General features: G+C 73.0%; 40 protein-coding genes and 2 tRNA genes. 17 read left to right on the top strand and 25 right to left on the bottom strand.

Going from position 1 to position 41,385, the window contains the following annotated elements:
- From ABZV00_RS33395 to ABZV00_RS33405, 3 genes are all read right to left on the bottom strand, one after another.
- A partial coding sequence (locus ABZV00_RS33395; protein ID WP_355613631.1) for an ISL3 family transposase occupies positions 1-932 on the bottom strand: 932 nt, incomplete at its 3' end.
- 216 nt (positions 933-1,148) lie between these two features.
- Positions 1,149-2,753, bottom strand: coding sequence for a histidine kinase N-terminal domain-containing protein (locus tag ABZV00_RS33400; protein WP_355613633.1), 1,605 nt, complete (start codon positions 2,751-2,753; stop codon positions 1,149-1,151).
- A gap of 24 nt (positions 2,754-2,777) precedes the next feature.
- Complete coding sequence (locus ABZV00_RS33405; RefSeq protein WP_355613681.1) at positions 2,778-3,809, bottom strand: SIS domain-containing protein; 1,032 nt, start codon at positions 3,807-3,809, stop codon at positions 2,778-2,780.
- 189 nt (positions 3,810-3,998) lie between these two features.
- Between ABZV00_RS33405 and ABZV00_RS33410 the strand changes: the two genes are divergently transcribed.
- Positions 3,999-5,837 carry a tetratricopeptide repeat protein gene (locus tag ABZV00_RS33410; protein WP_355613635.1) on the top strand — a complete coding sequence of 613 codons (1,839 nt, stop codon included), beginning with the start codon at positions 3,999-4,001 and terminating at the stop codon, positions 5,835-5,837.
- On the opposite strand, the gene ABZV00_RS33415 is transcribed toward ABZV00_RS33410, so the two are convergent.
- The gene (locus ABZV00_RS33415) at positions 5,838-7,415 is read right to left on the bottom strand and encodes an MDR family MFS transporter (RefSeq protein ID WP_355613637.1); all 1,578 of its coding nucleotides are present in this window, start codon (positions 7,413-7,415) and stop codon (positions 5,838-5,840) included.
- Between the two features lie 111 nt (positions 7,416-7,526).
- Here ABZV00_RS33415 and ABZV00_RS33420 point away from each other — a divergent pair, with 111 nt between their 5' ends.
- Positions 7,527-8,138: a TetR/AcrR family transcriptional regulator gene (locus ABZV00_RS33420; protein ID WP_355613639.1), complete on the top strand. Its 612-nt coding sequence runs from the start codon at positions 7,527-7,529 to the stop codon at positions 8,136-8,138.
- Between the two features lie 51 nt (positions 8,139-8,189).
- Here ABZV00_RS33420 and ABZV00_RS33425 read toward each other — a convergent pair whose 3' ends face one another.
- The gene (locus ABZV00_RS33425; RefSeq protein ID WP_355613641.1) at positions 8,190-8,699 is read right to left on the bottom strand and encodes a GNAT family N-acetyltransferase; all 510 of its coding nucleotides are present in this window, start codon (positions 8,697-8,699) and stop codon (positions 8,190-8,192) included.
- A complete protein-coding gene (locus tag ABZV00_RS33430) occupies positions 8,696-8,917 on the bottom strand; it encodes a biotin/lipoyl-binding carrier protein (protein ID WP_355613643.1) in 222 nt (73 codons plus the stop codon). The genes ABZV00_RS33425 and ABZV00_RS33430 overlap by 4 nt, the downstream gene beginning before the upstream one ends.
- Positions 8,918-9,054: 137 nt before the next feature.
- Here ABZV00_RS33430 and ABZV00_RS33435 point away from each other — a divergent pair, with 137 nt between their 5' ends.
- Complete coding sequence (locus ABZV00_RS33435; protein WP_355613644.1) at positions 9,055-9,213, top strand: hypothetical protein; 159 nt, start codon at positions 9,055-9,057, stop codon at positions 9,211-9,213.
- A 122-nt stretch (positions 9,214-9,335) separates the two neighbouring features.
- Here the strand turns inward: ABZV00_RS33435 and rsrA are convergent, their stop codons facing one another.
- The 5 genes from rsrA to ABZV00_RS33460 all read right to left on the bottom strand — a co-directional run bounded on the left by rsrA (position 9,336) and on the right by ABZV00_RS33460 (position 12,707).
- Positions 9,336-9,623: a mycothiol system anti-sigma-R factor gene (gene rsrA / locus ABZV00_RS33440; RefSeq protein ID WP_328420042.1), complete on the bottom strand. Its 288-nt coding sequence runs from the start codon at positions 9,621-9,623 to the stop codon at positions 9,336-9,338.
- Position 9,624: 1 nt separating this feature from the next.
- Positions 9,625-10,452, bottom strand: coding sequence for a sigma-70 family RNA polymerase sigma factor (locus ABZV00_RS33445; protein WP_355613646.1), 828 nt, complete (start codon positions 10,450-10,452; stop codon positions 9,625-9,627).
- Positions 10,453-10,734: 282 nt separating this feature from the next.
- The gene (locus tag ABZV00_RS33450; RefSeq protein WP_355613683.1) at positions 10,735-11,352 is read right to left on the bottom strand and encodes an alpha/beta family hydrolase; all 618 of its coding nucleotides are present in this window, start codon (positions 11,350-11,352) and stop codon (positions 10,735-10,737) included.
- Between the two features lie 55 nt (positions 11,353-11,407).
- A complete protein-coding gene (locus ABZV00_RS33455) occupies positions 11,408-11,800 on the bottom strand; it encodes a WhiB family transcriptional regulator (RefSeq protein WP_328420048.1) in 393 nt (130 codons plus the stop codon).
- A 196-nt stretch (positions 11,801-11,996) separates the two neighbouring features.
- Positions 11,997-12,707 (bottom strand): SOS response-associated peptidase, encoded by a 711-nt coding sequence (locus ABZV00_RS33460; protein WP_355613648.1) that lies wholly within the window; start codon positions 12,705-12,707, stop codon positions 11,997-11,999.
- Between the two features lie 103 nt (positions 12,708-12,810).
- On the opposite strand from ABZV00_RS33460, the gene aroA reads away from it, so the two are divergent.
- The 4 genes from aroA to ABZV00_RS33480 are packed head-to-tail and all read left to right on the top strand — an operon-like array spanning position 12,811 to position 17,003.
- The gene (gene aroA, locus ABZV00_RS33465) at positions 12,811-14,112 is read left to right on the top strand and encodes a 3-phosphoshikimate 1-carboxyvinyltransferase (protein WP_328420052.1); all 1,302 of its coding nucleotides are present in this window, start codon (positions 12,811-12,813) and stop codon (positions 14,110-14,112) included.
- Entirely contained in the window at positions 14,082-15,242 is a 1,161-nt protein-coding gene (gene rsgA / locus ABZV00_RS33470) for a ribosome small subunit-dependent GTPase A (protein WP_355613650.1), read from the top strand. The genes aroA and rsgA overlap by 31 nt, the downstream gene beginning before the upstream one ends.
- A 28-nt stretch (positions 15,243-15,270) precedes the next feature.
- Positions 15,271-16,089, top strand: a complete 819-nt coding sequence (hisN, locus tag ABZV00_RS33475; RefSeq protein WP_355613652.1) for a histidinol-phosphatase — start codon at positions 15,271-15,273, stop codon at positions 16,087-16,089.
- Positions 16,090-16,115: 26 nt separating this feature from the next.
- Positions 16,116-17,003: a hypothetical protein gene (locus tag ABZV00_RS33480; protein ID WP_328420058.1), complete on the top strand. Its 888-nt coding sequence runs from the start codon at positions 16,116-16,118 to the stop codon at positions 17,001-17,003.
- 51 nt (positions 17,004-17,054) lie between these two features.
- Here the strand turns inward: ABZV00_RS33480 and ABZV00_RS33485 are convergent, their stop codons facing one another.
- Positions 17,055-18,254, bottom strand: coding sequence for a glycosyltransferase (locus tag ABZV00_RS33485; RefSeq protein ID WP_328420060.1), 1,200 nt, complete (start codon positions 18,252-18,254; stop codon positions 17,055-17,057).
- 235 nt (positions 18,255-18,489) lie between these two features.
- Here ABZV00_RS33485 and ABZV00_RS33490 point away from each other — a divergent pair, with 235 nt between their 5' ends.
- The 3 genes from ABZV00_RS33490 (at position 18,490) to ABZV00_RS33500 (ending at position 21,019) form a co-directional block, all read left to right on the top strand.
- Positions 18,490-19,488: an SDR family oxidoreductase gene (locus tag ABZV00_RS33490; RefSeq protein WP_355613654.1), complete on the top strand. Its 999-nt coding sequence runs from the start codon at positions 18,490-18,492 to the stop codon at positions 19,486-19,488.
- Positions 19,488-20,357 (top strand): ATP-binding protein, encoded by an 870-nt coding sequence (locus tag ABZV00_RS33495; RefSeq protein ID WP_355613656.1) that lies wholly within the window; start codon positions 19,488-19,490, stop codon positions 20,355-20,357. Before ABZV00_RS33490 ends, ABZV00_RS33495 begins: the two co-directional genes overlap by 1 nt.
- 89 nt (positions 20,358-20,446) lie before the next feature.
- A complete protein-coding gene (locus tag ABZV00_RS33500) occupies positions 20,447-21,019 on the top strand; it encodes a DUF5709 domain-containing protein (protein ID WP_328420066.1) in 573 nt (190 codons plus the stop codon).
- A gap of 21 nt (positions 21,020-21,040) precedes the next feature.
- Here ABZV00_RS33500 and ABZV00_RS33505 read toward each other — a convergent pair whose 3' ends face one another.
- Positions 21,041-21,700 (bottom strand): response regulator transcription factor, encoded by a 660-nt coding sequence (locus ABZV00_RS33505; protein WP_355613685.1) that lies wholly within the window; start codon positions 21,698-21,700, stop codon positions 21,041-21,043.
- Positions 21,701-21,714: 14 nt separating this feature from the next.
- A complete protein-coding gene (locus ABZV00_RS33510) occupies positions 21,715-22,881 on the bottom strand; it encodes a DUF5931 domain-containing protein (RefSeq protein WP_355613658.1) in 1,167 nt (388 codons plus the stop codon).
- 120 nt (positions 22,882-23,001) lie between these two features.
- On the opposite strand from ABZV00_RS33510, the gene ABZV00_RS33515 reads away from it, so the two are divergent.
- The gene (locus tag ABZV00_RS33515) at positions 23,002-23,460 is read left to right on the top strand and encodes an ATP-binding protein (protein ID WP_328420070.1); all 459 of its coding nucleotides are present in this window, start codon (positions 23,002-23,004) and stop codon (positions 23,458-23,460) included.
- Between the two features lie 22 nt (positions 23,461-23,482).
- On the opposite strand, the gene ABZV00_RS33520 is transcribed toward ABZV00_RS33515, so the two are convergent.
- On the bottom strand, positions 23,483-24,421 hold the full coding sequence (locus tag ABZV00_RS33520) for a ribose-phosphate pyrophosphokinase (RefSeq protein WP_328420072.1): 939 nt from the start codon (positions 24,419-24,421) through the stop codon (positions 23,483-23,485).
- A gap of 102 nt (positions 24,422-24,523) precedes the next feature.
- On the opposite strand from ABZV00_RS33520, the gene glpK reads away from it, so the two are divergent.
- A complete protein-coding gene (gene glpK, locus ABZV00_RS33525; RefSeq protein ID WP_355613661.1) occupies positions 24,524-26,008 on the top strand; it encodes a glycerol kinase GlpK in 1,485 nt (494 codons plus the stop codon).
- Between the two features lie 16 nt (positions 26,009-26,024).
- Here the strand turns inward: glpK and ABZV00_RS33530 are convergent, their stop codons facing one another.
- A complete protein-coding gene (locus tag ABZV00_RS33530; RefSeq protein WP_328420076.1) occupies positions 26,025-26,858 on the bottom strand; it encodes a phosphoribosylaminoimidazolesuccinocarboxamide synthase in 834 nt (277 codons plus the stop codon).
- A 148-nt stretch (positions 26,859-27,006) separates the two neighbouring features.
- Here ABZV00_RS33530 and ABZV00_RS33535 point away from each other — a divergent pair, with 148 nt between their 5' ends.
- Positions 27,007-28,338 carry an extracellular solute-binding protein gene (locus tag ABZV00_RS33535; RefSeq protein ID WP_355613663.1) on the top strand — a complete coding sequence of 444 codons (1,332 nt, stop codon included), beginning with the start codon at positions 27,007-27,009 and terminating at the stop codon, positions 28,336-28,338.
- 70 nt (positions 28,339-28,408) lie between these two features.
- Here ABZV00_RS33535 and ABZV00_RS33540 read toward each other — a convergent pair whose 3' ends face one another.
- The 7 genes from ABZV00_RS33540 to ABZV00_RS33570 form a co-directional block, all read right to left on the bottom strand.
- The gene (locus tag ABZV00_RS33540) at positions 28,409-28,660 is read right to left on the bottom strand and encodes a hypothetical protein (RefSeq protein ID WP_328420078.1); all 252 of its coding nucleotides are present in this window, start codon (positions 28,658-28,660) and stop codon (positions 28,409-28,411) included.
- A gap of 136 nt (positions 28,661-28,796) precedes the next feature.
- A tRNA-Met gene (locus ABZV00_RS33545) sits at positions 28,797-28,873 on the bottom strand.
- 179 nt (positions 28,874-29,052) lie between these two features.
- A tRNA-Met gene (locus ABZV00_RS33550) sits at positions 29,053-29,129 on the bottom strand.
- Between the two features lie 88 nt (positions 29,130-29,217).
- Entirely contained in the window at positions 29,218-30,156 is a 939-nt protein-coding gene (locus ABZV00_RS33555; RefSeq protein ID WP_355613665.1) for a hypothetical protein, read from the bottom strand.
- A complete protein-coding gene (locus ABZV00_RS33560; protein ID WP_355613667.1) occupies positions 30,146-30,655 on the bottom strand; it encodes a SigE family RNA polymerase sigma factor in 510 nt (169 codons plus the stop codon). Before ABZV00_RS33560 ends, ABZV00_RS33555 begins: the two co-directional genes overlap by 11 nt.
- 186 nt (positions 30,656-30,841) lie before the next feature.
- Positions 30,842-33,835 (bottom strand): UPF0182 family protein, encoded by a 2,994-nt coding sequence (locus ABZV00_RS33565; protein WP_355613669.1) that lies wholly within the window; start codon positions 33,833-33,835, stop codon positions 30,842-30,844.
- A 97-nt stretch (positions 33,836-33,932) separates the two neighbouring features.
- Entirely contained in the window at positions 33,933-34,946 is a 1,014-nt protein-coding gene (locus tag ABZV00_RS33570; RefSeq protein ID WP_355613671.1) for a PDZ domain-containing protein, read from the bottom strand.
- Positions 34,947-35,060: 114 nt separating this feature from the next.
- Here ABZV00_RS33570 and ABZV00_RS33575 point away from each other — a divergent pair, with 114 nt between their 5' ends.
- Entirely contained in the window at positions 35,061-36,356 is a 1,296-nt protein-coding gene (locus ABZV00_RS33575; RefSeq protein WP_355613673.1) for a zinc-dependent metalloprotease, read from the top strand.
- Between the two features lie 84 nt (positions 36,357-36,440).
- Here the strand turns inward: ABZV00_RS33575 and ABZV00_RS33580 are convergent, their stop codons facing one another.
- Positions 36,441-37,049: a hypothetical protein gene (locus ABZV00_RS33580; RefSeq protein ID WP_328420085.1), complete on the bottom strand. Its 609-nt coding sequence runs from the start codon at positions 37,047-37,049 to the stop codon at positions 36,441-36,443.
- A gap of 340 nt (positions 37,050-37,389) precedes the next feature.
- Positions 37,390-37,920 (bottom strand): M48 family metallopeptidase, encoded by a 531-nt coding sequence (locus ABZV00_RS33585; RefSeq protein WP_355613675.1) that lies wholly within the window; start codon positions 37,918-37,920, stop codon positions 37,390-37,392.
- Between the two features lie 513 nt (positions 37,921-38,433).
- On the opposite strand from ABZV00_RS33585, the gene ABZV00_RS33590 reads away from it, so the two are divergent.
- From ABZV00_RS33590 to ABZV00_RS33600, 3 genes are all read left to right on the top strand, one after another.
- Complete coding sequence (locus ABZV00_RS33590; protein ID WP_167457767.1) at positions 38,434-38,604, top strand: DUF5679 domain-containing protein; 171 nt, start codon at positions 38,434-38,436, stop codon at positions 38,602-38,604.
- 238 nt (positions 38,605-38,842) lie between these two features.
- Positions 38,843-39,940, top strand: a complete 1,098-nt coding sequence (locus ABZV00_RS33595) for a TOMM precursor leader peptide-binding protein (RefSeq protein ID WP_355613677.1) — start codon at positions 38,843-38,845, stop codon at positions 39,938-39,940.
- Between the two features lie 10 nt (positions 39,941-39,950).
- Positions 39,951-41,339: an AarF/ABC1/UbiB kinase family protein gene (locus ABZV00_RS33600; protein ID WP_355613679.1), complete on the top strand. Its 1,389-nt coding sequence runs from the start codon at positions 39,951-39,953 to the stop codon at positions 41,337-41,339.
- Positions 41,340-41,385 lie beyond the last annotated feature (46 nt).

A 41,385-nucleotide genomic window follows, 5' to 3' on the forward strand; every position in this document is an offset into this window, starting at 1 on the left:
CGGTGCAGGCGGGGGTGGGTCTTGGCGATCCAGGCGAGTTTGGCCTGCTGGGCGTCGGTGAGGTTCTGCGGGTTTTTCCACAACGCCCAGCGGGTGTTCTTCAGCTGGCGGGCCGCGCCGACGGCGACACCGCGACGGCCTGCCCCACGGCCGGTGGCCTCGTTCCAGGCCTGGCGGCGAACCCGATCGACGGCGTCGGTGGCCCAGGCCACGACGTGGAACGGGTCGGCGCAGCGGACCGCGTTCGGGCAGCGGCGACGCACGACCGTGGTGATCCAGTCCGCGCCGTCGGCGGACACGTGCGTGATCCTCGCGGCCCGATCGGCGCCGAGCAGGTCGAAGAACGCCTGCAACGTGGCGGCGCTCTTACCCGGCGCAGCCCACACCAACCGGCCGGTGTCGTGATCCACGACCACCGTCAAGTAGCGGTGGCCCTTCTTGTAGCTGACCTCATCGATGCCGATACGGCGCAACCCGTCGTATCGGTCCTCAAGGCCACCGGTGTCGGCCCATACCCGGGCCACGATCGCCCCAACGGTGCGCCACCCCACCCGCATCAACCGCGACACCGCCGACTTCGCCGTGTGCACCGCCAACCACGCCACCGTCTGATCGAACGCCCGCGTATGCCCCGCCCCATGACGCGCCCACGGCACCGCCGCGACCACCACCCCATGCACCGGACACGACACCCGCGGCGCGTCCGCCTCAACCACCGCCCGCACCACACCCAGATCCAACGCCCGCCACCGCCGCCGCACCCCGGCGTCATAACGCGCACACCGCCGCCCGCAATACGGACACCGATGCCGGGCGCCCTTACGCACCCGCACCCGAGCCACCACCACCGACTCGACCGAATCGAACTCGACACCCTCCACCACCGCCTGCTCGACCCCGAGCAGCACAGCCCATACCCTGGCAGAACGCACGCCGTTCTCCTGCCCATCCAGTTCTGACCTTCGACAAGCCAGAACCTAGGCAGGACAACGGCGTGCGCCATCACCGACGCGCCCAACCACCCACAGACACGTCACAAGACCCATAAATATGACTCACAGGTATCGCGCTCATCCGCACATCTACGCCCGGAGCCGACCCGCCCGGGCGCGGAACACCCAACGCCGGCCGGGGAGGGGGCCGGTAGGTCAGGGTTGCGAGCGGCCCTCGGGCGCGCTGCGGGCCAGCGGGACGACGAGCACCGCCTCGGTGCCGCCGTTCGCGCCGGCACGCAGCTCGATGGTGCCGCGCAGCTCCCCGGTGACCAGGGCACGGACAATCTGGAGGCCGAGCCGGCTGCCGCGTTCGGCGTCGAAGTCGGGCGGCAGCCCGCGCCCGTTGTCCGTCACCGAGACGTGCAGCATCTTGCGGAACCGGTGCGCCGAGACCACCACCTCCGGCCGGTCCACCGCCCCGGTCGCCGGGACGACGGCGGGCACGGCGTCGGGCACCACGGCCGGGACGTACGCGGGACCCGCCTCGTCCGCCTCGTCCGCGGGCGGGAAGCCGTGCTCGACGGCGTTGAGCAGCAACTCGTTGAGGACCATCACCAGCGAGGTGGCGATCTCCGCTGGCAGCACGCCGAAGGTGCCCTGCCGGCGCATGCCGACGCTCACCTCGGTCGCCGCGACCTCGGTCGCCGCGCTCGCCACCCGGTCGACGATGCCGTCGAACTCGACCGCCTCGTCGCTGGACATGGAGAGCGTCTCGTGCACCAGGGCGATCGAGGCGACCCGGCGGACCGACTCCTCCAGGGCGACCTTGGCCTCCGGCATGGCCACCCGGCGGGCCTGCAACCGCAGCAGCGCGGCCACCGTCTGGAGGTTGTTCTTCACCCGGTGGTGGATCTCCCGGATGGTGGCGTCCTTGGTGATCAGGGCCCGGTCCCGGCGACGGACCTCGGTGATGTCCCGGACCAGCACCAGCGCGCCGATCGGTACCCCGGCGGGCATCAGCGGCAGCGCCCGGGTGAGCATCGTGGCACCGCGTGCGTCGATCTCCCGCCGGGGCGGCGCCTCGCCGCGCAGCGCGGCCAGGATGCCGTTCGCCGCCTCGGTGCCGTCCAGCGGGTCGCCGGCCAGCCGGCGGTGCAGCGCGGCCAGGTCCTCCCCCACCAGGTGGGCGGCGTAGCCCAGCCTGCGGTACGCGGACTGTGCGTTCGGGCTGGCGTAGGTGACCTTGCCGCCGGCATCCAGGCGGACCAGCCCGTCGCCGACACGGGGCGCGGAGGTGGTCTCGCCGGGGTGCCGGGGCGGCGGGAAGGTGCCGTCCGCGATCATCTGGGCCAGGTCGTCGGCCGTGGTCAGGTAGTTGAGCTCCAGCTGGCTGGGGGTACGCGCGGTGGAGAGGTTGGTGTCCCGGCCGACCACGGCGACCACCTCGCCGGCCTCGCCCTCGGCGGTGCGCAGCCGGACCGGGATCGCCTCGTGCCGGGCCGGCACGTCGCCGTACCAGACCGGGTCGCCCTCCCGCCAGATCCGGCCCTGGGAGTACGCCACCCCCAGGTGGGCCACCTCCGGCCCGCCGACGATCCGCCCCACCTGGTCGTCCTGGTACGCGGTGGGCGCGGTCGTCGGGCGGACCTGGGCGACGCAGAGGAACGTGCCCTCGGCGTCGACCGGCACCCACAGCAGCAGGTCGGCGAAGGACAGGTCGGAGAGCAGTTGCCAGTCGCCGGCGATCCGGTGCAGGTGGTCGATGTCGGCCGGACGGAGATGGGTGTGCTCCTCGGCGAGGTCGCGCAGCGTGGACACGGTGACAGCGTGCCACGCCGCGCCTCACATCGTTGCGGTGACCTTCTTCAACCCGCGCGGTGCGTCCGGGTCCTCGCCCCGGGTCAGCGCCAGGGCCAACGCCAGGCGCTGCAACGGCAGGATGTCCAGCAGCGGGGCGTACCGCTCGTCGACCTCGGGAACGGCGAGCCGGGTGGCACCGGGCACGTCGGCGGAGCCGACCACCACCACGTCGGCGCGGCGTTCGCCGAGGCGGGGCAGCACCTCCCCCATCGACCGGCCACCCGGGCCGGAGCCGACCACGGCGAGCACCGGGACCTCCGGGTCGGTCATCGCGAGCGGACCGTGCAGCAGGTCGGCGCCGGAGAAGGCGAGCGCCGGCAGGTACGAGGTCTCCATCAGCTTCAGCGCGGCCTCCCGGGCGGTCGGGTAGGCGTACCCGCGCCCGGTGGTGACCAGTTGACGGGCGAACCGGTAGCGCGGCGCGAGCTTGGCCGGGGTGTCGTCGGCCAGGGTGCGGGCCGCCAGCTCGGGCAGCGCCGCGAGCGCCTCCCGCTCGGCCGCCGGGAGCACCCCGTCGCCGGCCCGGATTCCCTCCACGAGCATCAGCAGGGCGAGCAGCTCGGCGGTGTACGTCTTGGTGGCGGCGACTGCGCGCTCGTGCCCGGCGGCGATGTCGACGCTCAGCTCGGCAACCTCGGCCAGCGGGGACCCTGGGGCGTTGGTCACGGCAAGGGTCAGCGCGCCGGAGGCCCGGGCTGCGCGTAGCACCTCGGCCAGGTCGGGCGAGCCGCCGCTCTGGCTGACCCCGACGACCAACGCGTCGGACAGGTCGGGACGGGCGCCGAACAGGGTGACCGCGCTGGGCGAGGCGAGCCCGGCGGGCAGGTTGAGACGAATCTCGGTGAGGTACGCCCCGTAGAGGGCCGCGTGGTCGGAGGTGCCCCGTGCGGTGAAGACCACGTGCCGCGGTCGACGCTCGGCGACGGCCGCCGCCACCCGGGCGATCTCGCCGGCGTTGGTGGTGGAGAGCAGGCGGGCGTAGCCGGCCGGCTGCTCGTCGATGTCGGCGGCCATCCCGGCCCCTGCACGTGTCACGGACACTCCCCCCTTTGCGCGATTGTCGCGCGTTTCCTGCTCAGTCTTGCATCTTTGGTCCGCTCCGAGCAATCGAACGAGCAGTAGTGCGCAGTTGATCACCTACCAATCTCAATATCAACTAGACTTGTTCCGCTTCACCCGGTGTAGCTGCGACGAGAGGACGACGTGCCCGAGGGAAGGGACGACCCCGCGCTCTCCGCGACGGAGGAGCTGGCCCTGGCCCGGCTGGCACTGGACGAGGGTGATCTCGACCATGCCGCCGGCCACCTCGCCGGCGCGCTGGCCCGGGCACCGACCCTGCCGGAGGTGCACGAGACGCTGGCCCGGCTGGCCGCGGTCGGCGGTGGCGGGCTCGACCTCTTCCCCCTCAATCACCACACCTTCGTCGGCGCCGTCGTCGCCCGGGCCCACCTGCTGGCCGCTGCCGGCCGCCCCGCCGAAGGGCTGGAGCTGCTGGCCGCGGCGACCGGGTACGCACCCGGCACGGAGTGGGCCGGCGTGCCGTGGGTGACCGCGCCCGAGCTGGCCGAGCGGCTGGACCCGGAGCACATCGCCCGGGTCCTCATGCAGGTCTGCTCCGCACTGCCCGATCCGGTGCCGCGGGCCGGCCGGGGCGCGCTGGCGCCGTACCTCGCGCTGGCCCGCAACGCGGTCACCGTCCGCCCCGAACACGGCCTGCTGCTGGGCGCGGCGTCCGCGCTGGCCCGGCGGCTCGGCGAGGTCACGCTGGCGATCCGCTGGGCCACCCGAGGGGTACGGTCCCAGCCGTCGAAGATGGGCGAGGTCTGGCTCGGGTACGCGTACCGCAGCGCCGGCCGGACCCGCGAAGCCCTCGCGGCGCTCGGCCGGGCCGTCGCGCTGGACCCCGACGACCTGGCCATCTATGCCGACATCGCCGGCACCCTGGCCGAGACCGGCCGGCTCGACGAGGCGCTGGAGTGGACCGAGCGGGCGCTGGCCCGGGACCCGTCGTTCGACTGCGCGGTGCACACCGCCCACCGCCTGCGGCACCTGCGCGACGGTGACCTGTCCCACCTGGTGGCGCTCGCCGACTTCGTCCGTGACCACCCGGACGACAGCCACGAGCACGGCGACCTGGCCCAGTGCTGCCGAGGCCGGCCCTGGCTCGGTCAGCTGACACCGGCCGGCGGTCCGCTGGTCGACGCGCTGCGCCAGGCGGTCGTCGACGACGACAACGGTCTCGGCAGCGCCGTACGCCTGGCGGCGGCGCCGCCGCCGAGCGCCGTGCGGACGGCCACCTCGGTGGCGCCCGGGCTACGGATCGAGGTGTCCGGCGCGCCGGACCCGGATCCGCGCGAGCCCCGGCGGGCGTCCGCCCAGCGGCTGTGGCACTACGCGGACACCGTGCCGACGCCCGCGCTGCCGGCGCCCTCGGCGGCGGCGGTCGAACGGATCGGGCAGGTCGCGCACCCGGCCTGGCCACACCCGCCGGCCGCCTACGACGCCGCCGTGGGCCTGGCCGGTCTCGATGTGGCCGACCTGCTCGGCCTGCTGGTGCACCCCCCGGCGGCGCCGGCCAACGCGGTGGGCCGACTGCTGGCCGCCCACGACCCGTCGGTCTGGGTACGCGGCGTGCAGGTGTGGGCCTGCCTGGGGCTGCTGCACCACCGGACCGACGAGCCGTGGGACGGCAGCACCCGGCGCCGGGTGCTGCTGGACCTGGTCTGGGGGGTGGAGGACTGGGTCACCGAGGCGGCACTGTTCGCCCTGGTCACCGCCGCCTGGGTGGACCCGGCGGTGCGGCCGGACGTGGCCCGGGTAGTGGCCGAGCGGCTGGCCGACGCGGCGGCGGTGGCTCGTGTGCGGCCGGTCCCGATCGCCGTCTCACTGGCCCACCTGGCGCTGGCCGCACCGGCACTGGATCCGGCCACCGCGGCACTCGCCACCGAACTACTCGGCAACCAGTCGCCCCAGCTCCCCCGGCCCCGCAACCCACTCCGCCGGCTCTGGCAACGCCTGACCACCCTCCGCTCCCGCCCCTGATCAGGCGACCGGGGCCCTGCCGAGAGCGATCTCGGCCTCCTCCTCCGGGGTGGCCTGCGCCGGCGCCTCGTTCGCGGTGCGCAACGGGATCTCCTTGATGAACCAGGCGAGCACCGGGATCGCGATGGTGAACAGCACCGCCCAGAGGAAGACGTGTGAGATCGCGTCGGCGAGACCGCCGAGCACCAGCTCACGCGCCTGGGCCGGCAGCTCCTTGAGCTTCTCCAGGTCCATCCCGCCGCCCTCGCCACCGAAGGCGCCGCCCGCGCTGGAGCCGTTCAACCGGCTCGCGAAGATCGCGCCGAACAGGGAGATGCCGAACGAGCCGCCAATCGACCGGAAGAAGGTGGCCGCGCCGCTGGCCGCGCCGAGGTCCTTCTGCTCCACGCTGTTCTGCGCGATCAGCATGGAGGTCTGCATGAGGAAGCCCATGCCGGCGCCCAGCACGACCATGTACAGCGAGGACTGCAACTTGCTGGTTTCGGTGTCGAGCAGGGTCAGCAGCGCCATGCCCGCGGTCATCACCACGCCACCGATGATCGGGTACGCCCGGTACCTGCCGGTCTTCGTGATCGCCCGCCCGATGACCAGCGAGACGACCAGCATGCCGAACATCAGCGGCAGCAGCAGCAGGCCACTGTTGGTCGCCGAGGCTCCCTGCACGGTCTGCTGGTAGAGCGGCAGGAAGTTCATCGCGCCGAACATCGCGAAACCGAGCAGGAAGCCGATCAGCGAGACCAGTGCGAAGTTGCGGTTGGCGAAGAGGGCCAGCGGGAGGATCGGCTCGGCGACCCGGCGTTCGACCAGGCCGAACGCCACCAGCGCGAGCGCGGCCAGCACGGCCAGGCCGAGGATCTGCGGTGAGGTCCAGTCGTACTCGTTGCCACCCCAGGTGGTGATCAGCACGACCGCGGTGATGCCGACCGAGAGCAGCCCGGCGCCGAGCCAGTCGATCCGGTGCTCGGTGCGGTACTTCGGCAGGTGCATGGTGGTGATCAGCACGAGCAGCGCGACGCCGCCCAGCGGCAGGTTGACGTAGAACGCCCAGCGCCAGGAGAGGTGGTCGGTGATGAAACCGCCGACCAGCGGGCCGGCCACCATGGCGATGGCCATGATGCCGGCGATCATGCCCTGGTAGCGCCCGCGCTCGCGGGGCGGGACCAGGTCACCGATGATCGCCATCACGCCGACCATGAGGCCGCCGGCGCCCAGACCCTGCACGGCCCGGAAGGCGATGAGCTGGACCATGCCGTCGCTCGGACCGCCGAAGAGCCCGGAGCCGGCCATGCCGCAGAGCGCGGAGCCGAGGAGGAAGATGCCGACCGAGGTCAGGAAGACCGACTTGCGGCCGTAGAGGTCACCGAGCTTGCCCCAGATCGGGGTGGAGACGGTGGTGCCCAGGACGTACGCGGTGACCACCCAGGTGAAGTGGCCGAGCCCGCCGAACTCGCCGACGATCCGCGGCAGCGCGGTGCTGACGATCATGTTGTCGAGCATCGCGAGCATCATCGCGATCATCAGCCCGAACAGCACGACCCGTACGTTCGGTCGCACTGTGGCCTGGGTTGCCTGAGTCATGGGTAAGCTCCCCCCGAGGATTGCCACGCTTACTTGCCGGCCGGCTAGTTACCTTACTAGCCGCACGGTAAGTTGGGTGCCAACTGACGGTCAACCGATTTGGGGGCATGGGTGAGGGAGAGCACAGGCGGCACTCGGGAGCGGATCAAGGTCGTCGCGCTCGAGCTCTTCACCGAGCAGGGGTACGAGAAAACCTCGCTGCGGGAGATCGCCGAGCGCCTCAACGTCACCAAGGCAGCGCTCTACTACCACTTCAAGAGCAAGGACGACATCGTCGCCAGCTTCGTCGAGGAGCGCCTGGAGCGGATGGACGCGCTGATCGCCTGGGCCGACTCGCAGCCCCCGACCCTCGATACCCGGCGCGCGCTGATCTCCCGGTACGCCGACACGATGTTCGGTGGCGAGCAGCCATCGGTGATGCGCTTCTTCGAGCAGAACCAGACCGTGCTGAAGAGCCACTCGTCCGGCCAGCAGATGCGCAGCCGGATGATGCAGCTGGCTTTCGCGCTCTGCCGGGGCGACGACTCCCCCGCCGCCCAACTGCGCGCCGCGTTGTCGCTGTTCGCGGTGCACAGCAGCTGGTTCGCGGTACGAACGCCGGGCATCACCGACGACGAGCGCCGCCGGATCGCCCTGGAGGTGGCTGACGAGCTGCTTGCCGCCATCGGCCCGGCGCCAGACGGGAACGCGGCCTCGGCCTCCTCGGTCGACCCGCCCGCCTGATCGACCGCGGGCTCAGCCCCGGCATCTCAGCCTCGGGGCGGCTCCGGCATCTCAGCCTCGGGACAGCTCCCGGCGCAGGCCGAGCAGGTCCACGCCCGGCACCGGCGACCAGTCCTGCTCCGGCGACCGGACGAAGCCGAGCCGCTCGTACAGCCGGTGCGCCGAGGCGGCCATCCCCGCGCGGACGCAGATCACCACCGCCGTGCAGCCCAGCTCGGCCGCGCGGTCGACGCACGCCTGGGCCAGCGCCGCACCGACACCTCGCCCCTGCCCGGCCGGGTCGACCGCGAGCATCCGGAACTCCGCCTCGCCGGGGCCGGAGAGCTCGGCGAACGGGGTGCCCGGCAGCACGAAGGTGACCGAGCCGAGCACCGCGCCGGTCGCCTCGTCCACCGCGACCAGCACCTCGCCGCTGTCGGCCCGGGTCGACACGTCGGCCAGCACCGCGCCGTACCCGTGCTCGCCCTTGAGCTGGCCGTCCGCCTCGTACGCGGCCACGGTCAGCCGGGCCACCGCCGGGAAGTCGGCCGGCTCGGCGCGCCGGACCCGCAGGCCGGTCAATCGATCACCGCGATGAGGTCGCCGTCCTGCACGACGTCGCCCTCGTTGACGGCGAGCTGCTTGAGCACACCGTCGGACTCGGCGATGACCGGGATCTCCATCTTCATCGACTCGAGGATCACCAGGGTGTCGCCCTCGGACACGGTGTCGCCGGCCGATGCCACGACCTTCCAGACGTTCGCCACCATCTCGGCGCGGATCTCCTCGGCCATGTGCACGGCCCTCCCTTTTCCCGATGTGCCTGCCGACGTATCCAATCATGCGGCGGGCGACGGTGGGCGCAGAGCGGTGTTGCAAGGGTGCCCGGCCGCCCCTGGGGAAGGTGTCGGGTGCCGGCCGCACTACCATCAGCGGGTTGGAACCGCCGCCGGGCCGCCGGTGGGTGCACCGGCGCGAGGACGTGCGCAGGACGGTTCCGACCCATCACGAGGAGGTCAGCATGGCGAAGAAGTCCCGGAAGAAGAAGGCCCGGAAGAAGAGCAACGCGAACCACGGCAAGCGTCCCAACTCCTGAACGCGCCGACGGGCCGACGGCCCGTCACCGCTCAGCCCAGCCCGGGGGACTCCGGGTACGACGGTGGCCCGGGTCGACATCGACCCGGGCCACCGGTTGTTTGTCCGATCAGTACGCCGACGTCAGTCGGCCAACTCGCGGGAATCGCTGGTCTCGAAGACCACCAGCTCAGTGAGCTTGACCCGCAGCCGCTCGCGCAGCTCGTCCGGCGCGGTCTCGTTGCCGCAGCAACGAGCCACCAGCGCCCGCACCTCCTGCTCGAGGCCGTACTCGCGCAGGCAGGGCCCGCACTCGTCGAGGTGGTGCCGGATCAACGAGCGCCGCTCGTCGGCGCACTCCAGATCCAGGTAGAGATAGACCTCCGCGAGCACCTCGCGGCAGTCCGTCTCGTGCGGCTTCCCACAGCTCACGTCACACCTCCCGGCCGGCAGCGGCAGCGGTCGAGCCCTTCGACGAGCGGGCCGGGCTGAAGCCCCGCTCCGCGGCGTAGCGCTCAAGCAGCTTGCGCAGATTACGACGGCCCCGGTGCAGGCGCGACATCACGGTGCCGATCGGCGTGCCCATGATGTCGGCGACCTCCTTGTACGAGAAGCCCTCGACATCGGTGAGGTAGACGGCCAGGCGGAACTCCTCCGGCAACTGCTGGAGGGCCTCCTTGACGTCGCTGTCCGGCAGCCGGTCCAGTGCCTCGGTCTCGGCGGAGCGCAGCCCACTGGAGGTGTGCGACTCGGCCTCGGCGAGCTGCCAGTCGGTGATCTCCTCGGTGGGCGCCTGGATCGGCTGGCGCTGCCGCTTGCGATAGGAGTTGATGTAGGTGTTGGTCAGGATCCGGTAGAGCCAGGCCTTCAGGTTGGTGCCCTGCTCGAACTGGTGGAAGGCGGCGTACGCCTTCAGGTAGGTCTCTTGGACCAGGTCCTCGGCATCCGCCGGGTTGCGCGTCATCCGCAGCCCAGCAGCGTAGAGCTGATCGACGAATGGCATCGCGTCCCGCTCGAAACGGGCCCTGCGCTCGTCCGTCTTCTCGGTGGTCAACCGCACATCCCCTCGCGTCGGATGCTTTCCCGCCGAGGATACGCGCACGGACCTGCCCACAGATTCACTTCCGGCCGGTGTGCTCGTGCTCACCGCACCCGCCCCGCCCGGTCCCGCCGTCGCGGGCCAGTCCGGGCCATCCAACAGCCGCTTCAGCTGCCGGGCGTCCCGTTCGTCCCGTTCCAGGCTCCGTGTATCGGTTGGCACCCGTCACCCCCCTCGCAGAAAAGTCGTCCGGGGGTAGTAACGCGGGACAACGGGTGGGGCATTCCGGCCGGCCGTCCCGTTCCTGGTCCCAGCCCCGGCGACAGCCGGCGCTGGGACCAGGAAGGGCCTGGGAGGACTGGCACCGCCCGTCCGAATCGGGCCAGCGGCACCATCGGATGCAACGACCCGCGCCCGGCACCGGACACGGTCCGGCCGACCGACCGATGCTGTGGCAGGCGTTCACGCGCGCGGCCGCGACCGGGTTCGGCGCGGCAGCACGGATCAGCCGGCCGCCCAGCCCTGGGCGCTCAGCCAGTCCCGGACCACGGCCGCCGTACCGACCGGATCCCGCCGCAGGTCATGGGTTTCGCCGGGTCGGGTCACCACCTGCACGGCCGGCCCCGGCTCCGGCATCCCGAACGGGTCCCGGTCGCCGTTGACCACCAACGTCGGCAGGCCGGTATCCAGTTCGCTGGCCCGGGAGCGTTCCGGCCGGCCGGGCGGGTGCAGCGGAAAGGCCAGCGCGACGACGCCGGCCGCGCCCACTGCGCGGGCCGTCCGGCAGGCCACCCGCGCACCGCTGGACCGACCGCCGACCAGCAGTGTCGGGACGTCCGGGTGCCTTTCGCGCAGCGCAGCGAGCACTGCGGTCCACGCCTCGTCGAGGTGCCCGGCGGGGGCCGGCGCACGCCGGCCGGCGACCCGGTAGGGCTGGGTCACCCGGACCACCGCCAGGCCGACCGCGACCGCCGCCTCCCGTACCGCGAGCAGGTCGGGCGCGTCCACGCTGCCGCCCGCACCGTGCCCGAGCACCAACAGCGTGGCAGCCGGCCGGGCCGGCAGGTCGGTGTCGATCCGCGCCGGACCGCGCGGAGTCTCGATCTCGTCGCTGGGCAGCAGCACCGCACCATTCTGCGCCGCCAGGTCGGCGCCCGGGACAGGACCCGGCCGGCGTTCAGCTCAGCGGCACCAGGGTGAGCAGGCGGTCCCGCACCGGCGGGCCCGCGTCGTCGACGGCGTCCGGATCCGGCTGGACCTCGCCGCGCCAGGCGACCAGCATCGCCCGCCGCTCCCGGGGCGTGGTGCCGCCCCACACGCCGTGGCAGTCACCCACCTCCAGAGCCCAGGCCAGACAGGACCCCTGTACGTCGCAACTGCGGCACAGCGCGACAGCGGCGTCCGCCGGCTCGTTCGGCGCCGGAAAGAAGGTCTCTGGATCGACGCTCTGGCACGTCCCTCTGGTGCGCCAACTGTCATCCTGTCGCCGTTCCTGCAAGGCTCGCAGCAGTCGCGGATCTCGCCGCGCCGCAGCCACCTCGTGCGGGCGGGGCATACGCGCCCGTGTCATCCACCCACCTCCCCCGTGGGACCGGCAAGATCGATGGATGTCGTCCGCCCCGTGCGAATCGACACCCACTACCGGCGCTGTGTTCTATCGCACTTCCGGACACTGAGACAAGGGGTTGCCGGGAACATGACTGAACGGTCAGGAGACGAATCGCGCGCAACCCTGGCAAATCGGCGCCCGACGATGCGCGTGGGCCTCAGAACAGGGTCAGCTCCTGCGGCGCGACCGTTGGCGCCACCGGCACCCGCGCGATCAACTGCGGCCCGTCGTTGCGGACGTCGCCCACCGCCGGCCCGACCGGGCGGATCTCCAACCCGGCCAGCCGGTCCGCCGTCGGCGGGGCGAGCAGCCGGTCCGGCTCGTCGGTCGACGCCAGCCACGCCGACCACCGCTCGGGCGGCAGCAGCACCGGCATCCGGTCGTGCACCTCGGCCAGCTCGCCGAGCGCCGCGGTGGTCAGCACGCTGAAGGTGAGCCGGGTGTCGGCACCGGACTCCCAGATCGACCAGATGCCGGCCAGAGCGAGCACCGAGCCGTCGGTGGGCGTCATGTAATACGCCTGACGCCCGCCGTCGGGCTGGCGGACCCACTCGTACCAGCCGTCGGCCGGGACCAGGCAGCGACGACGGGCGAACGCCCCGGCGTACGCCCGGCTGGTGGCCACCGTCTCCGCCCGCGCGTTGATCATGCGGGCCGCGCCAGCGGCGGACCGGGACCAGTGCGGCAGCAGGCCCCAGCGTCCGACGCAGAGGGAGCGGTGCCCCTCCGGGGTGACCCGGACCAGCGGCACCGGGTCGGTGGGTGCGACGTTGTGATCAGGCAGGATCCGGCCGTCGGTGTCGTCCGACGACTCGAACAACGCGCTCAGCTCACCGGAGCTCCGGGTCGTCGCGTACCTGCCGCACATGGGGCACACGCTAACCCGTCGAGGGCCCCGCCGGCTGTCCCGCCAACCGGGAGTACGACCGCCGTTCGGCGCCGCCCACCGGCCGACACGGCAGAATGTAACCGTGGGGAACCTGATCGCGACCCGGCCGCCGCAGCCGTGGACCGCACCGACCGCGTCCGACCCGGTGGCGGCCACGCTGCGCCTGCCCGGGTCCAAGTCGATGACCGCGCGTGCCCTGGTGCTCAGCGCACTGGCCGCCGGCCCGTCGACCCTGGCCGGGCCGCTGCGCGCCCGGGACACCGAGCTGATGGCGGCCGGCCTGCGGGCGATGGGCGCGCACGTGTCGATCAGCGACGACGAACGCTGGCTCGTGCGGCCGCACCCGCTGGCCGGCCCGGCGCACGTGGACGTGGGCCTGGCCGGCACGGTGATGCGGTTCGTCCCGCCGGTGGCCGGGCTGGCCGACGGACGGATCACCTTCGACGGCGACCCGCAGGCCCGCACCCGGCCGCTCGGCCCGCTGATCGGCGCGCTGCGCTCGCTGGGCGTCCGGATCGACGCCAGCGGCGCGGGCAGCCTGCCGCTGACCGTGCTCGGCTCCGGCGGGGTCACCGGCGGTGAAGTGGTGATCGACGCCTCCGCCTCCAGCCAACTGGTCTCCGGGCTGCTGCTGGCCGCGCCGCGCTTCGACCGGGGCGTCGTGGTGCGGCACGTCGGCCCGCCGGTGCCGTCCGCGCCGCACCTGCGGATGACGGTGCAGATGCTGCGGGCCGCTGGCGCGGCGGTCGACGACACCACCCCCGACGTGTGGACCGTCGAGCCCGGCCCGCTCACCGGGCGCGGCTGGGAGATCGAGCCGGACCTCTCCGGTGCGGTGCCGTTCTTCGCCGCCGCCCTGGTCACCGGCGGCGAGGTCACCCTCCAGGGCTGGCCGCGCAGCAGCGCCCAGCCGGTCGAGCAGCTCCGCTCGCTACTGCACCGGATGGGTGGCGAGGTCACCCTCTCCACCACCGGGCTGACCGTCCGGGGCACCGGCGTGGTGCACGGCCTGACCGCCGACCTCTCCGACGTCAGCGAGCTGACGCCGGCGCTGACCGCGCTGGCCATGCTGGCCGACTCGCCGTCGTCCTTCACCGGCATCGGGCACATCCGCGGCCACGAGACCGACCGGCTGACCGCGCTGGCGCGGGAGTTCACCGCACTCGGGGCGGACGTCACCGAGGCTCCGGACGGGCTGGAGATCCGGCCCCGGCCGCTGCGCGGCGGCGTGTTCCGCACCTACCACGACCACCGGATGGCGCACGCCGCCGCGGTGGCCGGGCTCGCCGTGCCGGGCATCGAGGTGGACGACGTCGGGTGTACCTCCAAGACCATGCCGGAGTTCCCGGCACTATGGTCAGCGATGGTGACCGGCAAGAGCTGACGCGACAGGGGGCGGTCCTGGCGACCAAACGGCGGGAGTACGACGAGGACGACGTACGGGTCCGACCCGGGAAATCGTCGCGTCCGCGTACCCGCACCCGACCCCGGCACGCCGACGCGGTGGACGGCTTCGTCATCGCCGTCGACCGGGGGCGCTACACCTGCGTGCTGGCCGGGGCCGAGCACGGCGTGGTCGGGGCCGAGCTGCCCACGGTCACCGCCATGCGGGCTCGTGAGCTGGGCCGCAAGTCGGTCGTGGTGGGCGACCGGGTCAGCCTGGTCGGGGACACCTCCGGCGCGGAGGGCGCTCTCGCCCGCATCGTCCGGATCGCCGAGCGCCGCTCGGTGCTGCGCCGCACCGCCGACGACGACGAGACCACCGCCGAGGGCCGGCTGGAGCGGGTGGTGGTGGCCAACGCCGACCAGTTGGTGATCGTCAGCGCGCTGGCCGACCCGCCGCCGCGCACCGGGTTCATCGACCGCTGCCTGGTGGCCGCGTACGACGCGGACATCGACCCACTGCTCTGCCTCACCAAGGCCGACCTGGCCGGGCCGGAGGAGGTGCTGGGCTACTACACGGAGCTGGAGCTGCCGTACGTGCTGAACCGCCCCGACTCCGACCTGGACGCGCTGCGCGCGCTGCTCGCCGGCCGGGTGTCGGTGCTGGTCGGGCACTCCGGTGTGGGCAAGTCGACACTGGTCAACCGCCTCGTCCCGGACGCCCTTCGGGCGGTCGGCGTGGTCAGCGCGATCGGCCGTGGCCGGCACACCTCGACCAGTGCGGTGGCGCTGCGGCTGCCACCGATCCCCGGCATCGACACCGACCCGGGCTGGATCATCGACACCCCGGGCATCCGCAGCTTCGGGCTGGCGCACGTCTCCGCCGACAGCCTGCTGCACGGCTTCCCCGACCTGGTCGAGGGGACCGCCGACTGCCCACCCAACTGCCCGCACACGGCCGACGAGGCCGACTGCGGGCTGGACGCCTGGGTGGCCGCCGGCAAGGCCGACCCGCGCCGGCTGGCCTCGTACCGCCGGTTGCTCGCCTCCCGGGCCGGCGACGGCGACCAGCGCGGCGAGACCGACCAGCGCGGGCCCGGCGAGGGCGACCGGCGCGGGCCCGACGAGTGAGCCACCCGGCGTCGGCTAGGTTGCCGGCATGACCGGGTACGCCGACGACCTCGCCCTCGCCCACCTGCTCGCCGACCGGGCCGACGCCATCGCCACGGCCCGGTTCCGGGCGCTCGACCTGCGGGTCGAGGCGAAGCCTGATCTGACCCCGGTGTCCGACGCGGACACCGCCGTGGAGCGGGAGATTCGCGCTTTGCTGGCCGAGCACCGGCCGGGCGACGGCCTGCTCGGCGAGGAGTACGGCGCCCAGCCGGCGAGCGACCCGGACGGCCGGCGGTGGATCATCGACCCGATCGACGGCACCAAGAACTTCGTCCGCGGCGTGCCTGTCTGGGCCACCCTGATCGCGCTCCTCGACGGTGACCGGCCGGTGGTCGGCGTGGTGTCCGCCCCGGCGCTGGGCCGGCGCTGGTGGGCGAGCGCGGGCGCGGGCGCGTACGCCGGGCCGGGCCCCGCGGCCGGCGAGCGGATCGGCGTCTCCGCGGTGCGACGGATCGCCGACGCCAGCTTCTGTTACTCGTCCCTGAACGGGTGGGAACGCGCCGGGCGGCTCGACGCGATGCTCGACCTGATGCGCGACAGTTGGCGCAGCCGGGCGTACGGCGACTTCTACGGCTACATGCTGCTGGCCGAGGGTGCACTGGACGTGATGGTCGAGCCGGAGTTGTCGCTGTGGGACGTGGCGGCGCTGGTGCCGATCGTCACCGAGGCGGGTGGCACGGTCACGGATCTGGCCGGTCGACCGGCTCCGGCTGGCGCGCCGGGCACCGAGAGCAGCGCGGTGGCCACCAACGGTGTGCTGCACGCCGACATCCTCGCCCGGCTGAATCGACCAGCCGAGCATTGACCCCGGGCAACCTCTATCCTCGCCAGGTGGTCTCCTCCGGCTGGTGCTTTCTCGCGGCGATGATTGTCGCGTACGGCTTCGCCAACCTGCTCCAGTCGGTGGCCGCGGCCCGCACAACCGTGCACCACACCTTCGATCCGGGGCTGCTGCTGCGGCTGGCCGGGCACCGGACGTACCTGGTCGGGTTGGGCTGCCAGATCGGCGGTTTCGTGCTCGCCTTCCTGGCTCGGCGGGACCTGCCGCTGTTCCTGGTCCAGGCCAGCGTGGCCGCCGGGCTCGGGGTGACCGCCATCCTCGGCGTGCTGGTGCTGAAGTGGCGGTTGCCGGTGGCCGAGGTGGTGCTGCTGGGCCTGCTCTTCGCCGGGATCAGCGCGCTGGTGCTGTCCGCGCGACCGGCGCCGTCCCGCCAGCTCGGCACCGCCGGCTCGGTCGCCCTGCTGGTGGCGCTGGGCGTGATCGCGGTGCTCGGTGTCTTCGCCGTCCGGCTGCACGGAGCGCCCGGGTCGGTGGCTCTCGGCTCGCTGGCCGGGCTGGCGTTCTCCTCGGCCGCGGTGGCTGCCCGGCCACTGGCCTCCGCACCGTCGGCCGAGGCGTTCCTCGCCAACCCGCTGTTCTACCTGCTGATCGTCCACTCGATCGTCGGCCAACTGCTGCTCGGCCTGGCCATGCAGCGCGGCTCGACGACCGCCGCGGTCGCCGCGATGGACGCCGCCGGAGCGGTGCCGGCGGCGATCGTCGGCCTGCTGTTGCTCAACGACAAGATCTGGCCGGGGCGGGAGTGGCTGGCCGCGGTCGGTTTCCTGGTCACCCTGGCCGCGGTGATCGGGCTGACCCGGTACGCCGAGCCGCAGCAGCACTCCGCGAGGGCGCAACGCCCCGGCCGGACCATGGTCGGCGCCGGCCGACCCGGCTGAGCAGGCGCCCACGCCACGACTGGCGTGGCGTGGGCGGATCCCGACTCAGACTCAGGCTTCGACCGGTTTGCGGCGGCTCACCACCCGCTCGTAGAGGCGCTCCAGCGCACCGGCGGTCCGTTCCCAGGTGTAGCTGCTCCGGACCCGGTCCACTGCGGCGTGGCCGTAGGCGAACCGCCCGGCGTTGTCGGTGAGCAGCCGGCGCAGGGAGACCCCGAGGGTCCGTACGTCGCCGGGGGGCACCAGCCGGCCGGTGACCTCGTCGACGACGGCGTCCGCCAGGCCGCCCATCGCGTAGCCGACCACCGGCACCCCGCAGGCCATCGCCTCCAGCGAGACCCGCCCGGCGGAGGAGTAGTGCGGCGTGCAGGCCACCACGTCCGCCGACCGGTACCAGGTCGCCATCTGATCGTGCGGCACCGCCCCGACCAGCCGTACCTGGTCAGCCAACCCGGCCTGCTCGGCCAGCTCGCGCAGCCGGCGTGCCTCCGTGTGGTTGGCCAACTGGTCAGCCGGCGGCCCGCCGGCGATCACCAGCTCAGCGTCACCGACCAGCCGCATCGCCCGGATCAGGTCCTCCTGGCCGTGGCCCGGGGAGAGCCCGCCCACGGAGAGGATCCGGGCCCGCTGCTCGCGCGGCGCCGCCTCACCATCGGGGTGGAACTGCTCGATGTCCACCCCGGCGGGCACCATCGCCACCGAGCTGCGCTGCAGGCCCATCCGGGTCAGTTCGTCCACCTCGTCGTTGCTCTGGGCCACCGCGATGTCCACGGCGCGGGTCAGTGCGCGTTCCAGTGGGATCCGCTCCCCCGGCCCGTCGTACCGACCGCCCAGGTGGCGCAGTTGCTCGACGCCGAGCGAGTGGAAGGTCTGCACCACCGGGATGTCGGTCTCCCGGACGGCGTGCGCGGCGGCCAGGCCGCCGATCCAGTAGTGCCCGTGCACCACCTCGGGCCGCCAGGCGCCGGCCCACTCGTCGGCCAGCCAGCGGCCGAAGCCGGTCACGTGCGGGATCAGCTCGGCGGTGGGCAGCGGGGTGGGCGGCCCAGCCGACACCCGTCGCACCTGGTAGCCATCGACGTCAACGGTCTCCGGTAGCCCGGGGTCGTCCCGGCGCTCGTAGATCCGGACGTCGTGGCCTCGGCCGGCCAGCTCGGCGGCGACCCGCGCGATGTGCTGTTGGGTGCCGACCGGCGGGCCGTCGGCGTGCCGGTACGAGCTGGTGTGCGCGCAGACGAGGCCGACGCGCATGGGTCACCTCCCTGCGATCTTTCCTCGGCGGTGGTCCTCCCGGTCAGAGCGTCCCATTAACCCAGAGGTCGGGAGCCGAAACCTGGCAGATCGGGAACAGTCCCCGCAGGTGCCACCGACACTTGCGCCACGACAACCACGAAACCCCCCTGCGCAGCCCCCGACGAGGCGGTTTCAGGAGGATCGGCGAGGGACCTTTGGTATGACCCGGCCTGGTCGGGGGTACCGCTCAGGAATGCCGCTGACCCGCAGCCTCGACGATTCGACCGTGGTGATCACCGGCGCCTCCAGCGGGATCGGCACGGCCACCGCGTACGCGCTGGCCCGCCGGGGCGCCGCCGTCGTGCTGGCCGCTCGAAGCGAGCCGGCGCTGCGGCAGGTCGCGCAGCGCTGCCGGGAGTTGGGCGGTCGGGCGTTGGTCGTGCCGACCGATGTGACCGACCTGGAGTCGGTGCAGCGGCTGGCCGATCGGGCGGCGGCCGAGTTCGGGCGCATCGACGCCTGGGTGAACAACGCCGCCGTGGGAGCGGTGGGGCTTTTCGACGAGATCCCGGTCGCCGAGTTTCGCCGGGTGGTGGAGGTGAACCTGCTCGGCGCGGTGCACAGCTTCAAGGCCGCGCTGCCGCACCTCGGCGCGGCCGGCGGCGGGGTGCTGGTCAACAACGCCTCGATGCTTGCCGAGGTGGCGATGCCGTACCAGTCGGCGTACAACGCCACCAAGCACGGCATCCGCGGGCTCGCCGACACCGTCCGGCAGGAGCTGCGGGTCACCGGCCGGGGGCAGATCTCCATCTGCACCGTGCTGCCGGCCACCATCGACACCCCGTTCTTTCGGCACGCGGCCAACCACAGCGGACGCGAGCTGGTACCACCGCCGCCGGTCTACCCGCCGGAGGTGGTCGCCGAGACCATCGTCCGGCTGCTGCGTCGGCCCCGCCGCGAGGCGTACGCCGGCGGCGCAGCCCGGCTCCTCGGCCTGCAGTGGCGGCTGGCGCCCGCACTGGTGGAGCGCATCCTCGGCTGGTACACCCACCGCACCCAGTTCGGCCCGGGCGCCCGAGTCGACAGCAGCGGCAACGTGTTCCACGCCGACGCGGAGGGCCACCGGGACGGCGGTTGGCACGGCCGACGGCGGCAGTTGGTGCGGATGACCGCCGCGTTCGGCCTCGCCGCCGCCGGCACCGCGGTCGGCACGATGGCGGCGATGAGCCGTCGGACCCGGCAGGACCAGTGATGCCGAGCATCGAGCGACCGGAAGCCAGCGCGAGAAGTGAGCCGGTGCTGCGAGCCCCGCAGTCGCGAGCGAAGGAAGGAACAGCGACGTCCGTCACCAGCGAGCACGATCGGGCGATCATGTCGGCCGGCGCGCATTGTCTGGTGGAGATCGACGAGTCGTCCGCGGTGGTCCGGGTGACCGGTGTGCTCGACGCCCCCTGCGCCGGCACGGTCCGCGACGCGCTGCTCGCCCGACTCTGCGACCGGCCCGGCCCGGTGGTGGCCGACGTGACCGGGCTGCGGGTCGACGACCCGGTCGGGCGGGGCGTCTTCGCCGAGGTCCGTCGGGAGGTCGCCGACTGGCCCGCTGCTGACCTGCTGCTCTGTGACCCGGCGGTCCCCGGGCCCAGCCGCGCGGACACGGCGCTGGGCGGCGTGCCGGCCTGGCCCACCCTGGCCGGCGCGCTGGCCGCGATCGCCGCAGCGCCGCTGGCGGCGGTGCTCACCGCCGAGCTGGCCCCGACGGTCGGAGCGGCCGGGCAGGCCCGCGAGCTGGTGACCACCGGTTGCCGGCGCTGGGACATGCCGGCGCTGGCCGAGCCCGCGTGCATCGCGGTCACCGAGATGGTCAACAACGTGGTGGCGCACGCCCGGACCCCGATGACCGTCCGGCTGGCTCCGCAGGACAGCACCCTGCACCTGGCGGTTCGCGACCACTCCCCGCGGCGGCCGGCGTTCGCCGGGCTGGTGCCGCCGACCCACGCTGGAGGGCGGGGCCTGCTGCTGATCGGCACGATGGCACGGCGGTGGGGCAGCAGCGTGGTGCCGGACGGCAAGGTCGTCTGGTGCGTGCTGCACCCCGCAGACGAGGCGAGCGCCCTCGGCTGACGGGCCGTTGCGGCCCTGTTGTCCAACTCGGCACCGCACGGCCGGCAGTGCCCCGGTTATGCCGGGAGGGCAGCGGGTAGTGATCAGACATGCGCGACAACGAGTTCCCGACCCCCGTGTCCGACACCGAGGCGCAGGGGCTGCCCGACACCGCCGACGACGACTCGACCGCCAACGACGACGTGCTCACCGGGCGCGAGGCGGACGGCCCGGATCCGGCCCAGCTGCCCGGCGACCGGACGCCCGTGGCGGTGGACCGGTTCGGGACCACCGCCGAGGAGCAGCTCGACGGTGAGTCGTTGGACTACAAGCTCCAGCGGGAGACCTTCGAACGCCCGGTCGACGACCCGCTGGCCGGCCCGGTCGACCCGAAGATCGCCTTCGAGGCGGACAACGAGGCGGCCGCGGCGGAGGCCCAACTGGACGCCGACGTGATGGACCCGGGGCCCACCTCGGACCCGAACTCCCCGGTCTCCCTCTACGACCACGGCCAGCTCGGCACGGTGGCCGACGCCACCGTGGGCCGGCTGGTGGAACCGGACGAGGGGGCGCACACCGACCAGGAGACCGACTCCGTCGCGTACGACGCCGGTTCAGCCGGGGGCGGGGCGACCGCCGAGGAGTTGGCCATCCACGAGACGGAGCCACCGCGCTCGGTCTGACCCGCCGGCCCGCCCGCCGAGTCAGTCGTCGAGACCGCGCTCGATCGCGTACCGGGTCAGCTCGACCCGGTTGTGCAGTTGCAGCTTGCCCAGCGTGTTCTGCACGTGGTTCTGCACCGTGCGGTGCGACAGCCCGAGCCGCTGCGCGATCTGCTTGTACGACAGCCCCTTGGCCACCAGGCGCAGCACCTCCGTCTCCCGATCGGTGAGCCGGGGCGCCCCGGGCTCCGAGCCGTCGGCCGGGCCGGCCCCCGACCCCGACCCGGTGCCGGCGGCGAGCCGGCGGTACTCGCCGAGCACCAGCCCGGCCAGGCCGGGGGTGAAGACCGGCGCGCCGTCCGCCGTGCGGCGTACCGCGTCGAGGAACTCGGCCGGCGCCGTCGACTTCACCAGGTACCCGGTGGCCCCGGCCTTGACCGCGTCCAGCACGCTCTGCTGCTCGCCGCTGGCGCTGAGCATCAGCACCTGCACGTCGGGCAGCGCCGCGCGCAGCCCACGGACCACCTCGACACCGGAGATGTCCGGTAGTTGCAGGTCGAGGACGACCACGTCGGGTCGGACGGCGGCGGCCACCCGGATCGCCTGCCGTCCCTCGCCGCTGGTGGCCACCACCAGGAAACCGGCCTCGGTCAGGTCGCGGGCCACCCCCTCCCGCCACATCGGATGGTCGTCGACCACCATCACCCGTACCGGGGTCACCGGTCCGCCCTCGGCACGGTCAGCTCGATCTCGGTGCCGGCCTCGGGGGTCGACACGATCCGGACCGTCCCGCCCAGGTCCGCCACCCGGCCCCGGATCGACTGGGTCACGCCGAGTCGCCCCTGGGCGGCCGCCTCGGCCAGCCGGCCGTCCGGGATGCCCGGCCCCTCGTCACGGATCGACACGGTCACCGTCTCCCCCTCGTCCTCGATCAGCACCCAGGCCCGCCCGCCAGCGTGCCGTCCCACGTTGTCCAGGGCCGCGCCGGTCGCGGCGGCCAGTTCCCCGGCCTTACGCCGGGGCAGCGGCACCGGGGTGGCCGGCGCGGAGAGCGACACCGCCGGTGAGGCGTACCGGCCGAGCAGGGTCCGCAGGTCCACCGCGCCGGCGTCGGCCACGTCCGTGCCGCCCCGGCCGGCGTCACCCGCCGGGACGGCGTCACCGACCGGAGCGGCGCCGGCGATCAGCGCGCGCAACGCGGCCTCCTGCTCGCCGGCCAGCCGGGCCAGTTCGCCGGCCTCGCCGGGCAGGTGCGCGCCGCGCCGCTGCACGAGCGCCAGCACCTGCAGGACCGAGTCGTGGATGCCCCGGGCCAGCCGCTCCCGCTCCCGGGTGGCCGCCTCCAACTCCACCGCGCGTTGCAGCCGCTCCTCGGCGGTCACCGCGAGCCGGGCCACGTGCCCGACCACCACTCCGGCGAGCAGCAACAGGATGACCCCGGTGAACGAGGACTGGCCGATCCGCTCCCGGGTCGCCAGGTCCGCGCCGGCGACCAGCAGCGCGGCCACCGTGCCCCGCCGCCGGCCGCCGGAGACGGCCCAGGCCAGCACCGGGCCGGCCATCCAGGCCACCCCCAGAGTGGGCACGCCGGCGGCGAGCGCCGCGCGGCCGACCACCCACGGAGTGGCCAGCACGAGGGCCATCACCACCCCGAGGTCGGCCAGCAGCAGCGGCCAGCGCCGCCAGGCCGGCCGGGCGTACCCGATCGCGGTCGCCGCGGTCCAGGCCATCATCACCAGGACGAGGGCGCCGACGAGGAACGGATGGGCGTACCGGTCGGCGTCGCGCACCGCGAGCGCGCAGACGTACGCGAGGGACGCCAGCCGGAACACGGTGAGCGCCCGCCAGAGCGGCACCTCGAAACCACCCGGCGGTGACGACATGGCGGTCAGGATGCCACAACCGGGCCCGCCGGGCGGGGAGCGCGACGTGCGGTCCGAGGAACCCTGACGTACGGTGGAAATGCCGCGAAATACTCCGCGATCGGCCGTCGGGACGGGGCCATGACGAACGCAGATCCGCACGCACCGCGTACGGTTGTGCCCATCGAACCTGCCCTCCTGATCGCCGAGGCCTTCGACCAGGCCCAGGTGACCGAGATTCGACACTCGGTCACCTCCTGCGCGCATGCCTCCGGGCTGACCGGGCAGCGGCTGGACGACTTCGTGCTGGCGATCAACGAGCTGATCACCAACGCGGTGCGGCACGGCGGCGGGCGGGGATGGCTGCGGCTCTGGCTGGAGCCGGGGATGCTGGTCTGCGAAGTCGCCGACCACGGGCGCGGGATCAGCGCGCAGCGGCTGGGCGACCGGCGCCGGCCGGCCCCGGACACCGCCGGCGGCTGGGGCCTCTGGCTGGCCCGCGAGCTGACCGACGCCATGGAGGTCGCCACCGGCACCGCCGGCACCACCGTCCGCATCACCACGGCCCTCACCAGCAACAACCACAACACCGCACGCTGACGCCACGCCCACGGGTGGCGGCTCAGGCGAAGAGGGCGGAGACGGACTCCCCGTTGTGGATCCGCCGCATGGCTTCGGCCAGGGCCGGTGCCACCGAGAGGACCTGCAGTTTGGGGACCCGCTTGGCGGTCGGGATGGGGACCGTGTTGGTGCAGACGATCTCCAGTACGCCCTCCTGGTCACCGAGCCGCTGCAGCGCGTCGCCGGAGAAGAGGCCGTGCGTGCAGGCCAGCCGGATCGAGCGGACCTTCAGGCCACGCAGGTGCTCCATCAGCTCGACGACCGTGCTGCCCTTGGCGATCTCGTCGTCCAGCACGATGACGTCCTTGTCGGTCACCTCACCGATCACGGCGCTGATCTTGACCAGGTCGTCGTTGAACCGCTGCTTCGCCCCGGCCGCGACCGGCGTGCCGAGCAGCCGCGCGAACGCGGCCGCCTCCTTCGCGTTGCCCAGGTCGGGCGAGACCACCACGGTGTTGCTGAGGTCGTATTGCCGGAAGTGGGTGGCCAGCTCGCGCAACGCGTGCAGGTGGTCCACGGGGACGCTGAAGAAGCCGTGCACCTGCGGCGAGTGCAGGGTCAGCGCGAGCACCCGGTCCGCCCCGGCCGAGGTGAGCAGGTCGGCGACCAGCCGGGCGCCGATCGAGATCCGCGGCGCGTCCTTCTTGTCCGAGCGGGCGTACGCGTAGTGCGGCAGCACCACCGTGATCCGGCCGGCGGACGCGCCCCGGGCCGCGTCGATCATCAGCAGCAGCTCGACCAGGTGCTCCTGCACCGGCGGCACCAACGGCTGGATCAGGAAGACGTCCCGCTCCCGGCAGTTGGCCTGCAACTGCACTTCCAGGCAGTCGTTGGCGAACCGGGAGACCCGCACCGGATGCAGCGGCACCCCCAGGTGGGCGCAGATCTCGGCGGCGAGGTCGGGATGGGCGGTTCCACTGAAAACGGCGATGTCGCGCACGTTCGCACATCGTAGGCGAAGCGTTTGGTGGCGGACGGCGGCGGGCCGGAACCGGCCGTGACACCGGTCGACCGGGGCCGCAGGTCCGGGTACGGTGCTGCGGTGACCCCCCAGTACGTCGCCGCCATCGACCAGGGCACCACCTCCTCGCGTTGCATCGTCTTCGACCGGGCCGGGGAGATCGTCGCCGCGGCCCAGCGCGAGCATCGGCAGATCTTCCCCCGACCCGGCTGGGTGGAGCACGACGCCGAGGAGATCTGGGACAACGTCCAGCAGGTCGTCCGGGAGGCGCTGGAGGCCGCTGGCACCGACGCGGCGGGGCTGGCCGCGGTCGGCATCACCAACCAGCGGGAGACCACCGTGGTCTGGGACCGGGCCACCGGCCGCCCGGTGGCCAATGCCGTGGTCTGGCAGGACACCCGGACCGGGCCGCTGCTGCGCGAGCTGGCGGCGGCGTACGGCGAGGAACGGTTCCGGGCCCGCACCGGCCTGCCGCTGGCCACCTACTTCGCCGGGCCGAAGCTGCGCTGGCTGCTGGACGAGGTGGACGGCCTCCGCGAGCGCGCCGAGCGCGGCGAGGTGCTCTTCGGCACCATCGACAGTTGGCTGATCTGGAAGCTGACCGGCGAGCACGTCACCGACGTGACCAACGCCAGCCGGACCATGCTGATGGACCTCGCCACCCTGGCCTGGGACCCGGAACTGCTGGACGCCATGGGCGTACCGGCGGCGATGCTGCCCGAGATCCGCTGCTCCGCCGAGGTCTACGGCACGGCCACCGGAGTGCTGGCCGGGGTGCCGGTGGCCAGCGCGCTCGGCGATCAGCAGGCCGCCCTGTTCGGGCAGACCTGCTTCCAGCCGGGCGAGGCGAAGTGCACCTACGGCACCGGCAGCTTCCTGCTGCTCAACACCGGCGCCAGCCCGGTCCCCTCGACGCACGGCCTGCTCACCACGGTCGCCTACCGGATCCACGGCCAACCGGCGGCGTACGCCCTGGAGGGCGCGATCGCGGTCACCGGGTCGCTGGTGCAGTGGCTGCGCGACAACCTCGGGTTGATCTCCACGGCCGCGGAGGTGGAGGAGCTGGCCGGCACCGTGGACGACAACGGCGGCTGCTACGTGGTGCCGGCGTTCTCCGGGCTCTTCGCCCCGCACTGGCGCAGCGACGCGCGCGGCGTGATCGCCGGCCTGACGGGCTACATCACCAAGGGGCACCTGGCCCGGGCGGTGCTGGAGGCGTCGGCATGGCAGACCCGCGAGGTCGTCGACGCGATGAACGCCGACTCCGACGTGGCGCTGCGCCGACTCCGGGTGGACGGCGGCATGACCGCCAACGGGCTGCTCATGCAGTTTCTCGCCGACGTGCTCGACGTGCCGGTGGTCCGTTCCCGGATCACCGAGACCACCTGCCTGGGTGCCGCGTACGCGGCCGGCCTGGCGGTCGGCTTCTGGCCGGACCTGGCCACGCTGCGCGCGCAGTGGCGCTCCGACGCGCAGTGGGAGCCGGCCATGGCCCCGGAGCTGCGCGACCGGGAGCTGCGCAACTGGCGCAAGGCCGTACAGCGCACCCTCGACTGGGTGGAGTGACCGTCGGTCCCGGCGATCACTCCCAGCGGTTGCCGGTGAGCTTCTCGTAGACGTCGATGTAGCGGGCCCGGGTCGCCTCGACCACCTCGGCCGGCATGTCCGGCGCCGGGCCCTGCTTGTCCCAGCCGCTGCCGGTGGCCCAGTCCCGCACGTACTGCTTGTCGTAGGAGAACTGCACCCGCCCCGGCTGGTACGACTCGGCCGGCCAGAACCGCGACGAGTCGGAGGTGAGCAGCTCGTCGGCGAGGACCAGGGTGCCGTCCGGCGCCCAGCCCAGCTCGATCTTGGTGTCGGCGACCAGGATGCCCCGGTCGGCGGCCAGCTCGGCGCCGCGCCGGTAGATGTCGATGGTGATCTGCCGCAGCCGCTCGGCGGTGGCCTGGCCCACCTTGTCCACCACGTCGGCGAACGTGATCGGCTCGTCGTGCTCGCCCACCGGCGCCTTGCTGGACGGCGTGAAGATCGGCTCGGGCAGGATCGACGCCTCACCGAGCCCTCGGGGCAGCGGTACGCCGGAGACGGCGCCGGTGCGCTCGTACTCCCGCAGGCCGCCGCCGGTGAGGTAACCCCGGGCGACGCACTCGACCGGGACCATGTCCAGCCGCTGGCAGCGGATCGCCCGCCCGGCGAACTCCGCCGGCACGTCGGTGGCCGAGATGACGTGGTTCGGCACCAGGTCGGCGAGCTGCTCGAACCACCACAGCGAGAGCGCGGTGAGCAGGCGGCCCTTGTCCGGGATCGGCGTCGGCAGCGCCACGTCGTAGATCGAGATGCGGTCCGAGGCGACCAGGATCAGGTCGTCACCGTCGGCGTAGACGTCCCGGACCTTGCCCGAGTGCAGAAGTTCCACGCGCCCTAGTACACCACGTGGCACCGGGGGCCCCGTTCCGGCCACCCGAGCCGGGGCCGATCGCAGGGGTGACCGGACGGACGTTGACACCTCCCCGCGCCTCCTGCGTGAATGGTCCGACCGCCGCCCGCAGGTGCCAGGAGACCCCGTGCCCTTTGTTCGACCCCCGATCGACCGCTTCGGCGCCGACCCGGGCCGGCGCCGAGTGCTCACCGCGCTGCTCGGTGCCCCCCTGCTGGCCTCCGGCGGCCTCGCCGGATGCAGCGACGGCACCGCGACTTCGACCGAGGAGGGGCCGGTCGAGCTGTCGGTCTTCTGGTGGGGAGGGACGAAGCGGGCCGAGCTCACCGAGAAGGTGCTGCGGCTCTACTCGGAACGCAACCCCCGGGTCACCTTCCGGGTCACCTGGCAGGGCGCCGACGGCTACTACGACCGGCTGGCCACGCAGGCCGCCGGCGGCAACGTGCCGGACCTGATCCAGCTCGACGACGCCATGTTGACCGAGTACGCCCAACGCCAGATCGTCCTCGACCTGAGCGAGCGGGTGGCCGATCACCGGTTGGACCTGCGGGGCCTGCCGGAGGGCCTGATCCGCTACGGCGCCGTGGAGGGGCGGACGATGGCCGTCGCCGGTGGGCAGACCCTCGCGGCGGTGGTGTTCAACCGGGACCTGCTCCGGGAGCTCCGGGTGCCGGAGCCGCGCGCCGGGATGTCCTGGGCTGACTACATCTCCTGGGCGGAGCAGGTCACCGACGCCAGCGACGGCCGGGTGGCCGGCACCGCGGACCCGTCCGGCGACTACCGGGCACTCTGGCTCTGGCTGCGCTCGCAGGGCGGCGAGTTCTACCGGGGGCGCCAGCTCGGCTTCGGCGCGGACGAGCTGATCGCCTGGTTCGAGCTGTGGCAGCGGGCTCGCGCCGGGCGGGCCACGCCGGGCGCGGCGCTGGTCGAGCAGGCCGACAGCGGGGAGCCGGCCCGGCAACTGGTGGTCACCGGGTTGACCGCCGCGTCCTTCGCCTGGTCCCACCAGCTACCGGAGCTACAGCGGCTCACCGAGGCCGAGCTTGGGGTGATCGGCGTCCCGGGGCCACCTGGTGCACAGTGGGCGCGGGCCTCGATGTACTGGGCCGGGTTCCACGGCACCCGTCACCCGGACACCGTCATCGACGTGATCGACTTCCTGACCACGAACGGCGAGGCCGGCACCGTCCTGGGCCACGAACGTGGCCTCAACGCCAGTCTCGCCGTCCGCCGGTACACCGAGGGCAGCATCACCGACCCGGCCCAGCAGCGCGCCGCCGCGTTCGGTGCCAGCATCGCCGACCAGCTCGGGCCGGCGCCGGCGCCACCGCCGAAGGGGCACGCCACGGTGCGTACCCTGCTGGTCGCCGCCGCGGAGAGCATTCGCGCCGGACGGGCCGGCACCCGCGCGGCCACCTCCCGTTTCGTCGCCCAGGCCAACGCCGCCCTGGCGGCGTGACCGCTGGCCGGTGGCCCGCCGCCGGTAGCCGGTAACCCCCCGACGGTCGGGCACGGCGCGAACGGCCGGGTCAGCGCGGCGGCCCACCCCGACGGCTGCGCGTCAGCCGCAGCAGCAGGAACACGACGATCGCCACCACCACCAGGCAGCAGAGCAGGCCGAGGAAACCGAAGCCGCCGCCGCGGGACCGCCGCCGGGCGGCCTCCACCACCAGCTCGCCGGTACCCGTGGACGCCCAGGCCGCGACGGGCACGAAGACCGCCAGCACGACCGCACCGAGGACCGCGCTGAGCCGGCCCCACCACTTGCTGAATGAAGACATGCGCCCATCCTCGCCGAAGGACGCAACCTCGGCATGTTGGTCCACGCCGAATCGCGGGACGGAGACCGCGCGGACCGGACTGGGCCGAACATGCGGAACGGCCCCCGAGGACTTGATCCTCGAGGGCCGTTCGTCGTGGTAGCGGGGACAGGATTTGAACCTGCGACCTCTGGGTTATGAGCCCAGCGAGCTACCGAGCTGCTCCACCCCGCGTCGACTGGTTAACCTTAACCCATCCGTTCTGGCGATGATCAGCGGGGCCGGCATCCGCCCCGGAGGCCGGCGGAGCGGCCACACCAGGCGGGTCGACGGCCGGTTGGCGACGGCCGGTCGAGCCGGATGGGAGATGCGAAACGACCCCCGAGGATCAGATCCTCGGGGGCCGTTCGTCGTGGTAGCGGGGACAGGATTTGAACCTGCGACCTCTGGGTTATGAGCCCAGCGAGCTACCGAGCTGCTCCACCCCGCGTCGGTTCGATAACCGTAGCGCACCGACCCGGGGCACCGCAAAGCGACCCCGATACCGCCGCCGCCCACCGCGTTGACCTGGGCTTCCGTCAGTCGAGCCAGTTCTCGATCGCCGCCACCGCCCGCCGGCTGTCGGCATCGACCTGGGCACGCTCGGCCGCCGTGTCCTCCCAGCCCTGTTCCCAGAGCACCGTCACCACGTTGTCGATCCGGACCGCCCGAACCAACCGGACCTCGTCCTCGCCCGGGTCGCCTCTGCCCTCCGGGTACGGCGCCCGCATCTCGAACAGCACCGACTCGTCCCCGTACCTCCCCGAGTCCAGCAGCCGCTGCCGCCAGGTCCTGGTGTCGTCGGGCAACCTCTGCTCGGGGCAGCCGCGGACGGCCTGCCGCAGCTCCCGCAGCGCATCGTCGGCGCGGCCCGCCCGGTAGATGGTGATGGTGTGCCGGTAACTGCCCGCTGGCACGTACTCCGGCGGGGTTTCCGGCCGCTTGTAGGCCAGGTACCGACCGCGGCGCTGCACCACGGCGGAGTCGCTGGGATAGCGGGCCGTGCAGAGCACCGGCAGCGCTGGCCCGTCCACCTGCGACTCCAGGCCCGTCTGGTTCGCTGCCGCCAGGGCGAAGAAGGCACGGTCCGGGATCGAGGTGGGCTGCGGGGGCGTCGCCGCACCGGTTGTCGGGGCCGACGGCGTGGCACTCGGCGTGCTGTGAGGCGGCGTCGGGGACGGCGGCGTCGGGGACCGGGACGGCGGCGCGGACGGGGACGGGCGGGGAGCCGGGCCGCTCGGCAGCGGGCCGGGGGTGTCGGCGGGCGGTGGCAACGGCGCGGGGCCGTCCGCCGGAAACGCCACCCGTCCCCCGGCGGCCACCCCGCCGAGCAGCAGAGCCACCGCGAGCGCGGTGCCCGCCATCCGGACCCGGGCCCGCCGGTCGGCGCGCCGCCGGACCAGCTCCGGGTGGGTCAGCTCCTGGCCGTCGGCGACAGCGGTGAGCGACCGGTACAGGTCGGAGAGTTCAGCTGACATCGTTCGCCTCCAGCTCCACTGCGGAGAGGTCGGGCAGCAGCGCGGCCAGCCGGCACTGGCCCCGGGACAGCCAGGACTTCACGGTGCCGACCGGGACCTCGGTCTCCCGGGCGATCTCCTCCACGGACATGTCGAAGAGGTAGTGCAGGGCCAGCGCCTGCCGCTGGGCGGCCGGCAGTTGGCGGAGCGCGTGGACCAGCAGCACCCCGTCCTCACTCGGTGGCGGGGCTGCCGGCGGAGGGCCGGTACGGCTCAGCACCGCCCGCCAGCGGTGCAGGTGGCGCCAGCGATCGGTCGCCAGCCGGGCCACCACCAGCCGCAGCCACGCCTCGGGCGCCGGATGCGCCACCAGCCGCCCCCAGTGCCGCCAGGCCCGGGCGAACGCCTCCTGCACGAGATCCTGTGCCTCGGTGTGGTCGCCGGTGACCGCGTAGCCGTACCGCAACATCCGCCGGGCGGTGCTGCGGTAGAAGTCGTCGAAGCTCTGCGCGTCCCTCACGACTGCCCCCCTCGTCCACACCCCGTTGCAGTGAGGACGGCGAACCGGTGCCGCAGGTTGCGGGCCGGCCGGACCTGTCGGAGAGGCGACAACGGGACCGGCTGCGGGTACGGCGGAGCCCCCGGCGTCAGGACCGGATGGGTCCGACGCCGAGGGCTCCGAAAAGGGTGCTCCGGGTAGTGCGGGTCAGCCGGTCGGGCTCACGCTCGGCGCCGGACCACCGCTGGGCGTACCGGCCGGGTTGGCCGCCTGCTGTGCCTGCTGGAAAGCGGTGAGCGCCTCGTCCAGCGCCTTCAGCGCGCGACCGTACCGCTCGAAGTCACCGGAGGTCTGCGCGGCGCGGACCTCGGTGATGGCGGCCTGCACACGATCCGCAGCGGTGGCCAGCTCGCCGGTCGGCGGCGGAGTGCCGGCGCTCGGCGTCGGTGTCGGCGTCTGCGTCGGTGCCGGCGTCGGTGTCGTCGGGTTGCCACCGGTGGTCGGGGGTGGCGGCGCGCCCTGTCCGGCCCGCTTGCCCTGGTCGACCAGTTGCTTGATGCCGTCGTTGATGTTGTCGGCGAGCGCCACGAACGAGCCGCCGTCGCCGTACGAGAGCAGCACCTTCTGCAGCAGCGGGTACGCGTCCTGCTGGTTGCTCTTCACGTAGACCGGCTCGACGTAGAGCATGCCGTCGGCGAACGGCAGCGAGAGCAGGTTGCCGTACTGCACCTGCGCCTGGTTACTGGAGAGCAGGTTGAGCTGCTGGCGGATGTTGGCGTTGTTCGTCATCTGCTGGTGCACCTGCACCGGGCCGGAGATCCGGGTCTGGTCCGGTAGCTCCAGCACCTCCAGCCGGGGCTTCCCGTCGACGTACGACCCGGAGATCAGCGCGGCGAGGTTCTGCCGGCCGTTCGGGGTGACCGCGGAGGTGAGCTGGAACCGCGGGCCCTCCTGCCCCGGGAACTGCGTGAACAGGTAGTACGGGGGCTGCTTCTGGCCGCTGTCCGGCGCGTCCGGCACGTTCGGTACCTGCCAGAAGTCCTGCGCGGAGTAGAAGTCGCCCGGGTTGGTCACGTGGAACTTGGTGAGCAGGTTGCGCTGCACCTTGAACATGTCCGCCGGGTAGCGCAGGTGCTCGGTCAGCTCGACCGGGATCTCTGCCTTCGGCAGCACCAGGTCACCGCCGAACGCCTTGTTCCACGCCTTGAGCACCGGATCGGTGTCGTCGTACTCGTAGAGCTTCACGGTGCCGTCGTACGCGTCGACCGTGGCCTTCACCGAGTTGCGCATGTAGTTGACGTTCTCCCGGGCCAGCTGGAAGGTGCCCCGGTTGGTCAACTCGTCGGTGGTCTCGGTCTGCAGGTTGACCCGCTCGGCGTACGGGTAGGTCGCCGCCGTCGTGTAGCCGTCGACGATCCACTGCACGCGGCCGTCGACCACCGCCGGGTACGGGTCGCCGTCCAGGGTGAGGAACGGCGCGACCTTCTCCACCCGGTCCCGCGGGTTGCGCACGTAGAGCAGCTTGGAGTCCTTGTTGACCGCCTCGGAGAGCAGGAAGTTCGACTCCTGCTCCTTGATGGCGTACAGCAGTCGCCGCGGGAAGGAACCGATCTCCACGCCGCCCTCACCGGTGTAGGTGTAGGACTCGCCGCCACCCTCACCGACCGGCCGGTCGAACTCGGCCTTCTTGTTCGGGTCGGCCTGGCCGACGATCGCGTAGTCGTCGGCGGCCATCCGCTCGCCGTAGTAGATGCGCGGCTGCTTCGCCGGGATCTGCTCGGTCTGCGAGGAGCACGCCTCCTGGGCCTTCTCGCCGAGGAAGCCGGAGACGAAGAACGGCTGCCCGCCGCAGACCACCTGGTTCGCCGGGGCAGCCACCAGCCCGTACCCGTGGGTGTAGACGGTGTGCCGGTTGATCCAGGTGTTCTGCTGGTCGGTCAGCTCGCCGTAGTTGATCTCCCGGACGCCGACCACGTAGTCGGAGGTCTTGCCGTTCACCCCGTACCGGTCGATGTCCAGCTTGGGGCCGAAGTCGTAGAAGCCACGCACCTGCTGGAGCTGGGTGTACGTCTCGCTGACCAGCTGCGGGTCGAGCAGCCGCACGTTCGACACCACGGAGGTGTCGGTGGCCAGGTTGGCCGGCGGGGTGAGGTTGCTCGCCGCGTACGGGGTGGTCTCGGTGGCCGCCAGCCCGAACGCCGCCCGGGTCGCGTCGATGCTGCGCTGGATGTACGGCGCTTCCTTGTCCTTGGCGCTCGGCTTGACCTCGAAGGTCTGCACCGCCCAGGGGTAGATGCCGCCGATGGCCACTGCGGAGACGCCCAGCAGGGCCAGCGAGATGCCCGGCCAGACCAGGTTCCGCATCCAGGCGTTGGAGAACACGATGATCGCGATCGCCACGACGATGGAGATGTAGGCCAGGATCTCCTTCGCCGGCAGCAACGCGTTGACGTCGGCGTAGCCGGCGCCGTACAGCTTGGCGCCCTCGTTGTACTCCAGCAGCATCGCGCGCCGGTCCAGCACGTACGCAATTGCCTTGAGCAGCACGAAGACCGCGACCAGGCTGCTCAGGTGGGCCCGGGCCGCGTTGCTCATCCGGTCCCCGACGCCCTGGAGGCGGACGCCGCCGAAGAGGTAGTGCACCGCCAGCGCGCCGATCACGGCCAGCACCACCGCGGTGAAGGCGACCCCGAGCAGGTACCGCCAGAACGGCAACTGGAAGACGTAGAAGCCGATGTCCACCCCGAACTCCGGGTCCTTGATCCCGAAGTCGCCGCCGTTGCGGAAGAGCAGCCACTGGTTCCACCGGCTCTGCGCGGAGAGACCGGCGAAGAGCCCCACCACGGCGGCGGTCAGCGCGATCCAGGTGCCGAGGCGCGGGCTGAGCGCCATCCGGTAGCGCTCCAGGGTCGCCTGCTCGACCGAGTGCGGACGCAGCCGCGGGCGCAGCCGGTGGGCCAGCCACAGGTTGCCGCCGACAATCAGCGCCATGCCTAGGCCGACGGCGAGGAAGAGCAGCAGCCGGGTGACCAGCACACCGGTGAAGACCTCGGTGTAGCGGACCTCGTCGAACCAGAGCCAGTCCGTCCACGCCTGAACACCCCACCCGAGCAGGGTGAAGAGCACGAACACCCCGACCAGCACGGCGATGGTGACGCGTCCGCGCCGGCTCATCCTCGGAAGGGGGCTGCTGCTACGCATTACCACTGTTGGCTCCGCACGCTCGAATATGATCGGCTCCGACCAGGCACCCAGAGTACGGGGTGTTCCTGAACGTGGCGGGGCACGGTCACACGAGTCAGCAGCGGGTCGGCTGGCCCCCCGCGCGCAGCGTCTCCAGCGCGGTCAATGCTTCGTCCAATGAGCCCACCCGCAGCAGCGGCAGATCGGGCTGCGGATTGCGGACCGCCTCGGCACAGTTGTCGGCCGGTACCAGGAATGCCTTGGCCCCGGCGCGCTTCGCGCCGACCAGTTTCTGGGCGATCCCGCCGATCGGGCCGACCGCGCCCTCGTCGTCGATGGTGCCCGTGCCGGCGATGACCTTGCCGCCGGTGAGGTCGGCCGGGGTCAGCTTGTCGATGATGCCCAGGGCGAACATCAGGCCGGCGCTCGGCCCGCCGATGTCCTCCAGGTCGATGTCGAGCGTGAACGGGTGCGGCTGCTGCTGGTCGATCTCGACGCCGATCCGCGGCCGGCCGTCCTGCTCGCGACTGGTCACCGTCGCGGTGGCCGGCACACCGTCACGGGTGTAGCCGATGGCCAGGGCCGTGCCGGCCGGCTTGGCCCGGATCAGCTCGGTGAGCTTCGTGGCGACCGGCACCGGCTGGCCGTCGACCGAGGTGACCACGTCGCCGACCTTGAGCTCCCCGGCGGACGGGCCGTCCGCGGCCACCGTCTTGACCACTACCTGCACCGGGAAGCCCAGTTCGCGCAGTGCGGCGGTCTCAGCGCTGGTCTCCGACGCCTGGAAGTCCTCGGCGTTGCGCTGCTCGACCTGCTCCGTCGACTCCCCCGGCGGGTAGACCAGCTCCCGCGGCACCACCGCCTCGTCGTCGGAGAACCAGCCGGCGATCGCCGCCCGGAGCCGCACCGTGGGCTGCACCCCCACCGTGGTCAGCCGGAGCTGGCCGGCGGAGGTCGACGTCTCCCGCCCGGAGATCTGGATGATTTCCTTGCCATCGGCCGTGCCGAGGGTGTTGACCGTCGGGCCCGGGCCGAGCACCACGTACGGGATCGGCACCCGGAGCACCCCGATGCTCAGCAGGGCGGTGAACAGGGCACCGAGCAGGACCGTCAGGCCACGACGTCTCATGCGGCAGAGAGTACCGACCGCCCGGAGCGCGGCTGCCGGATGCGCGCACGACTTCGCCCTCAGCGCAACGCCAGCGGCGGCGACCTGGGGCGCGGCGCGCGTACCGTAGACGTCGTGCCTGATATTCCGTTCGGTTTCGCGCTCCCGGGTGGGCAACCACCAGACCCCAACGATCCCGCGCAGATGCAGCAGTTCATGTCGCAGTTGCAGCACCTGCTCTCCGCGCCGGGCAGCGGGCCGGTCAACTGGGACCTGGCCCGGCAGGTGGCGGCCAGCCAGCTGGCGGCTGCCGGCGACCCGGCGGTGTCGCCGTACGAGCGCAACGCGGTCGAGGAGGCCCTGCGCCTCGCTGACCTGTGGCTCGAACCCGCCTCGGCGTGGCCCTCCGGCATCCAGTCCCCGGTGGCGTGGAACCGGAACGAGTGGATCTTCAAGACGCTCGACGTCTGGCGCAAGCTCTGCGACCCGGTGGCCAGCCGGATGGTCGGCGCGATGGGCGACCTGGTGCCGCCGGAGGCGCGCGCCCAGCTCGGCCCGATGCAGTCGATGGTGGCCACCCTCGGTGGCGCGCTCTTCGGCGGCCAGTTGGGCCAGGCGCTCGGCTCGCTCGCCGCGGAGGTGCTCTCCGCCGGTGACATCGGGCTACCGCTCGGCCCGGCCGGCACGGCCGCGCTGATCCCGGCCAACATCCGGGCGTACGGCGAGGGCCTGGAGCTTCCCGAGGACGAGGTACGCCTCTACGTGGCGCTGCGCGAGGCCGCCCACCAGCGGCTGTTCCAGCACGTCCCGTGGTTGCGCGGGCACGTGCTCAGCGCGGTCGAGATGTACGCCGCGGGCATCCGGGTCAACCGGGAGGCGATCGAGGAGGCGATGGGCCGGGTCGACCCGACCGACCCGGAGTCGATGCAGGCGATCGCCCTGGAGGGCATCTTCACGCCGGAGGACAGCCCGGCCCAGAAGGCCTCGCTGGCCCGGCTGGAGACCGCGCTCGCCCTGGTCGAGGGCTGGGTGTGCCACGTGGTGGACAGCGCCGCCAGCGACCGGCTGCCCAACGTCGTCCGACTGGGTGAGGCGTTCCGCCGTCGCCGGGCCGCCGGCGGTCCCGCCGAGCAGACCTTCGCCGCGCTGGTCGGCCTGGAGCTGCGCCCGCGCCGGCTGCGCGAGGCGGCGGCGCTCTGGGCCGCGCTCACCGAGCACCGCGGCATCGCCGGTCGGGACGCCGTCTGGGGCCACCCGGACCTGCTCCCGTCGGACGACGACTTCGCCGACCCGGTCGCGTTCGCGATGAACGACATGGACCTGAGCGAGTTGGACAACTTCGACTTCACCGCGCCCGGCGGGGTGGAGGAGAAGGCCCCGGGCCAGCCCGACGACACCGACGGCGACACCGACGGCGACGCCAAGCCCTGACGACGGCGATGGGTGCCCGCAGATCACCGCGGGCACCCGGCCGGCACCAGGCGGCCGGTCAGGCCGGTCAGGCTGGTTGACCGGTCAGGCAGGGCGGCCCGAGCCCGAGAGTAGGGCGCGGGTGGCCTCCCAGCCCTCGAAGGCCGGGTCCAGGGTGGCCAGGTCGGCCGGGCCGCGCAGCCGGCGCCAGCCGGCGGTGACCGCCACGTCCTGCGGTCGAGGGGCACCGGCCCGCGCGTCGGCCGGGCTCGCGGTCTCCAGGTCCAGCGGGGGCAGCCAACCCGGCACAGGCAGCCGTACGGCCACCCCGAGCAGGCCCGGGCCGCCGCCCTCCACCGGAGCGACCGCCACCGGTCGGGTGGTGAGCGGGCGCAGCAGCTTGCCGACGGTCAGCGCGGGCAGGTCGGGTACGTCGCCGGCGAGCACCGCCGCCTGGTCGTAGCCCTCCAACGCGGCGAACACCGCGTTCGGCGTCGGCTCGGGCACCTCGTACACGGCGGTACCGGGCCAGACCAGCGCGTCCGCCAGAGCACGGTCGGCCGGGGTCACCGCGACCGCGACCTCCACCTCGTTGAGCGTGGCGAACAGGTCGACGACGTCCTCGGCGAGCGCCGCGCGCCAGTCCTCCCGGTCAACGCCGGGCGGCGACCAGTGCACCGGCCCCAGTAAGGCCACCACCACCCGCCGCGCCATCCCCCGACCCTAGCGCCCCCGACGCGGCCCAGCCCGGCCCGACCCGGCGTCGCCCGGGCAGGGCCTCGCCTGGCAAGGTCCCGGCGCTGCCCAGCGTGACCCGACCCGACCCGGCAGCGACCCGGCCCGAACCGACCCGGCACGGCGCGACCCGGACCGTCCCGGCGCGACCCGGAGCGCGGCGCGGCGCGGCCCGGCGCGGCCCTGCCCCAGATCGACTCCGTATCGGCGATGGTGGGGTGTCCTGGAGTGCGGACAGCGCGATATCGCGGACATGGAGTCGATCTAGGGCGCCGGAGGCCAGCCAGCCCATCAGGGCGGGACGATCAGGGCGGGGGGATCAGGTGGGGAGCGGGGCGCAGGAGGCGGCGGCGACGCCTTCGAGGTAGCCGCGGGCTCGTTCCGCCTTGGGGTAGCGGCCGACCAGCGCCCAGAACCGGGCGTTGTGGCTGGGCACGATGAGATGGGCAAGCTCGTGCAGCAGCACGTAGTCGATGACCCACTCGGGCATGTCCTGCACCCGATGGGAGATCCGGATGCTGCGGTCGGCGGGGGTGCAGGAGCCCCACCGGCCGTTCTGGTTGGTGACCCACCGGACGCTCGCCGGCACCGCCTTCGCGCCGTACCCGACGAGGTAGAGATCCATCAGCCGGGTGGCCCGGGCCAGCAGCTCGTCGTCGGAGCGAGCCAGCCGGCCCTCCCTGGCCGCGAGCCGGGCCAGCATCCGGTCGACCCACTCGCTCTCCTCGGCCCGGGAGAACTGGTCCGGGATGAGGACGACGACCCGCTCACCGTCACGGTACGCAGACACCGTACGTCGTCGGCGCTGGCTGCGCCGCACCTCGACGACCGGCTTGCGCGTCCCCGCCATCACTGGCCCGCGCAGCCTCGGCTACGTGTCACGAAGGAAAGCTAATGCGTACTGACCAGGGGTCCGCAAGAGTCAACCGCACGACACGCGCCCAGAAAATGGCGATTGGTCGCCCGGCGTCCCGAAAATTTCTTGGTCGGGTTGCCGCCAGGCCATCTCGTCACCCTTCGTGAACACCGATGGCGGCGCTGCGCGGCTCCCCTCCACCGTAGGTGATCACCCCCGCTCGCGCCTCCGCGGGGCCACCCGCACGGGTGGCTGAGAGGGTTTGGCCGGCGTGTCCCCGCCAAACTGACTTATCAGACCTAATTCGCCATGCACACTCTCGACGTCGACTAGCTCACAGTGTCGATGCACAGCTGACATGGAACCGCCCAGACCTGGGTAGGGTCCGCGGACCAGCGGTCACGATGGTGGCTGCGGAGTGAGACCCAGCGCCGGCGCCCCCTGTGGCCCGCCGCCGGGCACCCCGCCGGGACGGTATTGACCGGCGGACGAGACGAGGAGGGCACCGTGGCCGACCAGGCCCAGACGACCTACAACGGTTACTGCGTGAAGTGCAAGGAGAAGCGGGACTTCGAGGGGCACGTCGAGGTCTCGAAGACCGGGATGAACATGGCCAAGGGCAAGTGTCCGGTTTGCGGCACAACAGTGAACCGCATCCTCGGCAAGGCCAAGGTCTGACCCGTACGGGTGGACGGGGGCGGGGTGGCCAGCGACGGCCACCCCGCCCCCGTTGCCGTATCGGACGGTGATCACCGCAGTGCGGCCACCCGGTCATCGACGGTCTGTCGGGTGACCGACACCGTTACCGGCGGGTTGTGGATAACTCGGCAAATCCTGTGGACAGCGCTGGACAGCGGCCCGACCACCTGTGGACAACGACCGACCGAGCGCACGGACGCGGTCACGATTCGTCATCATGAGCCGTACCGCGCTGCCCCGCCCCACGCTGCTGCCCGGCCTCAGCCGGCTCTGGCGGGACCGGCACACCCTCCAGCTCGGCGTCGGCCCGGGGCCCGCCGTGCTGCTGGAGCTGGCGAACCCGCGCGCCGCCCGCCTGCTCGACCTGCTGGACGGCACCCGCAGCGAACGCGCCGTGCTGGCGCACCCAGCCGCCACCCAGGTCTCCACCGACGAGGCGTACAGCCTGCTCGACGCCCTGCGCGCGGCGGGCCTGCTGGTGCCCGCACACAATCTGCTCCCCCGCGACCTGGCCGGCCCGGCCCGGGCCCGGCTCGCCGCGGAGGCCGCTGCGCTGGCCCTGGCCGCGGCCCGGCTGCCCGGCACCCCCGCGCAGGTCCTCCGCCAGCGGCTGGCCGCCCGGGTGCTGCTCACCGGCGCCGGGGCGCTCGGCGGGTCGCTGGCGGTGGCGCTGGCGCAGTCCGGCATCGGGCAGGTGATCCCGCACCTGACCGGCCCGGTACGCCCCGTCGACCTGGTCGGCACCGGCATCCCCGCCAGCGAGCTGGGCCAGCCGTTGGCACCGGCGGTACGGGCCGCGGTCAACCGCGTCGCGCCGGGGACCGGCACCCACCCGGGCCGGCCGACCCGATTCGACCTGGTGATCCAGCTCGGCACGGACCGTCCGCCCGCGCTGCTCGCCGCCGGTCTCGCCCAGCGCCGCCAGCCGCACCTGCTGGTCACCGTGCGCGAGGGCGTACCGGTCATCGGGCCGCTGGTCCGCCCGCCCGCCGGGCCCTGCCTGCACTGCGTCGAGCTGCACCGGGCCGACCGCGACCCGGCCTGGCCACGGCTCGCCGCCCAACTCGCTGCCGCCGAGCCGATGGCGGCCGGCGCGGCCGGCACGCTCCTCGCGGCCACCGGGTATGCGCTGGCCGAGGCGCTGGCGCAGCTCGACGGCGGCAGTCCGGAGACGCTCGGCGGTGCCATGGAGATCATCGGCGCCGGCCGCTTCCGCCGCCGGGGCTGGCCGCCACATCCCGCGTGCGGGTGCTCGCGGAGCGGGCGTGGGCACCAGCCCGGCCGCAGAGCAGCAACGGAGCCCTCCGGTCGGTAACAATGACCGTGTGACCGACATCCCGCGCCGGGCCGTGTCCCGGACCGCCAAGCTCGCCGCTCTGCCGCTCGGCTTCGCCGGTCGGACCGTCCTCGGCATGGGTAAGCGCGTCACCGGGCTCGCCTCCGACGTGATCTCCGCGGAGATCCAGCAGCGCACCGCCGAGCAGCTGTTCAGCGTGTTGGGCCAGCTCAAGGGCGGCGCGATGAAGTTCGGCCAGGCGCTGTCGGTCTTCGAGGCGGCCCTGCCGGAGGAGATCGCCGCCCCCTACCGCCAGGCCCTGACCAAGCTCCAGGAGGCCGCACCGCCACTTCCCGTCGCCAGCGTGCACAAGGTGCTGACCGAGCAGCTCGGCCCGGACTGGCGGGACCGGTTCGTCGAGTTCAACGACACCCCGGCCGCAGCGGCCAGCATCGGCCAGGTGCACCGGGCGCGGTGGCGCGAGCCGGGGTACGGCCCGGCGGGCGAACCGAACAGCCGCGACGTGGCAGTCAAGATCCAGTACCCGGGCGCCGGTGACGCGCTGCTCGCCGACCTCAAGCAGCTCTCCCGGCTGGGCGGGATGTTCCGGGCCATCCAGCCCGGTCTGGACGTCAAGCCGCTGCTGGCCGAGCTGCGCGAGCGGATCACCGAGGAACTGGACTACGAGCTGGAGGCCGAGTCGCAGCGCACCTTCGCCGCCGCGTACGCCGACGACCCGGAGATCTACATCCCGGCGGTGGTCTCCACGTCGCCCCGGGTGCTGGTCACCGAGTGGGTGACGGGCACACCGCTGGCCGACATCATCCGCGAAGGCACCGAGGAGCGGCGGGACGAGGCTGGCCGGCTGATGGCCACCCTGCACCTCTCCGCGCCGCAGCGGGCCGGCCTTCTGCACGCCGACCCGCACCCGGGCAACTTCCGGCTGCTGCCCGACGGCCGGCTCGGGGTGATCGACTTCGGTGCGGTGGCCCGGATGCCCGAGGGCACACCGGAGCCGATCGGTCGCATCGCCGCGCTGGCCCTGCGCAGCGACGCCGACGGGGTCGTGGCCGGGCTGCGGTCAGAGGGGTTCATCAGCCCCACGGCGGAGATCGACGCCGAGGGGGTGCTCGACTTCCTCCGGCCGATGCTGGAGCCCATCGCCGCCGACGGGTTCCGGTTCACCCGGGCGTGGCTGCGGGCCGAGGCGGCCCGACTGGCCAGCCCCCGCTCCCCCACCTACCAGCTGAGCCGGCAGCTCAACCTGCCGCCGTCGTACCTGCTCATCCACCGGGTGACGCTCGGGTCGATCGGGGTGCTCTGCCAGTTGGAGGCGAAGGCCCCGTACCGGAGCATCCTGGAGCGCTGGCTGCCGGGCTTCGCCCCCGTCGCAAACCGGTCCGTGCCGAGCGGCTCGCCGAGTCGCTGCGCCGGGTGATCGGCTCGCGGGTGGTGCCGTCACATCCGGCGGCGCTGGCCCGGGC

The organism is Micromonospora sp. NPDC005173 (assembly GCF_040608515.1).
GTDB lineage: Bacteria > Actinomycetota > Actinomycetes > Mycobacteriales > Micromonosporaceae > Micromonospora.

Excerpts from the sequence above, each read along its gene's own strand:
- ABZV00_RS33405 (WP_355613681.1), bottom strand. The coding sequence starts at position 3,809 with ATGGCCGCCGACATCGACGAGCAGCCGGCCGGCTACGCCCGCCTGCTC.
- ABZV00_RS33415 (WP_355613637.1), bottom strand. The coding sequence starts at position 7,415 with ATGACTCAGGCAACCCAGGCCACAGTGCGACCGAACGTACGGGTCGTG.
- ABZV00_RS33455 (WP_328420048.1), bottom strand. The coding sequence starts at position 11,800 with ATGACACGGGCGCGTATGCCCCGCCCGCACGAGGTGGCTGCGGCGCGG.
- ABZV00_RS33460 (WP_355613648.1), bottom strand. The coding sequence starts at position 12,707 with ATGTGCGGCAGGTACGCGACGACCCGGAGCTCCGGTGAGCTGAGCGCG.
- rsgA (WP_355613650.1), top strand. The coding sequence starts at position 14,082 with ATGGTCAGCGATGGTGACCGGCAAGAGCTGACGCGACAGGGGGCGGTC.
- hisN (WP_355613652.1), top strand. The coding sequence starts at position 15,271 with ATGACCGGGTACGCCGACGACCTCGCCCTCGCCCACCTGCTCGCCGAC.
- ABZV00_RS33485 (WP_328420060.1), bottom strand. The coding sequence starts at position 18,254 with ATGCGCGTCGGCCTCGTCTGCGCGCACACCAGCTCGTACCGGCACGCC.
- ABZV00_RS33490 (WP_355613654.1), top strand. The coding sequence starts at position 18,490 with ATGCCGCTGACCCGCAGCCTCGACGATTCGACCGTGGTGATCACCGGC.
- ABZV00_RS33495 (WP_355613656.1), top strand. The coding sequence starts at position 19,488 with ATGCCGAGCATCGAGCGACCGGAAGCCAGCGCGAGAAGTGAGCCGGTG.
- ABZV00_RS33500 (WP_328420066.1), top strand. The coding sequence starts at position 20,447 with ATGCGCGACAACGAGTTCCCGACCCCCGTGTCCGACACCGAGGCGCAG.
- ABZV00_RS33505 (WP_355613685.1), bottom strand. The coding sequence starts at position 21,700 with ATGGTGGTCGACGACCATCCGATGTGGCGGGAGGGGGTGGCCCGCGAC.
- ABZV00_RS33510 (WP_355613658.1), bottom strand. The coding sequence starts at position 22,881 with ATGTCGTCACCGCCGGGTGGTTTCGAGGTGCCGCTCTGGCGGGCGCTC.
- ABZV00_RS33515 (WP_328420070.1), top strand. The coding sequence starts at position 23,002 with ATGACGAACGCAGATCCGCACGCACCGCGTACGGTTGTGCCCATCGAA.
- ABZV00_RS33540 (WP_328420078.1), bottom strand. The coding sequence starts at position 28,660 with ATGTCTTCATTCAGCAAGTGGTGGGGCCGGCTCAGCGCGGTCCTCGGT.
- ABZV00_RS33555 (WP_355613665.1), bottom strand. The coding sequence starts at position 30,156 with ATGTCAGCTGAACTCTCCGACCTGTACCGGTCGCTCACCGCTGTCGCC.
- ABZV00_RS33565 (WP_355613669.1), bottom strand. The coding sequence starts at position 33,835 with ATGCGTAGCAGCAGCCCCCTTCCGAGGATGAGCCGGCGCGGACGCGTC.
- ABZV00_RS33570 (WP_355613671.1), bottom strand. The coding sequence starts at position 34,946 with ATGAGACGTCGTGGCCTGACGGTCCTGCTCGGTGCCCTGTTCACCGCC.
- ABZV00_RS33580 (WP_328420085.1), bottom strand. The coding sequence starts at position 37,049 with ATGGCGCGGCGGGTGGTGGTGGCCTTACTGGGGCCGGTGCACTGGTCG.
- ABZV00_RS33585 (WP_355613675.1), bottom strand. The coding sequence starts at position 37,920 with ATGGCGGGGACGCGCAAGCCGGTCGTCGAGGTGCGGCGCAGCCAGCGC.
- ABZV00_RS33595 (WP_355613677.1), top strand. The coding sequence starts at position 38,843 with ATGAGCCGTACCGCGCTGCCCCGCCCCACGCTGCTGCCCGGCCTCAGC.